The 57,671-nt window shown below is 35.4% G+C and carries 54 protein-coding genes (2 of these 54 only partly in view); 16 read left to right on the forward strand and 38 right to left on the reverse strand.

The window, feature by feature from the left end; all coding sequences use genetic code 11:
- On the reverse strand, positions 1 to 331 hold the 5' portion of the coding sequence (locus P278_RS06685; RefSeq protein ID WP_038264112.1) for a DUF6913 domain-containing protein. 194 nt of this gene lie to the left of the window's left edge; the window shows 331 of its 525 coding nt (coding positions 1–331); the start codon lies at positions 329 to 331; its stop codon lies beyond the left edge, outside the window.
- A gap of 65 nt (positions 332 to 396) precedes the next feature.
- Between P278_RS06685 and P278_RS06690 the strand changes: the two genes are divergently transcribed.
- Both P278_RS06690 and P278_RS06695 read left to right on the forward strand, forming a co-directional pair.
- Positions 397 to 1,158, forward strand: a complete 762-nt coding sequence (locus tag P278_RS06690; RefSeq protein ID WP_038264115.1) for a 5'-nucleotidase C-terminal domain-containing protein — start codon at positions 397 to 399, stop codon at positions 1,156 to 1,158.
- Positions 1,159 to 1,170: 12 nt separating this feature from the next.
- On the forward strand, positions 1,171 to 2,082 hold the full coding sequence (locus P278_RS06695; RefSeq protein WP_038264118.1) for a bifunctional metallophosphatase/5'-nucleotidase: 912 nt from the start codon (positions 1,171 to 1,173) through the stop codon (positions 2,080 to 2,082).
- On the opposite strand, the gene P278_RS06700 is transcribed toward P278_RS06695, so the two are convergent.
- The 4 genes from P278_RS06700 to P278_RS06720 form a co-directional block, all read right to left on the reverse strand.
- Complete coding sequence (locus tag P278_RS06700; RefSeq protein WP_038264121.1) at positions 2,066 to 2,740, reverse strand: lysoplasmalogenase family protein; 675 nt, start codon at positions 2,738 to 2,740, stop codon at positions 2,066 to 2,068. The two genes, P278_RS06695 and P278_RS06700, sit on opposite strands and share 17 nt — an antisense overlap.
- A complete protein-coding gene (gene ligA, locus P278_RS06705; protein WP_235444260.1) occupies positions 2,737 to 4,734 on the reverse strand; it encodes an NAD-dependent DNA ligase LigA in 1,998 nt (665 codons plus the stop codon). The genes P278_RS06700 and ligA overlap by 4 nt, the downstream gene beginning before the upstream one ends.
- A gap of 737 nt (positions 4,735 to 5,471) precedes the next feature.
- Complete coding sequence (gene prmC / locus P278_RS06715; protein ID WP_038265359.1) at positions 5,472 to 6,323, reverse strand: peptide chain release factor N(5)-glutamine methyltransferase; 852 nt, start codon at positions 6,321 to 6,323, stop codon at positions 5,472 to 5,474.
- Positions 6,323 to 6,811 (reverse strand): GNAT family N-acetyltransferase, encoded by a 489-nt coding sequence (locus P278_RS06720; protein WP_038264131.1) that lies wholly within the window; start codon positions 6,809 to 6,811, stop codon positions 6,323 to 6,325. The genes prmC and P278_RS06720 overlap by 1 nt, the downstream gene beginning before the upstream one ends.
- 70 nt (positions 6,812 to 6,881) lie before the next feature.
- Here P278_RS06720 and ribD point away from each other — a divergent pair, with 70 nt between their 5' ends.
- Genes ribD through P278_RS06735 form a run of 3 tightly spaced genes read left to right on the forward strand, consistent with a single transcriptional unit; the run spans position 6,882 to position 9,155 of the window.
- Positions 6,882 to 7,925 carry a bifunctional diaminohydroxyphosphoribosylaminopyrimidine deaminase/5-amino-6-(5-phosphoribosylamino)uracil reductase RibD gene (gene ribD, locus P278_RS06725; RefSeq protein WP_038264134.1) on the forward strand — a complete coding sequence of 348 codons (1,044 nt, stop codon included), beginning with the start codon at positions 6,882 to 6,884 and terminating at the stop codon, positions 7,923 to 7,925.
- Positions 7,918 to 8,532 (forward strand): HAD family hydrolase, encoded by a 615-nt coding sequence (locus tag P278_RS06730; protein WP_038264138.1) that lies wholly within the window; start codon positions 7,918 to 7,920, stop codon positions 8,530 to 8,532. The genes ribD and P278_RS06730 overlap by 8 nt, the downstream gene beginning before the upstream one ends.
- Before the next feature lie 17 nt (positions 8,533 to 8,549).
- Complete coding sequence (locus P278_RS06735) at positions 8,550 to 9,155, forward strand: IMPACT family protein (RefSeq protein WP_038264140.1); 606 nt, start codon at positions 8,550 to 8,552, stop codon at positions 9,153 to 9,155.
- Here P278_RS06735 and P278_RS06740 read toward each other — a convergent pair.
- Positions 9,150 to 9,545: an acyl-CoA thioesterase gene (locus tag P278_RS06740; protein ID WP_139226609.1), complete on the reverse strand. Its 396-nt coding sequence runs from the start codon at positions 9,543 to 9,545 to the stop codon at positions 9,150 to 9,152. The two genes, P278_RS06735 and P278_RS06740, sit on opposite strands and share 6 nt — an antisense overlap.
- 198 nt (positions 9,546 to 9,743) lie before the next feature.
- Here P278_RS06740 and dnaA point away from each other — a divergent pair, with 198 nt between their 5' ends.
- Genes dnaA through P278_RS06755 form a run of 3 tightly spaced genes read left to right on the forward strand, consistent with a single transcriptional unit; the run spans position 9,744 to position 12,384 of the window.
- Positions 9,744 to 11,171 (forward strand): chromosomal replication initiator protein DnaA, encoded by a 1,428-nt coding sequence (gene dnaA / locus P278_RS06745; RefSeq protein WP_038264144.1) that lies wholly within the window; start codon positions 9,744 to 9,746, stop codon positions 11,169 to 11,171.
- A gap of 1 nt (position 11,172) precedes the next feature.
- Positions 11,173 to 11,625, forward strand: coding sequence for a low molecular weight protein-tyrosine-phosphatase (locus P278_RS06750; RefSeq protein ID WP_038264147.1), 453 nt, complete (start codon positions 11,173 to 11,175; stop codon positions 11,623 to 11,625).
- A 42-nt stretch (positions 11,626 to 11,667) separates the two neighbouring features.
- Complete coding sequence (locus tag P278_RS06755; protein WP_038264150.1) at positions 11,668 to 12,384, forward strand: SAM-dependent methyltransferase; 717 nt, start codon at positions 11,668 to 11,670, stop codon at positions 12,382 to 12,384.
- Positions 12,385 to 12,430: 46 nt separating this feature from the next.
- Here P278_RS06755 and P278_RS06760 read toward each other — a convergent pair whose 3' ends face one another.
- From P278_RS06760 to dapF, 4 genes are all read right to left on the reverse strand, one after another.
- Complete coding sequence (locus P278_RS06760; RefSeq protein ID WP_394331291.1) at positions 12,431 to 13,081, reverse strand: lysozyme family protein; 651 nt, start codon at positions 13,079 to 13,081, stop codon at positions 12,431 to 12,433.
- A 114-nt stretch (positions 13,082 to 13,195) separates the two neighbouring features.
- On the reverse strand, positions 13,196 to 14,239 hold the full coding sequence (gene mltG, locus P278_RS06765) for an endolytic transglycosylase MltG (RefSeq protein ID WP_038264156.1): 1,044 nt from the start codon (positions 14,237 to 14,239) through the stop codon (positions 13,196 to 13,198).
- Between the two features lie 2 nt (positions 14,240 to 14,241).
- Positions 14,242 to 14,766 carry a GNAT family N-acetyltransferase gene (locus tag P278_RS06770; RefSeq protein WP_038264160.1) on the reverse strand — a complete coding sequence of 175 codons (525 nt, stop codon included), beginning with the start codon at positions 14,764 to 14,766 and terminating at the stop codon, positions 14,242 to 14,244.
- Complete coding sequence (gene dapF, locus P278_RS06775; protein WP_038264162.1) at positions 14,760 to 15,536, reverse strand: diaminopimelate epimerase; 777 nt, start codon at positions 15,534 to 15,536, stop codon at positions 14,760 to 14,762. Before dapF ends, P278_RS06770 begins: the two co-directional genes overlap by 7 nt.
- A gap of 132 nt (positions 15,537 to 15,668) precedes the next feature.
- Between dapF and P278_RS06780 the strand changes: the two genes are divergently transcribed.
- From P278_RS06780 to P278_RS06790, 3 genes are all read left to right on the forward strand, one after another.
- The gene (locus P278_RS06780) at positions 15,669 to 17,057 is read left to right on the forward strand and encodes a trypsin-like peptidase domain-containing protein (RefSeq protein WP_038265363.1); all 1,389 of its coding nucleotides are present in this window, start codon (positions 15,669 to 15,671) and stop codon (positions 17,055 to 17,057) included.
- A 258-nt stretch (positions 17,058 to 17,315) separates the two neighbouring features.
- Positions 17,316 to 17,561 carry a hypothetical protein gene (locus P278_RS06785; RefSeq protein WP_152973902.1) on the forward strand — a complete coding sequence of 82 codons (246 nt, stop codon included), beginning with the start codon at positions 17,316 to 17,318 and terminating at the stop codon, positions 17,559 to 17,561.
- Positions 17,534 to 18,070, forward strand: coding sequence for a hypothetical protein (locus P278_RS06790; RefSeq protein WP_051413444.1), 537 nt, complete (start codon positions 17,534 to 17,536; stop codon positions 18,068 to 18,070). Before P278_RS06785 ends, P278_RS06790 begins: the two co-directional genes overlap by 28 nt.
- Before the next feature lie 55 nt (positions 18,071 to 18,125).
- Here the strand turns inward: P278_RS06790 and P278_RS06795 are convergent, their stop codons facing one another.
- From P278_RS06795 to P278_RS06860, 14 genes are all read right to left on the reverse strand, one after another.
- A complete protein-coding gene (locus P278_RS06795; protein ID WP_038264166.1) occupies positions 18,126 to 18,962 on the reverse strand; it encodes a sulfurtransferase in 837 nt (278 codons plus the stop codon).
- 9 nt (positions 18,963 to 18,971) lie between these two features.
- A complete protein-coding gene (locus P278_RS06800; protein ID WP_038264169.1) occupies positions 18,972 to 20,573 on the reverse strand; it encodes an NADP-dependent glyceraldehyde-3-phosphate dehydrogenase in 1,602 nt (533 codons plus the stop codon).
- Positions 20,574 to 20,823: 250 nt separating this feature from the next.
- On the reverse strand, positions 20,824 to 22,086 hold the full coding sequence (ilvA, locus tag P278_RS06805) for a threonine ammonia-lyase IlvA (protein WP_038264172.1): 1,263 nt from the start codon (positions 22,084 to 22,086) through the stop codon (positions 20,824 to 20,826).
- A 52-nt stretch (positions 22,087 to 22,138) separates the two neighbouring features.
- Entirely contained in the window at positions 22,139 to 23,614 is a 1,476-nt protein-coding gene (gene ilvC / locus P278_RS06810) for a ketol-acid reductoisomerase (protein ID WP_038264175.1), read from the reverse strand.
- A gap of 11 nt (positions 23,615 to 23,625) precedes the next feature.
- The gene (gene ilvN / locus P278_RS06815; RefSeq protein WP_038264178.1) at positions 23,626 to 24,159 is read right to left on the reverse strand and encodes an acetolactate synthase small subunit; all 534 of its coding nucleotides are present in this window, start codon (positions 24,157 to 24,159) and stop codon (positions 23,626 to 23,628) included.
- Between the two features lie 7 nt (positions 24,160 to 24,166).
- Positions 24,167 to 25,900 (reverse strand): biosynthetic-type acetolactate synthase large subunit, encoded by a 1,734-nt coding sequence (gene ilvB, locus P278_RS06820; protein WP_038264180.1) that lies wholly within the window; start codon positions 25,898 to 25,900, stop codon positions 24,167 to 24,169.
- A 58-nt stretch (positions 25,901 to 25,958) separates the two neighbouring features.
- Positions 25,959 to 27,638 carry a dihydroxy-acid dehydratase gene (ilvD, locus tag P278_RS06825; protein ID WP_038264183.1) on the reverse strand — a complete coding sequence of 560 codons (1,680 nt, stop codon included), beginning with the start codon at positions 27,636 to 27,638 and terminating at the stop codon, positions 25,959 to 25,961.
- A gap of 855 nt (positions 27,639 to 28,493) precedes the next feature.
- Positions 28,494 to 29,150 (reverse strand): response regulator, encoded by a 657-nt coding sequence (locus tag P278_RS06830; RefSeq protein WP_038264185.1) that lies wholly within the window; start codon positions 29,148 to 29,150, stop codon positions 28,494 to 28,496.
- 4 nt (positions 29,151 to 29,154) lie between these two features.
- Positions 29,155 to 29,952, reverse strand: coding sequence for a sensor histidine kinase (locus P278_RS06835; protein ID WP_038264188.1), 798 nt, complete (start codon positions 29,950 to 29,952; stop codon positions 29,155 to 29,157).
- 78 nt (positions 29,953 to 30,030) lie between these two features.
- Positions 30,031 to 30,369, reverse strand: coding sequence for a hypothetical protein (locus P278_RS16505; protein WP_139226606.1), 339 nt, complete (start codon positions 30,367 to 30,369; stop codon positions 30,031 to 30,033).
- A 394-nt stretch (positions 30,370 to 30,763) separates the two neighbouring features.
- Positions 30,764 to 31,159, reverse strand: coding sequence for a hypothetical protein (locus P278_RS06845; protein ID WP_051413445.1), 396 nt, complete (start codon positions 31,157 to 31,159; stop codon positions 30,764 to 30,766).
- Positions 31,160 to 31,264: 105 nt separating this feature from the next.
- On the reverse strand, positions 31,265 to 31,930 hold the full coding sequence (locus P278_RS06850) for a hypothetical protein (RefSeq protein WP_152973903.1): 666 nt from the start codon (positions 31,928 to 31,930) through the stop codon (positions 31,265 to 31,267).
- 86 nt (positions 31,931 to 32,016) lie between these two features.
- Positions 32,017 to 32,748 (reverse strand): hypothetical protein, encoded by a 732-nt coding sequence (locus tag P278_RS06855; RefSeq protein WP_055725810.1) that lies wholly within the window; start codon positions 32,746 to 32,748, stop codon positions 32,017 to 32,019.
- Positions 32,749 to 32,809: 61 nt separating this feature from the next.
- A complete protein-coding gene (locus P278_RS06860; protein ID WP_051413446.1) occupies positions 32,810 to 33,427 on the reverse strand; it encodes a hypothetical protein in 618 nt (205 codons plus the stop codon).
- Here P278_RS06860 and P278_RS06865 point away from each other — a divergent pair.
- Positions 33,426 to 34,139 (forward strand): hypothetical protein, encoded by a 714-nt coding sequence (locus P278_RS06865; RefSeq protein ID WP_038264196.1) that lies wholly within the window; start codon positions 33,426 to 33,428, stop codon positions 34,137 to 34,139. The genes P278_RS06860 and P278_RS06865 overlap by 2 nt on opposite strands.
- A 246-nt stretch (positions 34,140 to 34,385) precedes the next feature.
- On the opposite strand, the gene P278_RS06870 is transcribed toward P278_RS06865, so the two are convergent.
- The 5 genes from P278_RS06870 to P278_RS06890 are packed head-to-tail and all read right to left on the reverse strand — an operon-like array spanning position 34,386 to position 38,975.
- Entirely contained in the window at positions 34,386 to 35,225 is an 840-nt protein-coding gene (locus P278_RS06870; protein ID WP_038264199.1) for a 5-oxoprolinase subunit C family protein, read from the reverse strand.
- Positions 35,218 to 35,943 carry a 5-oxoprolinase subunit PxpB gene (gene pxpB / locus P278_RS06875; RefSeq protein ID WP_038264202.1) on the reverse strand — a complete coding sequence of 242 codons (726 nt, stop codon included), beginning with the start codon at positions 35,941 to 35,943 and terminating at the stop codon, positions 35,218 to 35,220. The genes P278_RS06870 and pxpB overlap by 8 nt, the downstream gene beginning before the upstream one ends.
- Entirely contained in the window at positions 35,930 to 36,673 is a 744-nt protein-coding gene (pxpA, locus tag P278_RS06880) for a 5-oxoprolinase subunit PxpA (protein WP_038264204.1), read from the reverse strand. The genes pxpB and pxpA overlap by 14 nt, the downstream gene beginning before the upstream one ends.
- The gene (locus P278_RS06885; protein ID WP_038264206.1) at positions 36,670 to 37,872 is read right to left on the reverse strand and encodes an Nramp family divalent metal transporter; all 1,203 of its coding nucleotides are present in this window, start codon (positions 37,870 to 37,872) and stop codon (positions 36,670 to 36,672) included. Before P278_RS06885 ends, pxpA begins: the two co-directional genes overlap by 4 nt.
- Positions 37,872 to 38,975, reverse strand: a complete 1,104-nt coding sequence (locus P278_RS06890) for a DUF2891 domain-containing protein (protein ID WP_038264209.1) — start codon at positions 38,973 to 38,975, stop codon at positions 37,872 to 37,874. Before P278_RS06890 ends, P278_RS06885 begins: the two co-directional genes overlap by 1 nt.
- Positions 38,976 to 39,187: 212 nt before the next feature.
- On the opposite strand from P278_RS06890, the gene P278_RS06895 reads away from it, so the two are divergent.
- Complete coding sequence (locus P278_RS06895) at positions 39,188 to 39,637, forward strand: GNAT family N-acetyltransferase (protein ID WP_038264211.1); 450 nt, start codon at positions 39,188 to 39,190, stop codon at positions 39,635 to 39,637.
- A 469-nt stretch (positions 39,638 to 40,106) separates the two neighbouring features.
- Complete coding sequence (locus P278_RS06900; protein WP_038264215.1) at positions 40,107 to 40,574, forward strand: GNAT family N-acetyltransferase; 468 nt, start codon at positions 40,107 to 40,109, stop codon at positions 40,572 to 40,574.
- A gap of 70 nt (positions 40,575 to 40,644) precedes the next feature.
- Here the strand turns inward: P278_RS06900 and P278_RS06905 are convergent, their stop codons facing one another.
- Positions 40,645 to 43,887, reverse strand: coding sequence for a S41 family peptidase (locus P278_RS06905; RefSeq protein WP_051413447.1), 3,243 nt, complete (start codon positions 43,885 to 43,887; stop codon positions 40,645 to 40,647).
- Positions 43,888 to 44,203: 316 nt separating this feature from the next.
- Here P278_RS06905 and P278_RS06910 point away from each other — a divergent pair, with 316 nt between their 5' ends.
- Complete coding sequence (locus P278_RS06910; protein ID WP_038264216.1) at positions 44,204 to 44,869, forward strand: hypothetical protein; 666 nt, start codon at positions 44,204 to 44,206, stop codon at positions 44,867 to 44,869.
- Positions 44,870 to 44,899: 30 nt separating this feature from the next.
- On the opposite strand, the gene P278_RS06915 is transcribed toward P278_RS06910, so the two are convergent.
- The 8 genes from P278_RS06915 to P278_RS06950 all read right to left on the reverse strand — a co-directional run bounded on the left by P278_RS06915 (position 44,900) and on the right by P278_RS06950 (position 57,413).
- On the reverse strand, positions 44,900 to 46,435 hold the full coding sequence (locus tag P278_RS06915) for a YifB family Mg chelatase-like AAA ATPase (RefSeq protein WP_038264219.1): 1,536 nt from the start codon (positions 46,433 to 46,435) through the stop codon (positions 44,900 to 44,902).
- A 92-nt stretch (positions 46,436 to 46,527) separates the two neighbouring features.
- Positions 46,528 to 48,276, reverse strand: a complete 1,749-nt coding sequence (locus P278_RS06920; RefSeq protein ID WP_038264221.1) for a hypothetical protein — start codon at positions 48,274 to 48,276, stop codon at positions 46,528 to 46,530.
- 12 nt (positions 48,277 to 48,288) lie between these two features.
- Positions 48,289 to 49,491, reverse strand: coding sequence for a DUF4249 domain-containing protein (locus P278_RS06925; protein WP_038264225.1), 1,203 nt, complete (start codon positions 49,489 to 49,491; stop codon positions 48,289 to 48,291).
- A 12-nt stretch (positions 49,492 to 49,503) separates the two neighbouring features.
- A complete protein-coding gene (locus tag P278_RS06930) occupies positions 49,504 to 52,260 on the reverse strand; it encodes a TonB-dependent receptor domain-containing protein (protein WP_038264227.1) in 2,757 nt (918 codons plus the stop codon).
- A gap of 14 nt (positions 52,261 to 52,274) precedes the next feature.
- Positions 52,275 to 52,991: a hypothetical protein gene (locus P278_RS06935; protein WP_038264231.1), complete on the reverse strand. Its 717-nt coding sequence runs from the start codon at positions 52,989 to 52,991 to the stop codon at positions 52,275 to 52,277.
- Positions 52,992 to 53,260: 269 nt separating this feature from the next.
- Positions 53,261 to 54,847 (reverse strand): solute:sodium symporter family transporter, encoded by a 1,587-nt coding sequence (locus P278_RS06940; RefSeq protein WP_038264235.1) that lies wholly within the window; start codon positions 54,845 to 54,847, stop codon positions 53,261 to 53,263.
- Positions 54,848 to 54,996: 149 nt separating this feature from the next.
- Positions 54,997 to 55,569: a pentapeptide repeat-containing protein gene (locus tag P278_RS06945; RefSeq protein WP_038264238.1), complete on the reverse strand. Its 573-nt coding sequence runs from the start codon at positions 55,567 to 55,569 to the stop codon at positions 54,997 to 54,999.
- 5 nt (positions 55,570 to 55,574) lie between these two features.
- The gene (locus P278_RS06950; RefSeq protein ID WP_038264243.1) at positions 55,575 to 57,413 is read right to left on the reverse strand and encodes a CocE/NonD family hydrolase; all 1,839 of its coding nucleotides are present in this window, start codon (positions 57,411 to 57,413) and stop codon (positions 55,575 to 55,577) included.
- Positions 57,414 to 57,604: 191 nt separating this feature from the next.
- On the opposite strand from P278_RS06950, the gene P278_RS06955 reads away from it, so the two are divergent.
- Positions 57,605 to 57,671, forward strand: partial view of a hypothetical protein gene (locus P278_RS06955; protein WP_038264245.1) — the 5' portion only. It continues 413 nt past the right edge of the window; only the first 67 of its 480 coding nucleotides appear in the window; its start codon is at positions 57,605 to 57,607; the stop codon falls past the right edge of the window.

The following is a 57,671-nucleotide window of genomic DNA, read 5'->3' on the forward strand; positions in this document are numbered from 1 at the left end:
AATCGTATTTCCGTTTAATTACATCATCTATTTCAGGATCTTTCACCTCACCATTTCTCTTTATAGTTTTATCATTAAAAACGGGAATAGGATATGACTTCTCTTTTTCAATTCTGTTGAGATATCCTATTATACGATATGACTCTCCTCTAATATTTAATTTCTGCATCAATTCTTCAAAAACTTCTAAATTTTTAGTCTTTTCAAAATTAATTACTACTAACATTGACGATACCTTATTACTTTTGCCTTCTACATTAACCGCCAATTCACTTAACCGTTTTTCAATAATTTTTAAAACAGATTTTTCTTTGTATTTTTTTAAAACCATATAACTTTAAGTTCTAATGCAAAGTTAGAACTAATAAATATTACTTCTGCAAAATTAAAAACCTTATGCAATTAAATATAAAACATTTTGTTATATTTTTCACCTTATTGTGTTTTTCTTGTAACAACCAAAACACAAAAATTACTGAGATAACTGGCCGACAATTATTAATAAATGACACTTTAAAGGCTGCTGACAGTATTGACGAATACCTTATTCCTTATAAACAACAGATCAACAAAGTTCTAAACCAACCCATTACTTATAATCCGAAAACATTAAGCAAATATGAAGGTGAATTCAACACCGCTATTGGAAACTTATTAGCTGATATTGTTTATGAGCAAAGCAATCCAGTATTCAACAAAAGAACTGGCAAAAACATTGACTTTGTTCTTCTCAATAATGGAGGCATTCGATCTATAATTTCAGAAGGGGAGGTTACTATACGAACTGCGTATGAAGTAATGCCTTTCGAAAACAAAATTGTTGTTGTTGAACTATCTGGGAATAAAATATTGGAAATGATTCAGCACCTACAAAAACCTGGGAAAGCTCAACCTGTCAGTCGTAATGTTGAAATTGCCTTAAATAGGGATCTCACTCTAAACAAACTCCTTATTAATGGTAAAACTGTAGATAAAAACAAAAATTATTTTGTTGCTACATCTGATTATTTGTCAAATGGTGGAGATGGTATGTTATTTTTTAAAGAACCAATAAGCACAACAAACTTAGATTACCTAATTCGAAATCAATTAATTGATTATTTCAAAAAGGTCGACACAATCCGCGCTACTATTGATAACCGATTTATAAAACTGTAATTAACTGAGAACATGAAAAGAAGAAATTTTATACAAAACACCATTGCAAGTTCAGCTTTTCTGGGTCTCGCAGGTCTGAGTCTAAATTCGTGTAATGAAAATAGCAAAAAGCACATAACTATCCTTCACACTAATGATGTTCACAGCCATATTGATCCATTCCCTAAAGATCATGGTAAAAACCCTAATCAAGGAGGTGTTGCAAGACGTGCCACCCTAGTAGACAATATTAGAAGGGAAAACCCCAACACATTACTCTTTGATGCTGGTGATATCTTTCAGGGCACCCCATATTTTAATTTCTACGGGGGTGAACTTGAATTTAAATTAATGAGTATGCTTAAATATGATGCCGCTACTATTGGGAATCATGATTTTGATAATGGGATAGATGGTTTATACGCTCAATTACCTCATGCTAAATTTCAGTTCCTTTCGGCAAATTATGACTTTAAAAACACCATAATGGATTCTCACGTAAAACCATACACCATCTTCATTCGTGACCAAGTCAAAATTGGTGTTTTCGGGCTTGGGATTGAATTAGATGGACTTGTAGATAAGTCTCTCTACAAAGAAACAATATATAACAATCCAATTGAAATTGCTCAAGACATAAGTAGAGTTCTAAAAGAAGAGGAAAATTGCGATATTGTAGTTTGTCTATCCCATCTTGGCTACAAATACAATTTTGAAGGAAAAGTCTCAGACATATTACTTGCTAGAAATACCGAACATATAGACTTAATCATTGGAGGACATACACATACCTTTATGGAGCAACCTGAGATCGTTTTAAACCGAAAAGAAAAGGAAGTTTTAATCAATCAAGCTGGATGTTTTGGTATTTATATGGGTAGAATTGACTTTTTCCTGGATAAGGATAAAAACATACAATCAAAAGGGGTTACGATTTCAGTTTAAAATCATAAGCAACGATGAATTTTGTTAAGAAATAATAAGCAATCACCTGCGCAATGACATTGGTTAATTCAAAAAAAGAATTATGTGAAAAATACATATTGATACCATTAATAACATCTCCAACTAAAAAAGTCATGGCAATTATCAAGGTATACATTGTCATTTTATTTTCTTTATTAAAATAACTCATAATTGACACAACAGTAAAGGCACTTAGTATAATTGAGTAGAACATCACCGGGGTCAATAAGTCTCCTAATTGGTCACCAAAAATATCTTTAATTGAATAATTATAATAAATAAACCACAACACAATTACTGGTAAGGCCGAGAACAGTAATCGCCGAACCCTAACATCTTGCAACATTTCGAAACAAAAACGGATAAACACCAAATGTCCTAAACCAAAGAACAAAAGTGTCAACTCTACTGCCCCTTTGAAATTCAACAAAGAAAACATATCTCCTAAAAAATAAAAAATAAGCAATGTTAACGTATAGAGATGATGTTTCTTTTTAGAACTTGTATAAATGATATAAACCACAGGAATTAAACTAACCTTTGCGATACTTATCAGAAGCTTCAATTGAAAAAATTCTGCTAGTAGATATAGCACTGCCACTGCAATAAACACATAAGTCAGTTTTTGTTTAATCATAACATATTTAAAAATTGTTCTTCAGTAATCAAAGGGATATCAAGTTTTGATGCTTTTTCTTTTTTACTAGGCCCCATCTTATCGCCGGCCACAACATATGAAGTTTTTGTCGAAATCGAAGATGCAACTTTTCCGCCGTTATCTTCAATTAATTTTTTCAATTCGTTTCTTGTTACTTTTTCAAAAACTCCAGATACGACAAAACTATAACCTTTGAGCTTATCTGTCTGATTTTGTAGATTTTCTGTTGAAATTTCTAGTTGAACTTCATGTTTTTTCAAACGCTCAATAATTACTACATTTTGTTCATTCTTAAAAAAATCAATAACACTTTCCGCTATTTTCTCCCCAATTTCATCTACCTGAATCAAATCCTCCTTTGTAACAACCATTAATTTATCTATTGACTTATATTCTTTGGCTAATTTTTTAGCCACAGTTTCCCCAACAAATCTAATTCCTAGTGCATACAATACCCTTTCAAATGGAATACCTTTCGATTTCTCTATACCATTAATAAGATTCTCTGCCGATTTATTGGCCATCCTCTCCAAAGGCAATACTTGTTCTTTGGTTAGGTCATACAAGTCAGCATAATCATTTATAAGCCCTTCCTTATACAGCAATTCTACAGTTTCTGCCCCTAACCCCTCAATATCCATAGCCTTTCGCGAAATAAAATGCTGTATTCTTCCCGTAATTTGGGGAGGACATCCATAATAATTTGGACAATAATGTTGTGCTTCTCCTTCTTTTCGAATTAACTCAGTACCACATTCAGGACAATGAGTTATATAATTTGTCATTAAAGAGTCAGATGTTCTTTTAGTAAAATCAACCCCGGTTATTTTCGGTATAATTTCACCTCCCTTTTCTACAAAAACAGTATCTCCCAATCTAACATCGAGTTTCTTTATCTGATCTGCATTATGCAAAGAAGCTCTCTTAACTATGGTTCCTCCTAATAAAACAGGTTCTAAATTAGCTACAGGAGTAATTGCTCCGGTTCTACCTACTTGATACGTTATGGTTTTCAAAACCGTAACTGCCTGCTCAGTTTTAAACTTATAAGCCATTGCCCATCTCGGGGATTTCGCCGTATAACCCAATTCCTCTTGGTACTGAATAGAATTCACTTTAACCACTACTCCGTCAATTTCGTAAGGAAGGTCATCCTTACGATTTTCCCAATATTCCACGAACTCCATTACTTCAGCTGTATTTTTACATAATTTAGCCTCCGATGGCACCTTAAACCCCCATTTTCTTGCGGTTTTTAAAATATCGTATTGTGTAGAAATACCTAAACGTTCTCCAACAATACTATACAATAAACATTCCAAAGGACGCTTTGCCACTTCTGCACTATCCTGCAACTTTAAACTTCCACTAGCAGTGTTTCTAGGATTCATGTATGGATCTTCACCATTTGCAATTCTTTCTTGATTCATTTTAATAAACCCTTCTTTTGGCAAAACGATCTCACCACGAATATCAAATCTTTCAGGGTAATCTCCATTAAGTTTTAAAGGAACAGAACGAATAGTTTTCACATTAGCAGTTACATCATCACCCTGAAATCCATCTCCTCTTGTTACCGCTTTTAATAAAGCACCATTTTCGTAGGTTAGATTCATCGAGGCTCCGTCATACTTTAATTCGCATGTAAATTCTAGACTCACTTCCCCTAAAATTTTTTGAATCCTTTTTTCCCAGTCCTCCAAATCCTCCTTGGAATAGGAATTATCTAAGGAATACATTCTAAAATCATGAACAACGGTTTCAAAATTCTTAGTGACCGCTCCTCCAACTCTTACTGTTGGTGAATTAGGATCGTTATACTCTGGATACTTAAACTCCAAATCTTGCAACTCCTTTAACATCATATCAAACTCATAATCAGACACCGTAGGAGCATCTAATACATAATAATTATAGTTATGCTGTTTTAATGTTTCTCGAAGTTGCTCTATTTTTTGTTGAATTGCTGACACAGGTATCATTTTTTGAGAATTATGAAAGGGCAATTTAATTAAAATAAAGCTAATTTCTACCTTTTATTTAATTCCCGAAACACTCAAAATCAACAACGAGAATACAGGAAAGCTACTAATCTATAACAAGATTCATGCAAATAAAATACACTCCATTCAGATCATTAAAAGTCCTTCAGATTAAAAAACTTCAAAAGAAAAAGTTAGACACTAATGAAGTATTAAAATAGCGAAACACTTTATTGTAATTTAATAGAAAAAATCCAATAAAATTATCATTATCCTCTCAACCAAATACATTGAAAATCGATTTAAAGAAGTAACAATCTTCAATAATATAGTTTTAAGAAGAACAAATAGTTATAATCAAACTAACGATTCAAATATGTCTTTTCAATGCCTAATATCAAAATGATTCAAAAAAGTTCTTACGACCTGAGAAATAAAAAAGACAGTGATCAAAAAAGCTAAGGTAATTTCAGCGAGTGAAAACTGATTGAAAATTCCTGAGAAAGATAGGAATACGAGCGAAAAAATAGTACTGCCCAGAGCCACGGGTAATGCTCTAGCAGTTTCGGTTAAAAACTGGTTCATTCTACTCATAACTTGTTGATTTAGGGCTTGCTTCTTAAAAAAGCAAGGAAACAAACATAATAAATTAATCTATATTTCTCACAACAAAACAGTTAAAAAACAGTAATTCATAGATGAAAAATCTAAATTCATCAAGAATAACGTTAAGCAAAAGAAGTTCTAATCATCCTATCATTACCACTTAGATCTTTCTTAACAATAGTATTTTTAAATCCAAATTCATCCAACATATCGGTTGTGTCTTTGGCCAAATACTGATTAATTTCAAAATATAAATTCCCCTCTTGATTCAAATGGTTCGAAGATAGCCGCGCTATTTGCTTATAGAACAACAAGGGATCTTGATCTGGTACAAAAAGAGCTGCATGAGGTTCAAAATCAACCACATTACTTTTCATTTGCTCCTTTTCCAAATATCGTACATAAGGAGGATTGGAAACAATTATATCATATTCACCCAATAAACTTTCCAGTTTTAGTATGTCCGCCTGTAAAAAGTTAATATCAACATGATTATTTAAAGCATTTTCTTTAGCAATGTCAAGAGCTTTCCCAGAAATATCTATAGCGGTCACCTCGACAAGCGGAATGTTTTTTGACAATGTAATTGCTATACAGCCACTTCCAGTGCCAATATCTAATATCTTAAGAGGTTTAATTTTATCCTTACAATCTCTAATTATCCAATCCACTAACTCTTCAGTTTCCGGGCGGGGTATTAAAGTCTCATTATTCACTCTAAATTTTAAGCCATAAAAATATGCCACTCCTAAAATTTGCTGAATCGGCTTTTGTAATTTTAAGTCATCTAAAGCTTTAAAAATAATGGTTTCTTCCTTTTTGGATATTACTTTATCCGGCTCTAAAATGATATCTATTCGTTGAATATCAAAATTATGATCTAGCAACAAATAATAAAACCTGTTAACCTCTTTAAAATCATAAAGATCATCTAATTCCTTATGAAAAATATCCTGGATATCATTTAATCTCATTACAATAATTCTTTCAACATCCATACAGGACATGAACAATGACCTGTATCACCCATAGGGTTGTCTAAATATTTAAAACCTACCTTTTGATATAGCTTTTGAGCAGCCAACATATTTGGCATGGTCTCCAAATAGCATTTACTGAATCCATATTCTTTTGCCTTTCTCAGGCACTCTTGCATCATTTTATAACCGATCCCTTTACCTCTGGCCTCTTCCAGAAAGTACATTTTTTGCAGTTCACAAATATTATCATCACAATTTTCGAGCTGGGCAACTCCTGCACCTCCAAGAAGCCTCCCATCATACTCAACAACTAAATAAGCTGCCTTGGCTATATTATATGTCTCATACATCATATCCAACGCCTCATCAGCATAGGCGGTTCCAACCTTTGGGACATCATGCTCCAACAACACCTTTCTTAAAACTAGTGCCAACTCAACATCATCTTCCGGCGTTATTTCTCTTATTATAAATTCACTCATACCTAAAGAAAGTACTATTTTTGTGTTTGAAAAGAATTTACAGGCTCTGATTCACCTAAAATAGGATGGCGTGAATATACACGAAAAATACATAAATCGATGCATTGAATTAGCTAAAAACGGTCTTGGAACCACATATCCAAATCCGTTAGTTGGCTCAGTTGTTGTTTATGATGATAAAATAGTTGGTGAAGGATGGCATCAAATAGCTGGTGGGCCACATGCCGAGGTTAAAGCGATAAACTCAGTTAAAGACAAAACGGTGTTGAAAAAATCGACAATTTATGTTAGTCTTGAACCTTGTAGCCATTTTGGAAAAACCCCTCCATGTAGTGACCTGATTATATCCTCTGGAATCAAGAAGGTAGTTATCGGTACTATTGATACTTATGATAAAGTATCAGGCAGAGGTATCAAAAAAATGATAGAAGCAGGTTGCGATGTTACTGTTGGTGTTTTACAGGAAGAGTGTCAGGAATTAAACAAACGCTTCTTCACTTTTCATAATAAAAAAAGACCTTACATCATTTTAAAATGGGCAGAAAGCAATGATCACCTTATAAGTCCTTTAGAAAAGGATAAAAAAGAACCCGTTTGGTTAACAAATCAATATGCCCGGCAATTAGTTCATAAATGGCGTAGCGAAGAACAAGGCATTTTGGTAGGCACAAATACGGTACTTCATGATAACCCACGATTGAATACTCGTGACTGGAAAGGTAACTCACCAACCAGAATAGTCATCGACAAAACTTTAAAAACATATCCAAACCATTCTATTTGGGATGGAGAAATCAACACCATTATTTTTACCGAAAAGCAATTAAATAGGCTGAATTCAAATATTACTCTAAAATGGATTGACTTTAACAAACCTATCCCATTGCAAATATGTGAAGAACTCTATAAAGAAGGAATTCAAAGTTTGATTATTGAAGGAGGGGCACAAACCCTACAGAGTTATATCGATTTAGAATTATGGGATGAAGCCAGAATATTTAAAAGTAATATCAAGTTAATTAACGGTATATATGCCCCCCTAATTAACCACCCAGTAAACAACTCGAAAAAAATTATAAGGAACCAATTGAATTTTCATAAAAAACATGATTAAAAATATAATCTTTGATTTTGGTGATGTATTTATCAATCTAGACAAACCCGCAACCGTTAATCGGTTAACAGAAATAAATGGAAAATTTACGGTGTCGGATAAAATGGATCAAATGAACAAATTCTATGAAAAAGGACTTGTAAGCACATCCGAATTTGTTAGCTTTTATATGAGTATCTTCCCAAAAATAAGTAAAAACACGCTTATAGATGCATGGAATGCTATTATTTTAGACCTTCCAGAAAATCGTATTGAGTTTCTGGAAAAATTATCCAAAGAAAACAATTATCGCCTATTTTTATTAAGTAACACCAACGCATTGCATATTGATCATGTAATTAAAAATATAGGGGCTGAGCGTTTCAATAGGTTTAAAAATTGTTTTGAGCAGTTTTATCTATCTCATGAAATTAACTTCAGAAAACCTGATCTCGATATTTATAAGTTTGTCCTTAATGAGAACAACCTAAAACCGGAAGAAACTTTATTCATTGATGACGTAGAGGAAAACACCACAGCTGCTGCAAGCCTGAATATTATCACTTGGAACCTTAAACCAGGAGTTGATGAAGTTACCACTTTGTTAGAACAAACTTTCTTATTATAATTACAAAAAAGTATATCTTGAAAGACACCTACAAAACCATCACAACACCTTCAACAGAAACTCTTTACAAAGAAAAAAATAGTAAATTCTTCGGTTATGCCTTCCCTATTAATAACGAAGATGAGGTAAAACCCATTTTAGAATCTTTAAAAAAACAACATCATAGTGCCCGCCACTGGTGCTACGCATGGCAACTAGGTACAGACCAAAACATATCTTTTCGAGCAAACGATGATGGTGAACCAAATAATTCTGCAGGAATGCCCATTTATGGACAAATTCAATCATTCGAACTCACCAATATTCTAATAATCGTTGTCAGATACTTTGGAGGAGTTAAGCTAGGTGTCGGCGGGTTAATTACAGCATATAAGACTACCGCACAATACGCCTTGGAGGGAGCAGATATTGTTGAAAAAACGATCGACAGTGAATTTGGACTTTATTTTGAATACAAGAACATGAATAAAGTGATGCGAATTGTAAAAGAAAAAAATCTTAACATCATAGATCAAAAAATGGAATTAGATTGCTTCATAAAAATCTCTGTTCGAAAAAAAGAAGCTGGAAAAATCAAACAAATTTTTGATAAGCTTTATGGGGTTACCCTTAAAGAACTATAACTGCTCCAAAATATAATCAGGACATCTTGTTGGACGATTTGTTTCCATATTTATAAAGGCTAAAACGGTATTTCCTTCCAGTAACAATTCTTCCTTCTCATTCCATATTTCATAATCGAATTCAATCTTAACCGATGGCGTTTTTTTCAGTCGGGTTTTTATTGTTAAAAGATCGTCATATTTGGCTGACTTTTTATAAGACATTTGTAAACTAATAACTGGCAGCATTATACCACTTTCCTCCATTGACCTGTAAGATACACCTAAATTTCTTAACCACTCAACACGTCCTAACTCCAGATACTGCGCATAATTCCCGTGATAAACGACTCCCATTTGATCAGTTTCCGCATAACGAACCCGAATGTTAATTTGATGATTATTGTTCAAATTTTGAATTATTTTTTGTATGTTAACAAAATGTAAAATTAAGTTAATAAGAATGCGAAAAAAAAACGATATATTCAACCCCTATTCCATTTTTTTTTTCAATTTTTTGTTCACATATTTGTTCACATAAAGAGAGGTGAAAAACCTTCTTTAGAGATTTTAATCTAACCTGCTAACAATTAAAATATTACTTAACAAATGAATCTAACTGCGGAATCGGTATGGGACAACTGTCTAGATTTTATAAAGGACAATATTCAACCCCAAGCATACAAAACCTGGTTTGAACCCATAAAATCGATTAAGCTAACGGATAATGCATTGAGTATTCAGGTACCAAGTAAATTTTTCTACGAATGGTTAGAAGAACACTACGTTAAACTTCTGAAAGTTGCCTTAAGAAGAGAATTAGGGGAAAATGCCAAATTGATTTACATTATTAAGATGGAAAACACTTATGGCAACAAACAACCTTTCACTGAAAAAATACCAAGTTCAAACAGAGCTAATTTGCAGCCGCAAGAATTAGATGTGCCTGTAAAGAAGAAAAGTCCGGAATTAAAAAATCCATTTATAATTCCCGGAATTAGAAATATCAAAATAGAATCACAACTCAATCCTAACTATAATTTTGACAATTTTTTAGAAGGTGATTCCAACAGACTTGCAAGATCTGCGGGAATGGCGGTCGCTAACAAGCCAGGAGGTACATCTTTCAACCCGTTACTGATTTTTGGTGGTGTTGGACTAGGTAAGACCCATTTAGCACATGCCATCGGAGTTGAAATTAAAGATAAACATCCCGACAAAACTGTTTTATATATTTCAGCAGAAAAATTTACTCAACAATACATTGAGTCTGTAAAAAAGAACACCCGGAATGATTTTATTCATTTCTATCAATTAATTGATGTGTTAATTATTGATGATGTTCAGTTTTTCTCTGGAAAATCAGGTACCCAAGATGTATTCTTTCACATATTTAATCATTTGCACCAGAATGGTAAACAAGTAATATTAACCTCAGATAAAGCCCCTGTTGATATGCAAGATATTGAACAGCGTCTATTATCAAGATTTAAATGGGGGTTATCGGCTGAATTACAAAATCCAGATTACGAAACAAGAATTTCCATTTTAAACAATAAGCTTTATCGAGATGGTGTTGAAATGCCTGAAGAAATCATTGAATATGTGGCTCAAAACATCAAAACAAATGTACGAGAATTAGAAGGAGCAGTAATTTCTCTCATTGCACAATCATCTTTTAACAAAAAGGAGGTAACTCTTGATCTTGCTAAACAAATAGTTGAGAAGTTTGTTAAAAACACAAAAAGAGAAGTTTCCATAGATTACATTCAAAAGGTTATTTCTGATTACTTCCAAATGGATGTTGAGACTTTACAATCTAAAACTCGTAAACGTCATATCGTTCAGGCGCGTCAATTAGCCATGTTTTTTGCTAAAAAGTATACGAAGGCTTCCCTTGCCAGCATAGGTTCACAAATCGGAAAAAGAGATCACGCAACTGTATTACATGCCTGTAAAACTGTAGACAATCTCGGGGAAACTGACAAACAATTCAAAAAATACATCGAAGACCTCACCAAAAAATTTGCACAATAAAATGCAGAAGAAAGTTCTAATGGTCTGTCTAGGCAATATCTGTAGATCGCCATTAGCGGAGGGAATACTCAAAGACAAAGTAGATCCAAGTTTAGTATATGTGGATTCAGCAGGAACAGCCGGATATCATGTGGGTGAACAGCCCGATCCAAGATCAATTGCAATTGCCCAAAAACATCTGATCGATATTACCAATCAAAAATGCAGGCAATTTCAGGTGACTGATTTTGATAATTTCGATTTCATTTTTGTAATGGATCAGAGCAACTACCAAAATGTTTTAAGACTTGCCAGGAATAAGGATGATCGTATGAAGGTAGACTATATTTTAAACTTATCTCATCCGAAAAAAAACCTAGAGGTTCCAGATCCTTATTATGGTGGTGATCAAGGTTTCGAAAATGTATTCAACATGCTTAATAAGGCATGTGATATCCTACTCGAGAAACTGTAATAATTTATATTATCTTTACTTTAAATTGAAATTCTATATATTTTGGGTAAATCACCACAAGGAAAAGTTTTTTTAATTCCCACAACGCTAGGAGAAATTGGTCCGCTAGAAGTACTGCCTTTATCAATAAAACGTACAGTTGAGGCGGTAAATTATTACATTGTCGAAAATGAAAAGACTGCCCGGGCATTTATCAAAAAAATAGCACCAAAAAAATCTCAACCGAGCTTAAACATTCAATTACTTAACAAGTATACAGACGACACTGAATTACCCTCCTTCTTAAATCCTTGTTTAGAAGGAAAAGACGTGGGTATCATTTCAGAAGCTGGGTGTCCAGGGGTTGCTGATCCTGGTGCAGAAATTGTCAACATTGCTCATCAAAAAAACATAAAAGTTGTTCCTTTAGTTGGCCCCTCCTCCATATTAATGGCCTTAATGGCAAGTGGTATGAATGGCCAAAGCTTTGCCTTCAATGGTTATTTACCCATCGACAAAGGCGAAAAAAAGTCCGAAATTAAAAAGCTTGAACGACGTTCAAAAGAATTGAATCAGGCTCAAATATTTATAGAAACACCTTATCGAAACGATAAATTATTAAAAGATTTTGTCGCCACCTTAAACTCCAACACCAAACTATGTGTAGCATGCGACATTACTCTTCCATCTGAAGAAATAAAGACACAATCAGTAGGCAACTGGAAAAACACCAACATTGACCTGCACAAAAGGCCTTGCATTTTTATTTTTCAAGCATAAAAAAGCCCCGCTGGTTACGAGGCTTTTTTAACTAGCTAATTAAAATCTAAATTCTAGCTTTCTTGTTTGGTACTATATAAGAGGTATCATAACCTGCAAATTTTCTCATATAATACGTAACAGGAACGCCATTTCCGTCTTCGAACTTTATCAATCCTCCTGAGCGTAGGTAATCTTTGACTGCCCCTGGCCCAGCCAAGTGAGCTGCAGCTAACATACCAGATTCGGTAATTTTAATTCCATTATATACGCGTCCTTTATAGCGCTTAATGTAATTCCTTAACACCCATTTATTACGCTCTAAATTTGCAATAAATGCTCTTTCTTGTAATTCAGTATCGTTTAAAAACTCATTAGTGTCTTTAATACCAATCAATTTCAATGTTGACCTACCAAACTGATATTTACCCAAATATCCGAATTGATTCACAACAAAATAATCTCCTCTCGATTCTTTAAAAGCTAAAGCTTCCTTGAAACCATTAAAAGATTTTCCTAAAAAAGGTGGTTTAACTTCTTCTGCTAAATCCTCCTCTTCGGCAGATACCGTATAATTAATAGGCTCATCAACCACATAATCCTCATCCACCTCTACAACTTTTTTTGTGTAAGTAAAGCCTAAACTTATTAATACAAAAACGGCAACTAATCCATGTAAAATAATCGCGCCTTTTCTCATAAATTTATATTTCTTCAAGACTCACTTTTAGGGCCAAAATCAGGTGCCTAAAATGCTCAAAAATTTAGGGCGCAAATGTACAACTTTTTTAGAAATCTGAAAACCAGATCGTTAAAGTTTCCTTAAAACTCGTTAACGGTTAATTTTTTGGCTATTTAACCAACGAACATATTGCTGTTTATTGACGTTGTGTTGAGCTAAAGTTTTAGCGAATTTATGGTACCCAAAGTTCTTAGTATCAGCCACAAAATAAAGGTAATTATGTTGCTCTGAATTTAGCACTGCATCGATGGAAGAAATATCCGGCATTGTGATGGGGCCAGGGGGAATTCCTGCATATTTATATGTATTGTACGGAGAATCCAATTCCAAGTCCTTATATAACACTCTTTTTATAACGGTATCAAAGTTATTTTGATGCTTTTTAATAGCATATATCACTGTAGGGTCGGCTTGTAATGGCATACTTCTTCTAATTCTATTTAAATACACTCCTGCCACTCTTGGACGTTCATCTACTTTCGCCGTTTCCTTTTGAACAATAGCAGCCAAGGAAATTACTTCCTCTTTTGAAAGATTCAATTTTGCCGCCTTATTCGATCTATCATCATTCCAAAACCGTTCATATTCCTTTAGCATGCGGTCTCTGAACTCATCTGCAGAGGTATTCCAAAAAAATTCATAACTATTTGGAATGTAAGGAACAAGTGCTGTATCATCTGATAGATTGTTGGTAGTCAAAAAATCTTTGTCGGTTAAAGCATTAACCAATGAGAGACTATCAGCCTCTATTTGCGAAGCTATTCTTCCGGCAAGCTTTTCAAGGGTCTCCTGGTTATTAAAAGTCACATTAATAGGGATATTATTACTTCTTAGCGTATTAATAATATCATTATTGTTCATTCCTTTCTCAATACCATATTTCCCGGCCTTAATGTTATTAATGTAGCCCTTTTTATCAGCTACGTCTTCAAAAGAATTAACGCTCTTTAACAATGGCTTTAACTGTTCTTTCACATCTTTAAAGCTCGCATTGGTTGGAATATACACATATGCCACCTCATTATTAAATTGTGTGTTTGGTGAAAAAATAGCACTATAAATATTATAGACGATTGCACCTCCAACAATAACACCCACAAGAGCCATTACCACCAAAATCTTTCTTATATACATACTTATTTTTTAATTTTTTGATATAAAATTTCATTTAAATATCCTCTGGAAGTCCATTTCCAGTCTTTCTTGACCCCAATTTCTTCAAAACCCAATTTTTTAAACAAACTTATACTTGGTTTATTACTTTCTGCAATATTACAATATACCTGATGAAGACCAAGATGTTCAAATCCATAGGTTATTAACAACCTTAATGCTTCCTCGCCCAGCCCTTTGCCTCTATTTGCTTCATTCAGAATAATTATACCTATTCCAGCCCTTTTATTCTTGGGGTCGAAATCAAATAGATCTATAAAACCAATGAGTTCCTTCTTTAGGGTATTTATGGCCAATCGCAATTGTTTAACCTCATAGATATCTCTATGTGCATTGGCAAGATATTCCTCTAGTACAAATTTCGAATATGGACTTAATGTCTCACTAACCTCCCACACGGTCGTATCGTTCTCCAATTTGTATAAGAAATCTATATCTGATGGCTCTAAAGCCCTTAGAAAAACCTTATTCCCTTTCAACATCACCACTCCACAACCCCTTTAAATACTTGTTTAGCCGGTCCCTGAAGAAATACATTTTCAAAAACATCTCCATTTTGTTCAAATGACACCTTTAACTTGCCTCCAGGTGTATTTAGGGTTACCTCTGTTGCCTCAGTTTGTTTGGTTACAAACATGGCTATTCCAACTGCTGTTACACCTGTTCCACATGAAAAAGTTTCATCTTCAACACCTCTCTCATAGGTTCTAACTGAAAAAATGTCAGGAGCTGTTTTCTGAACAAAATTAATATTACTCCCTTTTTCTCCATATTTCCCATATCGAAGCTTAGCACCTTCTGTTTTAACATCAAATTTTTCAAGGCCACTTACCATTTGAACATGATGAGGAGACCCCGTATCCAGAAAGACATAATTATCAAACTGTTCAACCTTCAGAACATCGATCATTTGCAACCTAACGGTATCATCATCTATGCTTGCATGATGCAGTCCATCTACAGCATTAAAGCTCGCAGTGTTTTCAATTACTCCCAGATATTTAGCAAAAGCCACCAAACACCGTCCGCCATTACCACACATGCTACTTTCATTACCATCGGCATTAAAATAGACCATTTTAAAGTCTGTCTTTTCGTCATTCTCAAGTAAAATTAAGCCATCTGCACCTATCCCAAACCTTCGATCGCAAAGATGATTTATAAGTTTGGTATCATTTTTGGGAAAATCTAATGAACGATTATCGATCATTACGAAATCATTTCCTGTTCCTTGATATTTAAAAAATTGTAAAGTCATTTCAATATATAGTTGAACGGCAAATATACAATATTGTGTTGCTTTTTTCCATTGTTAAACTGCCGTTAAAGTTAAGATCTGGGAAAAATAATGAAGTAATTTTAAATGTTAATTAATACAAAGAATAAAAATATGAAACGATTTGCAAGCTTATTATTTGTATCCGTTTTAGGTGGTGTCATCACTCTTGGCGCTTACAAAGCTTTTGTTGAAAAAGAAAACATAGTTGTAGACACAAAAGCAGGAGAACCTAAATTTGTTACCACTAATTATAATGGAGCTACTCCTCCAAACCCAATTGCTGATGTTGATTTTACAGAGGCCGCAGACAAAACTGTTCACTCTGTAGTACACGTTAGTAATGTCTCAGTCCAGGAAGGCCCTACTAATCTATTTGATTTTTATTTCGGTTATGGAGGTAGAGAACAAACCAGGGTAGGCACCGGTTCCGGGGTAATTATTTCACCAGACGGATATATTGTAACCAACAATCATGTTATAGACAATGCTACCAAACTTCAAGTAACTTTAAATAATAATAAAACTTACGTAGCCGAATTAGTTGGTACTGATCCATCTTCTGATATAGCCCTCATAAAGATTAAAGCTGATGATGAATTACCCTATCTTGCCTTTGGGAACTCGGACAATACTAAAATTGGAGAATGGGTGTTAGCTGTTGGAAACCCTTTTAATTTGACATCCACAGTTACAGCAGGAATTATTAGTGCCAAAGCCAGGGATTTAGGAAAAGGACAGTCGTTTATTCAAACCGATGCGGCTGTTAATCCTGGAAATAGTGGAGGAGCATTGGTAAATACGAATGGTGATTTAATTGGAATAAATACTGCCATCACCTCTCAAACCGGTTCATATATTGGATATTCCTTTGCAGTTCCAAGTAATATTGCAAAAAAAGTTGTTGATGATTTATTGGAATATGGAAATGTTCAAGAAGGTATTTTAGGTGTAAGAGGGTCTGAACTGAACTCAAAAAATGCTGAAGAATTAGGCATTGATGAAACAGCTGGATTTTACATCGCTAAAATTGTGGAAGATTCCGGAGCAGATCAGGCAGGGTTGAAAGAAGGTGATATTATTAAAAAAATAGACAATCAGAATATCAACTCATTTTCTCAGCTCACCGGTTTCTTAAAATCTAAACGACCTCAAGATGTTGTAAATGTTACCGTTTTAAGAGATGGCAGGGAGAATACGTATCCAGTAACACTACTTAAAAATCAGACTTATGTAGTGAGGCCATTAGGTATAGTGGTTAAAAATATGTCCAGCAAGGATAAAAAAAGATTCAAAGGCTCTGGAGTTAAGGTAACTGAAGTTGTTAAAGGAATGGAAAATTATGGTTTTGAAGGAAAGCTAATCATTCAAATTAATGATGATACCATCGAAGATATAGACGACGTTAAAAACGCAATTGAAGGAGCCAATAATTATAATGCTTTGAGCATTGTTCTTTTAAATCAGGAAGGAGAAAAAGAACGCTTAATTTTTAGAATGTAGAACCATTAGATCATATTAAAATTTAGACAGGTCTCCAATTGGAGGCCTGTTTTCTTTTGAGATTCTCTTTTCAATTGGTTCTTAATTTTAGTATCTTTACATATATTTCCAATGGCTCATAAAAACTATCATATATTCATTAAAACTACCCGTATTTCGATTTTATTCTGTCCCATATAATTAAGTTTTCTGGCCTTTACACTTTTCATTACTGAATTACTTATTCGTTAATAATACTAACCAATAAAATCTAAAAAAATGAAAACTTTTATTTATGCACTCTTTTGTTTTATTTGTGCTTTCATGATCTATGGATGCGACAATGATGATGATGACAATGGTAATATGACCTCACAGTTACCTGATAACCTTCCAGATGTTAATAATGCTACATTTTCCAATTCAACCAGTATAACAAATAACCTCTATGGCCCCCTCCAAACGAAATTTATATTTATGAAGGTGGAGAAGTCGGGATGGAACCTGAAGAAGAAATTATACTAGAAAGAAGAACCTCTACAAGGGAAGTTATGGGAGTTATTTGCATTATTCAAAACGATCGAGTTTATGTTGATGATATCTTAATAGAAGATACTGATGATTGGCTTGCTCAGGACGATGATGGTAATTTATGGTATTTCGGTGAGATAGCCTCTAACTATGATGATGAAGGTAATTTTGAAGATAATGAAGGATCCTGGGAGTCTGGTGTTGATGATGCATTAGCGGGATATTGGCTACCCGCGAACCCCATTGTAGGTCAAAAATATTATCAAGAATGGTATGAAGATGAAGCTGAAGACCAAGCTGAAGTAATTGCAATTGGTGAAACGGTGACTATTGAAATTGGCACCTATGAAAACTGTATAGTTACTAAAGACTTCACCCTTCTGGAACCCGATGAGTATGAGTTAAAATATTATGCTCCAGGCATTGGATTGATTAAAGAAGAAAAGTATGAAGATGAAGAACTAACCGAAATTGTTGAACTTATAGAAATAATAGAAAAATAAGCCGTTTAATCGTATTACAAAACTTAATATTTATGTATTTTAAAATTCAAATCCTTTAGTCTTTTTCAATGGGATACTCCGATTGACCCCATTCTGTCCATGAGCCATCATAGACTTTAACACGATTCTTATTGGCTATTTCACTTGCCAACATTACAATACATGCGGTTAATCCAGAGCCACAGGTAAAAACATATGGCTGATCTGATACAATTCCAGCTTGTTTAAAAGCTTTTTGAATATCTTCAGGCAACTTATATCTTCCCTCATGCAAAACTTCTTTAAAAGGCAGATTTAAGGATTTAGGTATGTGACCACTTCTTATTCCTTGTCTTGGCTCAGGAATTGAACCTTCAAACCTTTTAGAGGACCTAACATCGATTACGAGGTCTTGTTGGCTATTTATATTATGAAAAACATCCTTTGCACTCACCACCAGTTCTTTAAGGAAAGTGGCTTTGAATTCACCTTCTTCAAAAGCTTCGGAATCCAGCTGTAGCGTTGTTTCATACCCTGCGGCGATCCAGGCAGATAAACCGCCATCTAAAACAGCCACATTATGATGTCCCATAACTTTAAACAAAAATCGGACTCTGGGACTAAAATAGACCCCCAAATTATCATAAACCACAATTTTGCTATGATTAGAAACACCCAAATTACGCACCCCTTCTTCAAAGGCCTGTACTGAGGGTATTGTATTCGGCAAATGGCTCTCCTGATCACTAAATACTTTCTTAAGGTCAAAAAACCTTGCATTTGGAATATACTTCCCTTCGAATTGAGGAGTAAGTCCTGAAACATTATCACTTTGACTAGCATCGAGGATCACAAGGTCTGGATCCTGCATGTGATCATAAAGCCAATTTGCTGATACAATTGTGGTTTGCATAGATCAATATTACAAAATATAATCTGTGCTCACAAAATTTGAAGCTTTACTCCCAAGTAAGTCTTCAAGAATTCTATTATTATAAACCGTATCCTTAGATGCCACGAATGTTCTTATAGAGAAGGAACGTAATGCATCATGAACACTGAGTGTGCTTACTGCCGAATCTTTTCTACCGGTAAACGGATATACATCAGGTCCTCGTTGACACGAACTATTCAGATTAACTCTACAAACCAAATTCACCAAATTATCAATTAATGGGGCGATGGTTCTGATATCCTTTCCAAAAAGACTCACTTGTTGTCCATAATTAGAGCTGGCTATATCATCTATTGGCTCTTCGATTTTCTTAAACGGAATTACAGGAATAACCGGTCCGAATTGCTCTTCTTTATATACACGCATATCTTTGGTTACCGGATAAAGTACTGCCGGAAAAATGTAATTTTCGGTGGTCTCCCCTCCTTTTTCATTTAATATTTTAGCTCCTTTTTCTATGGCATCATCTATTAGTTCCTGGATATACTCAGGTTTTCCAGGCTCTGGAAGCGGTGTTAGTTTAACTCCATCTTCCCATGGATTTCCGAATTTTAATGCATCAACTCTTTCTGAAAAGCGTTTATTAAACTCCGCTACAATATCCTCCTGAACATAAACCAATTTTAAGGCTGTACAACGCTGTCCATTAAATGAAAGAGTTCCTGCTATACATTCATCAATGGTAAGGTCTAAATCAGCATCTGAAAGAACGATTGCCGGATTTTTAGCTTCCAAACCAAGTACTAAACGCAAACGGTTTTTAAACGGGTGTTGATCTTGAAGTGCCACAGCAGACTTACTATTCCCAATTAACGCTAAAACATCAATTCTTCCCGATTGCATTATCGGAGCTGCTACTTCCCGGCCTCGACCAAATACAATATTAACCACACCTTTAGGAAAGCTGTTTTTAAAGGCTTCAAGAAGTGGTGTAATCAATAATACACCATGTTTAGCAGGTTTAAATATTGTTGAATTACCCATTATGATGGCGGGTATCAACAATGCAAACGTTTCATTAAGTGGATAGTTGTATGGTCCTAAACATAAAACAACACCCAGTGGTCCCCTGCGAATATGAGCATATACTCCATCACGCTTTTGAAATTTAGCACAATCTCTATCTAATTGCTTATATTCTTCAATGGTGTCATAAATATATTCAACGGTACGATCAAATTCTTTTTGCGAATCAGGCAGGTTCTTACCAATTTCCCACATAAGGTATTTCACCACAACATCCCGTTGTTTCTCCATTTGCTTGACAAAACGCTCCATGCATTCTATCCTGTCTGCAACCTTCATAGTCGGCCAAAGTCCTTTTCCCTTGTCAAATGCATTACACGCAGCCTCCAAAGCTTCATCGGCTTCAGGTTCTGACATATATGGTATTGACCCTAATAATGTAGGTGCATAAATCCCTTCTTTATTAATGGTGTGAATACTTGAGTAAACGGGTGTTGATTCACCTTCCCATTTCTTAAGTTGTCCATTAACCAAGTAAGTATCTTGGTTAAGCAGTTTTTTAATCTGAAATTCTTCAGGTATTTCGGTTGTTTGTGTTTTCATAAATTGTCATTTAGTTTGTATAGTTTAGACACACGTTATGGGTCTTCTTAAATCTTGGTATACTTACTTTATTACAGGATTAAAAAGTGTTATAAAGTCTTAGTATTGCTAAAGAGAAGCTCTTATAAAAATGAAAACCTCACTTAAATTGAATAAGTAAGGTCTTATTTATGTTTAAGATCGTGATCAAATTTAATTATTATAATTTTTAAAATTAAATCACCTACTTTAATTTAACTTAAAGGTTATTTTATACTAAAAATTGAAACAAGTCAGGTTTATTATTGATATAGTCTCCATAAAAGTTATGAGCTTTCATTCGCTGAATAAGCGGTTCGAGATCTTTCTCATCCTTTAATTCAATACCGACAACAGCAGGGCCATTCTCTTTAGCATGCTTCTTTGAATATTCAAAATGAGTAATATCGTCATTTGGACCTAATATTTCAGCAACAAATTCTTTTAAAGCCCCTGCTCTCTGTGGAAATCGAACAATAAAATAATGTTTAAGATTCGCGTAAAGTAATGCACGTTCTTTTATTTCGGCAGTTCTTGTTATATCGTTATTACTTCCACTAATCAAACAAACCACATTTTTTCCTTGAATTTGATCTTTAAAATAATCTAAGGCAGCAATTGACAGCGCTCCTGCTGGTTCGACTACGATGGCATCTTTATTATACAGATCCAGTATGGTTTGACACACTTTACCTTCAGGTACAGTAATTACATCATCGAGCTGTTGCCTGCATATTTCAAAGGTTAGATCACCAACTTTTTGAACTGCTGCACCATCGACAAACTTTTCAATCTTCTCTAATTCTGTATTCTCATTATTTTTAATAGAGGTAGACATTGAGGGTGCTCCTTCCGGTTCTACTCCTATTATCTTCGTCTCTGGCGAAAGCATTTTAAACACTGTAGAAAGACCTGACGCCAGCCCTCCACCACCTACAGGCACAAAAATATAATCTATATTTCGCGACGTTTGGTTTAAAACTTCAAGTCCAACCGTTGCTTGTCCTTCTATTACTTTTTCATCATCAAATGGGTGCACAAAAATTTTCCCCTGCTCTTTACATGCCTTCATAGAGGCTTTATAAGAGTCATCAAAGGTATCTCCCTCAATAATGATATCTATATAATCTTCGCCAAACATTTTAACCTGTTCAATTTTTTGTTTTGGCGTAGGTGTTGGCATATAAATAGTCCCTTTAATCTTTAATTCTTTACAAGAATAAGCAACCCCCTGGGCATGGTTTCCTGCAGAGGCACATACAATCCCTTTTTGTTTTTCATCTTCGGTCAAAGAACTCATTTTATTATAGGCGCCACGAATTTTATACGAACGTACCACCTGAAGATCTTCTCTTTTAAGCAATACTGTATTATTAAATTGCTTAGAATAGGTAAGGTTCTTCATTAAAGGAGTAACCGTTGCAACTCCTCCAAGAGTAGCTGCTGCTTTCTTTACATCTTCTAACTTCGGTCTGTATGTTGTTTTTACTTGCATTATAAGGGGTGTAAACCGTCACAAGCACCTTAGTACCTGTGACGGCAAATTATTAAAGTGATACTATTTTCTTCATATCTGTCATTGATTGACGTAACCAGGCTCCCACCTCTTCGATTGGGTGATTTCTGATCGCATCGTTAACCTCAATCAAAGCTACATTGTCAACTGCATTTGATGTAGTGAATGGTTTACCGATCACATTGGTATCAACTGTTTTCATGAAATCAGTTAAAAGCGGACGACAAGCATGATCGAATAAATAACAACCATATTCAGCAGTATCAGAGATAATACGGTTCATTTCGTAAAGCTTCTTACGCGCTACCAAGTTGGCAATTAAAGGCAACTCGTGTAATGACTCATAATAAGCTGACTCTTCAATAATTCCTGTTTCAGTCATTGTTTCAAAAGCCAATTCTACTCCTGCTTTAACCATTGCAATCATCAAAATTCCATTATCAAAAAACTCTTGTTCTGATATTTCCGCTGTGGTTGCTGCTGTTTTCTCAAAAGCAGTTTCTCCAGTTGCTTCTCTCCAGGTTAAAAGATTTACATCGTCATTAGCCCAGTCTTCCATCATGGTTTTAGAAAAATGACCACTCATAATATCTTCCATATGCTTATGGAATAATGGAGCCATAATTTCTTTCAGTTCTTCAGCTAATCTGAATGCTTCAATCTTTGCAGGGTTTGAAAGTCTGTCCATCATGTTGGTAATTCCACCATGCTTAAGAGCTTCCGTTACCACTTCCCAACCATATTGCATTAATTTGGCAGCATAACCAGGTTCGATTCCATTTTCAACCATTTTGTCGAAACAAAGAACAGAACCGGTTTGTAACATCCCACAAAGAATGGTTTGTTCTCCCATCAAATCCGATTTTACTTCAGCAACGAATGAAGAGCGCAATACACCGGCTCTATGGCCACCTGTTGCGTATGCATAAGCTTTAGCCTGCTCAAATCCTTTATCTTGAGGATCATTCTCAGGGTGAACAGCTATTAATGTTGGAACACCGAATCCACGCTTATATTCTTCACGTACTTCTGATCCAGGACATTTTGGAGCTACCATGATTACTGTAAGGTCTTTACGGATTTGCATTCCCTCCTCGACAATGTTAAACCCGTGAGAGTAGGCCAAGGTAGCTCCTTCTTTCATTAATGGCATTATAGCTTCAACAACATTGGTATGTTGTTTATCTGGTGTAAGGTTACAAACCAAATCAGCTGTAGGGATCATTTCTTCATAGGTTCCTACTGCAAAATTATTATCTACTGCATTTTTATATGACTGACGCTTTTCTGCTATTGCACTTTCACGCAATGCATACGAAATATCCAAACCACTGTCACGCATGTTCAGCCCTTGATTTAAACCTTGAGCTCCGCTACCAACGATTACTACTTTTTTACCTTCCAGCGCCTTGATTCCTTCGTTAAATTCTGATTTATCTAAAAATTCACAAGTTCCTAATTGTAATAGTTTTTCTCTTAGTGAAATTGAATTAAAATAATTTGCCATTTTAATGGTTATTAATTGATTAATTGAAATTCTTTTAACATTGTTGATATATCCATTCGTTCTTTGGATACTGAAATTCTACCGGAGCGCGTAAACTGCATAATACCATAAGGTCTTAATTCGTCATATAACGCTTCTATTTCCGGTCGTCTTCCTGTTTTAGCGATCACAAAGAAATCGCGAGATACTGTTACGATTTCCGAATGACTCTCTTTAATTATATTTTGAATTTGACGTTGGTCAAATAACAAATCAGACTTAATTTTAAACAGTGCTGTTTCCTGAAAAATAGTTTCATCATCGGTATGATAATATGCCTTGATTACTTCTATTTGTTTTTCAATTTGTCCAACAACACGTCTAGCCCAAGATTCAGTGGTATTAACCACTATTACAAAGCGCGATACGTTTTCTATTTCCGAACCTGAAACATTCAGGCTTTCTATATTGATATGACGCTTTAAGAATATGCCTGATATTCTATTTAATAATCCTATATTATTCTCAGAATAAATAGAGATGGTATATGATTGTTTTTCTTCCATGACGATCTTAACTTAATCTGATATCTGCCACCGACGAACCTGTTGGAATCATCGGGAATACATTATCTTCTTTTTCAACTTTAACTTCTAAAAAGTATGCTTCTTTTGAGGCCATCATTTCTTGAACTGCAGCTTCAAGATCTTTTCTTTTAGAAACTCTTTTAGCCTTTATATGATATCCCTCAGCGATTTTCACAAAGTCAGGGTTAACCATTTCTGTGGAAGCATATCTCCTATCGAAAAACAACTGTTGCCATTGACGAACCATTCCTAAGAAATCATTATTCAACACTACTATTTTTACTGCAGCTCCCGTCTGGAATATAGTTCCCAATTCCTGTATAGTCATTTGATAACCACCATCACCTATTACAGCGACAACTTCACGATCCGGATCTCCCATTTTAGCACCAATAGCTGCAGGAAGGGCAAATCCCATGGTTCCTAAACCACCTGAAGTTATATTACTTTTAGTTTTATTGAATTTAGCATAACGGCAGGTTATCATTTGATGTTGTCCTACATCAGTAACAATAACCGCTTCATGTTTAGAAGCTCTATTAACCTGGTTAATTACTTCCCCCATGGTTAATCCTTCCTTTTCAGGATGAATATCGTTCTTGATTACCTTGTCAAATTCAACCGCATATCGCTTTTTAAACTCTTCATGCCAAGCCTCATGCTTATTACTATTAATTAAAGGCATTAATTCTTGAAGCGATTCTTTCACATCACCTAAAACGGCCACATCTGTTTTAACATTCTTATCGATCTCAGCCGGGTCGATTTCAAAATGTACAACTTTGGCTTGTTTAGCATAAGTATTCAGGTCGCCGGTAACACGATCGTCAAAACGCATTCCCAAAGCAATTAACACATCACACTCATTTGTCAATACATTCGGTCCGTAATTACCATGCATACCTACCATTCCAGTATTCAATTCATGATCCGAGTCTAGCGCTGATAATCCAAGAATAGTTGAGGCTGCCGGTATTCCTGCTTTTTCAATAAGCTGTTTTAACTCTTCTTCCGCTTGTCCGAGGATTATTCCCTGTCCCCAAACAATAAAAGGTTTTTTGGCACTATTGATTAATTCAGCTGCTTGCTGTACACTTGATTTATCAATTTCAGGTTTCGCATTATAGCTTCTGATTCCAGTACATTTTTCGTAACTAAAATCAAACTCTTCAAATTGAGCATTTTTGGTAATATCGATTAATACTGGTCCTGGTCTTCCAGAACGAGCTATATAAAAAGCTTTGGCTATCACTTCAGGAATTTCAGAAGCTTTTGTAATCTGATGATTCCATTTGGTCACGGGCGTTGAAATACCAACAATATCCGTTTCCTGAAAGGCATCAGAACCCAAAAGGTGGCTTGCCACCTGCCCTGTGATACATACCATTGGGGTAGAATCGATTTGAGCATCCGCTATACCAGTAACTAAATTAGTGGCTCCTGGTCCAGAGGTTGCCATAGCAACTCCTACTTTTCCAGAAACGCGAGCATAGCCTTGAGCAGCATGGGTTGCTCCTTGTTCATGACGTGTTAAAACATGATGAAGTTTGTCCTGAAACTTGTACAACTCATCATAAATTGGCATTATAGCACCACCCGGGTACCCATAAACCAAGTCTACTCCTTCCGCCAACAAACAATGTATAACGGCTTCGGCACCACTTATCCTCATGGTAGTTTGCTTTTTTTCCTGTTTTTTGGTTAATGTTTTTGTTTCCATAATACTCCAGTTAATACATCTTAAACAAAAGTTATGTTTAAGCTTCTAAAGCAACTGTTTAAAATTCATCGGTAACGCATCCTTCAGAGGCCGATGACACAGTTTTAGCATATTTATATAATACTCCTTTCTTAAATTTCAATTCCGGTGCTTTCCAATTGGCTCTTCTTTTTTGAAGCTCCTCCTCAGAAATCTCTATATTGATGGTATTATTTACGGCATCAATTGCGATAATATCTCCATTTTCAACCAATGCTATATTACCTCCCACCTGTGCTTCAGGTGCAACGTGTCCTACCACAAAACCATGAGATCCTCCAGAAAATCTACCATCGGTTATGAGGGCTACATCTTTCCCTAATCCAGCTCCCATAATTGACGAAGTTGGTTTTAACATTTCCGGCATTCCTGGTCCTCCTTTTGGTCCTTCGTAACGGATGATTACTACATCTCCTTTTTTAACCTGTCCTGTTTTGATACCTTCATTTACAGCTTCTTCACCATCAAATACATTTGCCGTTCCTCTAAAAGACAAGCCTTCTTTTCCGGTAATCTTTGCTACGGCTCCTTCTGTGGCCAGGTTTCCAAAAAGGATACGAATGTGACCTGAATCTTTTACCGGTTCATTAAGTGGTTTAATAATATCTTGTCCGTCTATTAGATTTGGTACATCTTTCAAGTTTTCAGCAAGGGTTTTTCCTGTTACCGTAAGGCAATCACCATGTAGCATATTATTATCCAGCATGTATTTTAACACACCAGGTATTCCTCCTACTCCATGTAGATCTTCCATAGAATATTTACCACTTGGCTTTAAGTCTGCCAGCAAAGGCGTGCTATCACTAATACCTTTAAAGTCTTTTAAGGTAAAATCAACCTGTGCTGCTTTTGCAATTGCTAAAAAGTGAAGAACGGCATTGGTTGAACCTCCTAAAACAGTAACTAATCTGAAGGCATTTTCAAGTGATTTTTTAGTAACGATATCTAAAGGTTTGATATCCTTTTCCAATAGTAATCGAAGTGCTTCTCCTGCTTTAACCGATTCTTGCTCTTTAATGTTTCCACTACTAACGGCTGGGTTAGAAGAGTTAAATGGTAACGACATCCCCAAGGCTTCTATGGCAGAGGCCATGGTATTTGCGGTGTACATTCCTCCACATGCTCCTGCACCAGGGCAAGCTTTATGAACCACCTCTTTATATTCTTCCTCATCTATCGTTCCTGCAACTTTCTGTCCATAGGCTTCGAAGGCAGATATGATATCTAATTTCTTTCCGTTATGACAACCCGAAGCGATTGTACCCCCATACACCAACACTGAAGGTCTGTTTAAACGCAACATGGCCATTAAGGCGCCGGGCATATTCTTATCGCAACCTACAACGGTTACCATCCCATCATAACTCATTGCCTCTACTACTGTTTCCATTGAATCAGCAATAATATCTCTTGACGGTAAAGAGAAACGCATCCCAGGTGTTCCGTTTGAGATACCATCACTTACCCCTATGGTATTGAAGATCAACCCAACCAGACCGGCATTTTCCGTTCCTTTCTTAACATGTAAGGCTAAATCATTAAGGTGCATATTACAAGGGTTACCTTCATAACCTGTACTTGCAATCCCTATTAAAGGTTTTTGTAAATCTTCATCGGTAAGTCCGATTGCATGTAACATTGCCTGTGCTGCTGGCAATGACGGATCTTGTGTAACTTGCTTACTATACTTATTTAACATTTTACTTATAATATTCTTATTAAACAGCTAAATTATTTGAATTAATACTCTCTTTCTTTTTATTCTCGTTTAAGCATTCAAACTCAAATGCATTTACATTAGTTTAAGTCATTGATTTACAGTTATTTATGTGTTATTTTTTATCATATTCAACTTTAAAAATTTGTTTCAACTAAAAAGACCTGTATCGGTTGGTCGATACAGGTCTTTTTGATTATTAACATAAAGCATCTGTATCAGTTCACCATGGAATGATAATAATGACGATAATGTTAATAATGACGTTTTGTAATTTCATTTAATATAGTCTATAAAAAAAGCCTTCCGTTAGGGGAAGGCTTTTAAATATTATTGATATACCAACCCCTTATCATTGTGAAATAATCACAATAATGACAACAGCGATGATATTAATTAGATTTCTTTTCATTTACCCTGCAATATTATCTATAATTATTTGGTAAAAAAAGTATCTTTTGATTTTTTTTCAAAATATTAAGGTTTTCAGGAAACTTAGCAAGCGATTCACCAATAAAAGTACGTGTTCTATTCCTGCACTTAAGCTGCAATGCCCAATAACTATATAAACCATACTTTAACCATACTCTATCTATACTGTATCTATACTTTAGCACCGGGCCTAGAGCATTTAAGATATACTTTAAAATAGCTTTATTGATCTATAAAAGCAGGCTGATTTTACCTTTTAATAAGATTAAAATACCAGATCTCGATTTATTGCAACGCCAATTAAAGATATCCCGAATGGGTATAGGAAACTATTTGGTGTGAATAATTCTGGTATTCATTCTGAGAAGTTGGGCACGCACGATAGCGGAAATCGATTTATAACTTCTATTCGTCATTCATTTCTATAAGCTCATGTTTTATAGCATACAACACCAGACCTATACGGCTTTTTACCTGTAATTTTTCAAATAAGCTTTCTCGGTAACCATCAATGGTTTTTGGAGAGAGACACATTTCGTTTGCAATTTCTTTATAAGTCATTTCGGAGCATGCATACTTTAGAAACTCCACTTCTCTGTCTTTTAGATAGATCTGATCTTTCTCTGATTCTTTCTTGTCGAGGGTGTCCAGCAAGGTGTTTGTAATTCGATCTGAAAAGTAAAATCCTTTTTCTACCACGTCTGACAAAGCTTGTTTAAAGATATTTGGGTGAATATCTTTTAGCAGGTAGCCCTTTGCACCAAATCGAAGCATTTTAATAATCGTGTCTTCCGTATCATCCATGGAGAGGGCTATCACTTTGAGTTCGGGCATGTTTTCCTTAAGCCACCCCATGGTTTCCACGCCATCCATAATAGGCATATTAATATCCAATAAAACAATATCAGGAACATGTCCATTCGAATTGAGCACCTCTATAAAATCCTTTCCGTTAGCGGCGTGAAAAATAACCTCATAATTATCAAAGGACGAAACCAATGTTTGTAATGATTGCGCAAATAGTAAGTGATCGTCGACTATGGCTATGGAGTACTTTTTCATGACGTTAGGCGGTTTTATTTAGTTTTTGTTCGTATGGATACGTTAAAGTTACGGAAACTCCTTTATTTTCTTCTGCTTCTATGTTTAGGGTAGCCCCTATTAATTCAGATCTGCGTTTCATATTGGTAAGTCCGGCCCCTTCTTTTACATTTTTCAGATCAAATCCGATACCATTATCAACGGCAGTCACTTTCAGATGATCAGGCAGGTATTCCACCACGATGGTTAGCAAAGAAGCTTTGGAATATTTCACTACATTAGAAAAGCATTCCTGGAATATTCTAAAAATAATGATTTCATCTTTTTTATTAATCTTAACCTCATCTCCTTTGATATCAAAGTCAATTGTAAGAAAGTTGAGGCGTTTAAAGCGTTTGATTTCAGTCTCCAGGGACTCCAACAGCCCTATTTTACTAATATAATCAGTATTTAGGGTTCTCGAAAGCTGACGAAGCTCTTTAAGTCCTTCACCCAATACATTGGAAGCCTCACCAAATGCCTTTTGTTTGTCTTCCGGGATATCTGCCTGCAGCATATTCATTTGCATTTTCGCCACTGATAACAATTGGCCTATGTTATCGTGTAATTCCCAGCTTAGGTTTTTAAAAGCCTGTTCTTGAATTTCGGTTTGAGCACGGGCTAATTCTTCATCGAAATAGCGTTTTTGCTCTGCTTTTTCAATGAGTAGTTGTGTTTTACGTTTTTGATAGGCCAGAAAAAAAGAGACTACAAAAACAATTACAATAACTATAAGTACACTCACATAGATAATGAGGCTAATGATTTCTTTTTGGTTTTCCATTAAAAGCTACAATCTGGAATATTTATACTATAAACTTATACATTTTTAAAGTTACTAAAGAAAACGCAAGGGAATAAATTAGCTGAGAGGGGCTTTTTCCCCTTTTTGAACCCTGGCGTTGATAAGAAAGCCAACAATCAATGAGCCATAAATGGTTATGTTTGAAAAAAGAAGAATATTATCATAAATCGGATGTGAAAAGTTCAATTGATTGGAAAATATAAATATTGGAACAGTAGAAAGGTTATAAAGCAATGCTGAAGTAATCACCCAAAAGTCAATTTTTTTATGAAAATTCAGTATTATTTTACTATTCAGCACTTCCAAGTAATACATAGTGGCTGCGATAAAGAAAAGCATAGCTCCAACAATCCTTGTTATTGGGAGCCATTCTTTTAAAAGAAGATTCCATTTCATTACAATTTCAAGTAATGAAATTATAGTGAAAATTATTAATAGTAACCTAACCCAAGATTTTAACCTAATTTTACTTATCAATAAAATGATATAGGTAAGATAAAACATATACCACAAAGGTTTAAAAACATTAAACAGCCATATAGGGCTTTTCAATATCCTTTGATCTATTATTGTCAGTAATAACTTAAAAATATGTAATTCAGGGTAATAGTAAAAATAATACGGAATCATTGCTAATAATTCAATTATTACCACTACCCATAAAAATACAGCAAGCAGCTTATTAGATTTTGAACGCTGTAATTTGTAATTAATTACACTCAAAACCGCTGCCGAAATCTGCAATAAGGTTATTAATAAAATAAAGGGATTTGAAAACAATTATTCAATTTTAATAATCTGTTGGAGGAATCTTCCCATACCCATCATTATACGGATCAATATCCTCTATAGTTTCATCTTCTCCAGTACCAGGCTCTGTGGATTTTAGAGAAACTGAATCCGTTCTTTTCGTAGGAGCCATAAACATAGTAGTTTGTCCATTTTTGGTACCATCATCGTATTTCCCCATAAAGAAACGAAGCCCCAGGTTTTCGTAGCCTTTTTTAGCAGCCTCCGCTTTTACATAGGCTATATACTCTTCCACCTCCTCAACAGACCACCAAAAGTCTCTGGCTTCCTGCTTACCCAACTCTTTTTTCAGAATTTTTTCAATAATATCTACGTAATTTTTTTGAAGCTTTTTCGCATTATCTTTGGTAATGCATTTTTTAGGTTTCTGAGTCATTTTCTGGTATTTATATTAGATACGTAACAAATCTACAGAAAATTTTCATAGCTCAAACTGTTAGTTTAAATTTTCTATGAGGTATTTTTTGACAAAATCTTTTATTTATTCGTGAGGTTCAGATTGAATGATCAACCCTACCATAAAACAGCCATACATTACATAGCAGGATAGTACTAAAACGATGATATAAAAAGGTTGTGAAAAGTTGAATTGCTCAGCAAATATAAAAATGGGAATGGTTATTAAATTAAAGAACAGAACGCCCATGGTGAACCAGAATGAGAAGGCGGTTTTAAAATTGAGAATAAGATCAGTTCTCAGCAGGTTTTGCATATAGGCAAAAATGGCTACCAGGGTGCAAAAAACGCCGGCATACATATGGGGTTGCAGCCAATTTATTAAAAGATCGTTGTAGTTAAATAAGCTAATAAGTACGAATACGGTATAAAGTGCAAAAAGAACATACCATCTTTTAGTATAGGTTCCTTTGGGTATAACCCGTTTGAAGTAATAGAGATAAAAGTAAAATGAAATTATAGAGTACACGCTCCCAACCACCACACCACTTTCGGTTATGGACGGAGGTAGTATTCTTTTTATTATTTCTATAAAATGACTATCGGGAAAAGCTTCATTTAGTGTAGGAATCATTCGTACTACCTCAATTACAAATACAAACCATATAAATGGAAGAAACACATTGCTCGGGGTGTTTTTAATGGTTTTATATTCCAAGGCAGCTATGATGGCCGTTAATAAAACGATCACAAAAATTGTTTTATGAAAGTAGAAATAAAACCCCATCTTAGTTTACTATTGGCGTTTTTCTAAGGTAGGAATAAAAATTAAGAATGTTAACGTACAGCCTGCTTGCGTAGATTTCTTTCTTCCCTGGCGTTAATGATAAAGCCAATAGTAAAGGACCCGTACATCACTAAACATGATAGAGAAAGGATAAACAAGTAAATGGTATTGGAAAACTCTAATTGTTTTGAAAAAATAAATATAGGGATGGTCATTACATTGAAAAAAAGCAATCCTATAGAAATCCAAAAAGACAATAATTTATAGAAGCTGAATAGTTTATTACTATTAAATAGTACTTTCATATACATTCCGACACATATCATTACTGATAATACGCCAACTATTTTGTGATAAACCAGAAACTTTTTAAACACCACATCTGCATTAAAAAAATGATCCAATACTACTGCTATGGTATAAAAAATCACAAGACCATCTATCAATTTTCTTTTCTTAAAATCCTTTATCAGGTAACGATAATAGATCAAAAAGACATAAAATGAAATTATAGAAAAGAGAGCTCCCAGCCAAAGCACCGTATTTAAAAAGACGGTAGGAATTATATTTTTTAAAAAAGAATACACCTCAGAGTCAGGGTATTTCCAGAAATAACTTATTAACTCAGATAAAAACTCTGTCAATAAGACGTAAGACAGAAAGAATAAGAATATTTTGTTTGGGGTGTGTTTATAGTACCTATAGGTAACCAATGCCGTTATAAAAGCGAAAAATTCACTTAAATAGATTACCTTCCTAAATAAAATCTCATTGATGATCATACTTAAAAGGGTTGGTTTTTGAGCCAACCCTTTACTAATGTATTAAAAAATAATTTAAGCATTATGATCCATATGGAGCATCAGGTGGATCTCTTTGTCCTCCGTATTCGATCGGATCAACTTCCTCGATATCATCCGAACTAGGTGGTGGTAACATCATAAAGCTTCCTTTTTGAACATTCCTTACACCTGTTGGGGTAATGAACGTTGTAAGGGTATTCTTTTTTGAACCATATTGATCTTCATCGGGGAATACTCCAATATATATTCTAAAACCATCAACACTATAGCCCAGGGTATCTGCCTTTTTAATGGACTCATTGATATAACTTTGAAGTTCATCCACCGAATACCAACTGGAAACAGAAAGTTTAAATTTATTTTTGGCCATGGCCATTTCAGTCATTTCTTCTCTAGCAGGGTCTTTTCCTTCTGCTTTTAACTGTACTTCTTTAAGGAGTCTCTTATAATATTCGAGGGAATCCTGAGCCTGAAAAAGGCTTTCAATGTCAGTCACAAACTTTTTACTGATCTTTTTAGCTTGTTCGGGTTTCAGTTTTTTGTTGCTCAGATCGACCGTAATTGCTGCCTCCTTTTGCTGTGGCTGACAGGAAAATACAGTCACAACCAAAGCAGCCAATACCGCCAATGCAAAGTACTTGTGCAAAGATGTTTTCATGTTATTTTTGGTTATTAGTTTCCTACTAAGATATAATAAAATTCTTATCCTGAACAACTTACAAAGACAATCAGGATTTTTCCCCTTTTATGAGAAGGTAGATTGTACGATTTTTACAGTAGAACAAACTCAAAAAGCTATGATACCGGTTACCTCCTCTTTTATAAACATCCATCAGAAGCTCGACAAGCTTAGGATTGGATTAAAAAAAATAAAATTATTAGTTGAAAATCAAGACATTAACGCCATAGATTCCTTATATTTACTATTGAAGGATGTGGAAGATACTTTTAGAAAGAACCAAATAAACGAATATGTTCAGCTGGCTTCTTACCGAAGTAAAATTCTGGCATCTCAAATTGCTTATGACCGTAAAGTTCCGTTGAAAAGTGATCAACTGGATACTGTATTAAACATTTTACCTTCTGCAAACCAAACGCTCAATAATGTAATGAAACCGCTTGAAGATCGTATTCAGGAATCCCAAATCATCATCAAAATGCTGGTGAACAAAGCCTACGATAGTAATATGATTCAGTGGAATGATGGCCTTAATTTTCCGGATTTTATCCATGCGCTGTGGCGTTTATTTTTAAAACACGAAAATTTTAAACAACAGACCCTTTTAGTCTTAGATCGGATTACCGAAGACGATGCTCTGCAATTATTAGCCAAAGAGGTTAATCAGGCCCAGGTTTCCAAACAGTACTAATTGGTAAAAAATAATAGCGTTGCCCGTTTATAACGGGCTCCTTCGGCGCTATTTGAAATGTTCTTAACTGTAGAAATTTCCCTTTATAAGTGCCCATAAAACTTGCGTTATTTGTTTTGAACTAATGTATAAAGCTTCACCAGTTTCTTCATCAGTTAAAAGGTGGGATTTGGAGGGTGCTCATTTCGCCTTTAAACATTCATAACCAGATCCTTATTGGCAGAAGTATGTTGATGATCATTAATTTCAGGTTAATAATTCAAACCTAATGTTCTCACCAGCTTTCTTCTGAGCTAATTTTGCTATGGCTTTTTCCGTAAGTTGAAATACCCTTGGGTATCCGCCGGTGGTTTGGGCATCTTTCATCAATATGATCAGTTTACCCGCAGGAGTAAGCTGAACGGTTCCGGGTATCGTTGCTGAAGTTAGCATTGAACGTTCATGAGTTATAAACACTTCTTCCACCTGGTAAGCCATTCTATTATTAACTTTAGATACTGTATAATCGTTTCTAAGCCTCTTTTTTATGTCTGGAAACCAATCATACTCCGGACCTTTAAAAACTTCTATAGCGTTCCCTGAATACCATTCTTCATCTGTTTTAATATGTGCATATTCCGTAACATGTCCGGAAGCAGCATTAACAGGAATGGTTGTGTCTTCTTTTAACTGAGCAAATGTTGTTATTGGGACGTACATCGACCTGCTATTTAAAACTACAGGAGATTGTATCCCTTCTTTTACCGCCAAATAGGCTCTAAAACCATCTGAAACCCCTTTAAAGTTAAGAACGTCTCCCATCTTAACACGGTATTTCCGATTGTTACTTAATGGGGTATCGTTTAAAGATGGGTGCATGTATGCTCCTGAGATCGCTATTTCGGTATCGGTCATGAACTTCAGTTTTGGCCCCAGCATTGTCATTTCCAGCACTGCTGCATTCTGATCATTATCGAGCAGGGCATTGGCCAGCGATGACGAATACGTATCCATAGCTCCGGATACAGGTACTCCTTTATCCCGGTATCCAAATCTACCAAGATCCTGAATGGTTGTATAAAAACCGGCTTTTAGTACCTTAATCATAATAATCTTCCTTTTCGAATTGGTATACTCCTGTTTTTACCTGAATTGCAATTAATTCATATTCATATCTGTTTACAGCATAAAACCTAACCTTATCGCCCACACTAACCGGACAAACTTCCGGATTGGCTATATCGAAAAGTCTCACGGGAGTATTTCCTATAATATTCCATCCACCCGGAGATATTTGCGGATATATCCCCGTTTGTTGCCCTCCTATACCTACTGACCCCTGAGGAATTTCTAACCTTGGTTCTCTTCTCCTGGGGTGGTGCAACTTTTCATTGAGTCCACCCAGGTATAAAAATCCAGGTAAAAACCCAATGGCATATACTGTATATAAGGCCTCCTGGTGGAGATCGATTACTGCTTCTTCCAATAATCCTTTTTCCATGGCAAACTGCTGCATATCTAAGCCAAGGGTATCTCCATAAAGCACTGGAATCTTCCAGATCTTTCGATCCAATACTATAGTTTCAATATTTAACTTGTAGATGTCTTTTAAATTCTTTTCGATTATTTTAAAATTTATCTCTTCGTTAAAAATTACGGTTAAGGAGTGGTATGCCACCACGAGTTCGGTGGTTTGAAAGTATTTTTGAATATACCGTTTATAGGAAACGATATCGTTCAGGATGTTCTCATTAACCTCAGCAGGCCATTCGATAAGTACTGCTTTATTTCCAAAAGGTTTATATGTAAGATTATAATTTTGCAAGGCTCACTCCCTTTAAATGCAAGTTATGGTATAAATATTGAAGCATTCCGGCTGCATTTTCCGTATCTGAATGAACGCAAAAGGTATCCGCTTTAATGAACATCTCTTTTCCGGTACTGGTGCGAACTCTTTGGTGTAAGGCCATATTAAAAACATGATTCAAAATTTGCGCTTCATTTTTAATCACTGCGTTATCTTCACTTCGAGGCACCAAGCTGAGGTCTTCATTATAATTCCTGTCTGCGAAGGCTTCATATTTAATTTTAAATCCGCTTTCCAGGGCTTTCTTTTCTATAACCGAACCATAAGGAACATATAAAAAAACATCCTTTTTATAGGCATTCAATATTTCCAGGTACTGTATTGATAACGCTTCGTCTTTCGCAAGATCATTATAAAGTGCTCCATGCGCTTTGATATGATGCATACGTACGGCATGATTATCTGTTATTTCTTTGAAGATCTCAATTTGCTCAATGATTGTAACCTCAAGTTCAGACTTACTTAGTTTCAACGATACTCTTCCAAAGTTCTTCTTATCGGGATAAGAAGGATGTGCACCGAGTTTCACCTGATATTTCATAGCAAGCTCCACTACCCTTTCCATCAATTCCTTATCGCCGGCATGACCGCCACAGGCAACATTGCAAGAGCTGATATACGGCATTATTAAGTGCTCATTATTGAGTCCTTCTCCAAGGTCGCAATTTATATCAATCTCTTTAATCATAATAAAGCCAATACTTTTAATATACTCTTTATTCCAAGTAATAAAGCTATTAAAACAATTGCGATTGCAATAATATTCTGTGTTTTATTATTGACATATTTCTTTAAAACCGCCTTTTTATTAACCACCCAAACAAGAAAGCAAGCTACCACAGGCAGTAAAATTCCGTTGGCGACTTGGGCAAATTGTATGAGCTCAATTGGTTTTATTTTTAAGCTTGATAGAACAATACCAACCATAATAATACCTCCCCATACCATCCGAAACTTCCAATCGGTTAATTTTGATTTCCAATTAAAGCAACTATCAGCCACATAGGCCGCAGCCAGTGGTGCTGTAACTGAAGAGGTTATTCCGGCGGCAAAAAGACCAATGCCTAAAAAGTATTTGGCCATACTTCCATACAATGGTTCCAGTCCTTTTGCTAAATCCAGGACGCTTGAAATGGTATCCGTTTTAATAGCGGCCGCTGCAATAATGATGGACATGGAAACTAATCCTCCCAGAATAATTGAAACTATCGTATCAATTCTGGAAGCTCTGAGGTCCTTCTCACTCTGCCATTTTTCCTTAACCAAGGAAGCGTGTAAAAAAAGGTTATAGGGTACTACTGTGGTGCCAACCAAAGCGACAATGGTCAATATACTTTCTCCCGGAAATGAAATCGAGAAAATCCCTTTAAATACTGCGAACATATCAGGCTTGGTTAAGACTGCTGCTCCGATAAATGAAATACTCATAATGAGTACCAGGACGATTAGAATTCGCTCCAGCACCTTATAGTTTCCAAGCAGCAATAAAATAATAGCAGAAATTCCAATCACCAGTGGATAAAAACTCCAATATTCGGCACCAAACAAGGCTTCCAATCCCAAGGATGCACCACTAATATTTCCAGCTTCGTAGGCAGTGTTTCCTACTACTATTGCTGATAAAATTAATATTACTGCCAATTTGGTTAACAGCGGTGACTTTATCTGATGCTTAATCACCTCCGCCAGGCCCATTCGGGTAACGATGCCTATTCTGCTCGACATTTCCTGAAGAATTATAGCTGCAACTATGGACAGCATCATGGCCCATAGTAGTGTAAATCCAAATCCGACTCCTGCCAGCGTACATACGGTTACTGTGCCGGGACCTATAAAAGCAGCAGCCACCAGAGTTCCCGGTCCGATATTTTTAAACCACTTTAACATTATTCTGCTTTTTGAAGTGCATAGATGGCGAATGTACCCAACCAATGAGTTCCTTCATAATTACCATCAACTATGCTTGGTAAAGAATAAGTTAAGTGATTTCTCGCTATATTTTTTAAATGACCATATTCAGGGAGGGTTTCAGCGATTCCATATAAACACCATGCCCTGCTAAAGTTCACTCCATCCAAATGTACCAGTTTTCCATCGGTTCGATCTGACACTTTTCCGGTTTCCAATTGGAAGGTCTTATGACCGAGTTCAGGTAAAAACTCTTTCAACCAGGTCTTAAATTCTTCTTTTGGCAATACGCGCATCATCAGTTCGGCTTCCTCTAAACAAGGAGAGAGAAAATCAAATCCACTAGGTTCCCATTCCAATGGACAATGTATGTCGTTTGCATAAAAATCTCTTGCACGTTTTTCGATTAATTCTTTTAAAGCTTCATTACCAGTGGTAACAGCAAAGTCATACGCGAAGGTAAGTCCGAATGCCGTATTGGTATGTTCTCCAACTCTTATCGGGTAATTCAGTTTAGGCAGGAATTCCATATAGCGTTGAACGATAAGATTTGTCAAGGGTTTTAGATTCTCTGATAATTCATTCCCAAGCGCGTCATCCCATGTATAAAGTTCTTCGGCTAACTTTAAAAGCCACGCCCATCCGTAGGTACGTTCATAAGAAGTATTTCCTTTACCTTCAAAATAAGCCACTTCGGCTAATATGTTTTCTTTAGAGATATTCTGTTGTAGTTTCCCTTTTATTTCTTCTGCGTTTTCAAGGTTCGGAAATTGCTTTAAAAGGCTTACCAAAGACCAATGTCCATGCACCGAGGAATGCCAATCAAAACAGCCATAAAAAGCAGGGTGCAGTACTTTCGGAGCTTTTATATCAGTAGAGTCGTGTAATGTTTGCCCAAGCTTGTTAGGATATTGAACTTGCATACATTCGAGCGGAAGTTTACTTAAACGATTCGCCTCTTCAAGGGTTAATTCTAGAGGGCTCGTTTCTTCTACTGTTTCCATTGTTCCTGCTTTATCATTGTTTTTACATGCCGATATTATTAATATTGATACAAGGGTTAACAACTTTACTTTCTTCATAAATTTAAGGTTAGGTTATACGGTTTGATAATCCAAGAGGTCATTAATGTTGCTAACATAATATTTAGCCTTTTACTCTTAGGGTCATTTTTTCAAAAATAAGAAAGGAAATGAATAATCACCTATGCCACATAAAAAATCTATCCCTATTTAAAAAGGCTATGAAAACCCATCCTGACTGATTATCTTTATTTGATTAAAAGTTACCTATCATGATCACATTATTGCGAACCGATTCAAGCCATGTTGATTTTTTACGGTTGATAGATGCCCTTGATCAGTATCTTGCTATTCAAGATGGCGATGAACATGAGTTCTACGATCAATTCAACAAACCGGATGCTATTAAACATGTGGTTATTGCTTATGAAAAAGGATTTGCTATAGGTTGTGGGGCTTTAAAAAAACTTGATCCTCATACGATGGAGGTAAAACGAATGTATACCAAACCAGATTATCGAGGAAGAAAGATTGCCACTCATATTTTATTGGAGCTTGAAGCATGGGCCAGAGAATTATCTATAGAACGATGTATTTTAGAAACAGGAAAACGCCAACCGGAGGCTATTGCCTTATATCATAAATCGGGATATCAAATCATTCAAAACTACGGTCCTTATAAAAATGTTAAAAACAGTATCTGTTTTGAAAAAGTTTTCTAAAAACGCTGAAATTTAGGAAATTATAACATTTGTTGATTTAACTAACCTATAATAAATAGCTAATTTTCACTATCTTTACTATAACACAACAGCTGGCGCCCCCCTAAAATTTGATTTTATAAAAACATTTTTAATGTGTTGTAATAATGCGACACATGATTAAAAGTTTTTTTAAGATAGAATGAACTAACGGGATAAAGGGGTTAGGATAGACATCCCTCAATGGGATCATTTTTTTAATTTCATTTACTACAATGACTATAATAATTGGAGTTCGCTTCGTCCATAAATGAAAGGTAAGCGATGAGGCGATTGCCTTTTGAAGATTATTAAGAATGCCCTCTATAAGGATTGACGGATCTAACAATCACTTATTGACTAAAACAATTATACCGCCTGGGATATGCTTATTTATTCTATGTTGGTTTTCAAAGAAATAAGCATTTGGTTTATTTAAACTTTACATATTATGAGATTCCTTACCGTATTACATTTAAATGAAAAAGAAAAGTTACAGCTCATTGAACTATGGAATGAGGTATATCCAGACATCCTTCAGTTTAAATCGACGTATGAGTTTGATAAATACCTTTCAAAGTTGAAAGATGTCAGGCATACGCTATTATTTGATGATGCCAATGACATTAAGGGGTGGTTTGCAGATTTTTTAAGAAACGATGAACGATGGTTTGTGATGATGGTTAGTTCGGACTTGCAAGGACAAGGGTACGGAAGTTCCTTCCTGAATGAAGCTAAAAAGCATTTTGATTCGTTAAGCGGTTGGGTTATATGTGAGCATGAGTATACTAAAAAGAATGGTAAACCTTATAAGCCACCAGTTGAGTTTTATGAAAAAAATGATTTTATGCTGTATCCCGAGGTCATTTTTGAAACTGATGTTTTAAAGACTGTTAAAATGCAATGGAAGAAGAATTAGATTCACTTCTCGACTATATTCATTAAAAAAGGCCCTGTTTAACAGGGCCTTTTGATATATAAAATATTAATTATTTTGAAACTTGATTCAAAAGTTCATCAACCGCTCTTTTTAATTGCTGGTCTTCTCCTTTTGCTTTAGCATCCGGTGTGTTTTCTACTAATATATCCGGAACAGCAGGGCCCAATTCCATATTCTCTCCAGTTGATTTAACATACCAGGCTCTGAAAGGCATACGAACATAAGATCCATCTATAAGACTTCTTCCTCCAGTTGAGATCACGGCACCAAAAGTTGGTTGTCCAACAAGGGTACCTAGATCAAGACTCTTATATGCATGTGAAAAGATTTCTGCATTCGAGTAACTTCGTTCATTACACAACGCTATTGAAGGCTTCGTCCAAGAGGCCAAAGGCAGGCGTTCACTGAATGGATAATGATCTCTGAATTTCTCATGTTCATTCAAGCTTTTAGCAGCACCGCGCGGAATTGTATAAGCATGTTGTTTCACATTTAATACGGCCATCAGGTAGTCGGTAGTCCATCCACCTCCATTGTAACGGACATCAATCACGACACCTTTCTTTCCATGACCGGCAGCCATTAGTTCACGTTCAAAGTGCTCAAAACTGGTCCAGTTCATTCCCTGGATGTGGATATATCCAAGTTGTCCTTTAGAATATTTATCTGTTAATTTCTGACGTTCTTTAACCCATGCATAATAGTTTTCATTACTATTACTTGAATCAGGACGAATAATAACTTCTTTATCACCATCGGCGCTTTTTATATTTAAATAAATACGTTCTCCTGCGGTATCGTTCAATAAGTCATACAGGTTGGTTGTTTTGGTAAGTTCTGTTCCATTCACGGCTTCGATAATATCACCCACATGAAGTTTACTCATTTCTTTATCAGCCGGCATATGATTTATAACCGAAGTGATTTCTAATGTACCATTAGATTTTGGCTGCACCTCTACCCCTAACAATCCTGTTTGAGTTCTTTGAACATCACTGCGATCTTCACCTCTGTACATCCCCATATGACTGGCATTGATCTGTCCTAACATCCAGTTGAAGACCATTTTAAAATCTTGTCTTGTAGATGCTTTCAGAGCTAATGGTTTATATTTCTTCCTGAGACTGCTCCAATCCTGACCGTGGAATTGCGGATCATAAAAACCATCGTTTATTGCTTTCCAGGCTTCTTCGAAAATCTGATTTGACTCCTCTTTATAGTTGATATCTAATTTCGCTCTGATCGCCAATCTTTCTGTCTTATCAGACTTCATACTGATACGTACCGGCGCTCCGCGGTTTACACCATACAAGTATGTACTTTTACTATCTTTTACAATGCCATAGGGGCTGGATCCTTTGGTAATCTGTTTCAGATCTTTACCATCCCATTTAATTTTATACAAGCTACTTTCTACCCTGGCATTTCCTCTGCTGCCGTTTCCTGTGGTATAGTAAAAAGTTTCTCCATCTTTTGAGATCGTACTAAGGAATTCACCACCGGTAAAAGACGTTACCTGAATTTGTCTTCTATAAATTTCATCAAAATCTATTTGGATATCTTTTACCTTCTTTTCTTTCTTTTTATCCTTGTCCTTATCCTTGTCTTTGTCATCCTCTTTTTCATCTTCTTTTTTAGCTTGCTGGATATCTCCATCTTTCCAATCCTGAGCGGTTTTTTCCCAATCAGATTTCTTAAGCCATACAAACCAAACATCGTAGTCACCATTGTTACGGTTTGAAGAGAAACCTATTTTACTACCATCTTCACTCCAAACTGGAGATCTGTCTGTTTTTGGGTGCATTGAAATATTAACCGGATCCTGGCTATTATCTGCTTTATGCACATATATTTCGGCATTGAAATCGAGATTCTGAAGGGAGTATGCTAACCATTTTGAATCTGGTGACCAGGTAATACCGCTTGGTGTATCCCATCCATCTAATAGTGTTTTAGAGTTTGAAAGTGAGCCTTTGTCATTGATATTGGCAACAATCAGTTTTGCACCACTTGTATAGGCAATGGATTTACCATCCGGTGAAATTACAGGATTCTCCTCCTCGTCTTTTGTATTTGTAATTCTAATGATCTTTCGCTTATAGGTTTTAAACAGATCTTTTTGGTCTTTATCGTCTGAAACCACCATATAGATATCATTCTGACCTTCTCTATCTGAAACAAAGATCAATGATTCATTAGTAAGCCAGGTAACATCTCTATCTCTGTAAGCAGAGTTAGATACATTTACCGTTTTATCTTTTTCCTTATCGTTTTCTGTAATAAACACTTCACCTCTAATCACCATGGCACTGTATTTACCGTTTGGAGAAGGCGCTATCTCACTAACATTACTACTGTATGTCTTGCGTACCACAGGATCGAAACGGTAGTCGGTAGCAAGGTCTATGGAAATTTTGGATGCTCTTTGTGTTGCAGCATCAATATTATATAATTCATCCCCTTTTACAGCTACTAATTTTTCACCATTGTCGCTGATACTGAATGAAAAGATTCCCATGTCTTTAAAGGTTGTTATAGCAGTAATAGCACCTTTTTTAGCCCCGTTACTTTCGATACCTACTTTATAGATATTGTACTTTCCATCTCTTGAAGACTGAAAATACAGGGTATTATCATCTCCCCAATAAGGACTAAAGTCATTTACTCCATGAGAGGTAATTTCATGATAGGTATCTTCTTTAATATTATACACCCAAACATCGCGGTTGGCAGGACCATTATAGGCTTCCCTTTCAGGACGGCAGGTTCCCCTGGTAAATGCAATTAAGTTACCATTGGGTGAAAGTTTAGCTTCAAAGCCCAGAGCGTCCATAATTCTGTATGGAGTCCCTCCTTTGGTACTTACCTGGTGTGTTTCCGCCTCTCTTTCAATTTGAGAAAAGTTTCTTTCTGTATTGAATAATATATTACCATCCGGGGTAAAATCAGTAACAGCATCACTTGCTGAATGATATGTTAATCTTTTTGGAATACCTCCTTCGTTCGATACTACATAAATATCATAATTCCCATATCTTACTCCCTGGAAGGCAATACTTTTTCCATCAGCACTCCAAACGGGGTTCGTTTCATAGGCCTCATGAATAGTTAAACGACGAGGGTTGGTTCCATCAGCATTGGCTGTCCAAATATCTCCCTGATATGAGAAAGCTAATTTAGTAGCATCCGGGTTTAATGCGGCTTTTTGAATTAAAGGATTATTTGATTGCGCAAAAGAAAATAATCCCATTCCACATAGAAATGTGGCAAGCGTAGTTTTTCTTAATCTCATTATATAAATAGGTTCAGGTTGTAAATTATATTAGTTACTTTTCAAAAATAGATGTATGAAAAATGAATAACGAATGTTTAACAATATTTTATAAATCCCACTAGATCTATAGATTTAACACAATCAGATCTATAAATAGTGATGAGATTAACATTCTAAAAATGAATTCCGCATCGGTACCATTTACCAATACAGATAATTACCCCCTCAACAAAAAAGGATAACACCCTATTGATTTACAGGTATTTACCTCTTTTGAAGCTAATAGAGAAGCGTTATCTTACACTTGTATATTAATTATATAATCCATTCTATTATGAGAAATCACAAGCTTTATTTCCGCAGCCCCTTTCTCATTTTACTTATTTCCATTTTCCTATCTTGTCAAAGTAGTAAGGACAGCATTGCTACAAAGGATGATTTTAATGTAATTCAAGCTAAAGACTCTCTTAATCCGGTTCATTTGAAATCTTCGATCTACTACCCGGATATGGTTGCAGAACTGGGAGCAGATCACCCCATGGTAACTACCATGGATGATCAGTTTGAAAGATATCTTGCGATGGAAATGATATTAGCAGACGGTACCCGGTTAATTAAACCTGAATTGGCTCTGCTGGACTATTATGAAGAAATTATCCGTAACTATACTTTGGGAAATACAGATGGTTCTATCGAAACATTCGCGATGAGATTTAGTGATTCAAATGTAACAAAGCCAACCCCTTCAAACTTAAATCGGTTTAAATCAATTTATGAGTTTCCTGATGGCTCGGAATACATCAAAACCACCTCTACGAATGAAAAGAACATGCTCATTGAAAAAAACACGATAATTAACCCTGATGGAACCACCTATTTGAACGTAATCACGATCAAGAATAATCGTGATGAAAGCTCGAGCATTATACACCGTTCTGAAAGCGATAAAAAAACTACCAACCAGGCCATCAAATTTTATAACGAGCAGCAGCTTCGTTAATTTTAAGACCGAAATAAACCATTATGGCTACTACCCCAACCACCCTTCTCTATCGAGGCTTCGGTATTGGATGGCTTCACTTAGATGGGTGCCGGTTAACGCGGAGACACCTTCAAGATCTGCGATGGTACGTGCTACCTTTAAGATTCGATCATAAGCTCTGGCTGATAGATTTAAGCGTGTCATAGCATTTTTAAGCAATTCTTTTGACGGTTCGTCGAGCTGACAAAATTCTCTGATCTGTTTGGTATTCATCTGTGCATTGTAGTGGGTATTAGGCAATCCTTTGAACCTTTTTGCTTGTTGTTCCCTGGCTTTTATCACACGCTTTCTGATACATACACTATTTTCTCCCTTTCTTTCCTCTGACAGTTTATCAAATGGAACCGGGGTTACTTCGATATGAATATCGATGCGATCCAGCAACGGACCCGATATTTTACTCATATAGCGTTGCATTTCTGCCGGTGATGAGGTAACCGGTGTGTCCGGGTCATTAAAATAGCCTCCGGGACTGGGATTCATGCTGGCAACCAACATAAAACTACTCGGGTAGGTAATCGTAAACTTTGCCCTCGAAATTGTCACCTCTCTGTCTTCTAACGGCTGTCGCATTACTTCCAGCACGTTGCGTTTAAATTCAGGTAACTCATCCAGAAACAGCACTCCATTATGTGACAGGGATATTTCGCCCGGTTGCGGATAGGTTCCTCCACCTACCAGGGCAACATCTGAAATGGTATGGTGTGGACTTCTAAATGGTCTTTGAGCCATTAATCCTGTCCCTGATGCTTGACCTACAACGCTATGTATCTTTGTGGTTTCCAAAGCTTCTTCTAATGTCATGGGTGGTAAAATACTTGGGAGTCGCTTTGCTAACATGGTTTTTCCTGCTCCAGGCGGCCCTATAAGAATAATATTATGTCCTCCGGCTGCTGCTATTTCCATCGCTCGCTTTATACTCTCCTGACCCTTTACATCTGAAAAATCAAACTCAGGAAAATCTATGTTTTTATAAAAAACATCCGCAGTATTCACAATGGTCCTGTTCAACTCAGCTTCTTTATTTAAACAGGCTATTAATTCACTTATATTGTCTATGCCATAAACCTCAAGCCCATCTACCACAGCTGCCTCGATAGCATTTTGATTGGGAAGTATTAAACCTTTAAAACCTTCTTTTTTAGCCTGAATAGCTATTGGGAGTGCTCCTCGAATCGGTTGTAAGCCACCGTCTAATGAAAGTTCTCCCATGATGACATAATTTTTAAGGCTGTCGGATTCGATCTTTCCTGAGGCTGCAAGAATACCAAGGGCTATGGGTAAATCATACGCAGAACCTTCTTTACGAAGGTCTGCCGGAGCCATATTGATGGTTACCCGCTTTCCAGGTATTTTATATCCATTATTCTGCAATGCAGCTGCTATTCTATAATTACTCTCTTTAATGGCATTGTCGGGCAACCCAACCAAGTGATAACCAACTCCTTTATCTATATTTACTTCTATTATTATGGTTGTAGCTTCAATACCGAACACCGCACTACCAAAAACTTTTACGAGCATATGGATTCATTTTAGCATTAAAGTCTAAATATAAAAAAAAGACTTCGTTATTGAAGTCTTTTTCTTACATTTTCGTTTATGTGTTAGCCAATCTACTCGACTTTCAAGTACGTTTTCATAGATAATAATTCACCATTCTGAGCTACCCCTTCCAATGCTACTTCAAATAGGCCATCCAGATCCGAAGTATAGAATACCACCTCATTTGTTTCGGTTATTTGCAAATCAGGATTCCAGAACAATTGGTTTCTATAATCCGGAATTCTTTCATTCGCCCCGGTATTTGAGTATAATGGGAAATTATAATTCTTAACTCGGTTTACCGGGAAAAGTTGAATACGCTTCCAATTGGATAAGCTGATGGTATTATAAAAATTTCCATCAAATGTTTCTGCATAAATAATCCCATTATAAACCTGGCCTCCATAATAAAACCTGTCTCTAATTACATTTATTTTTTCTATTCTTCTTGAATCGTAATCAATGAGATTATTATGATTGGTTATTATAGCTCCATCAACAATTAATAAACCAGGTACGTTGTTGTAATTATATTCTCCCTCTTCCCGAACCTCAAAATGAGCACTGTTATCGCCATCTGAACGAAGACGGACCCCTTCTATAAATTCTATGACCGTTTCTTTTACCGTTTTAAAACGCGTGTAATCATCTAGATTGTATTGTATATATTCTGATCCAAAAAACGGCAATTCCTTTTTCAGGGCTATCAATGAGTCCTTTTTAACATCTATATAACTGTTCTCTATTTGATTATTCACACTTCGCTCTAATAAGTTACTATAGCTATTTTCATTTATTTTAAAGTCCTTGAATTGCAGTTCATCATAATTTAAATTATTCGCATGGTCTATGGCTATTTCATACGACTTTGCATCCGTTGACAAAACTTCAAGAAATGCTTTATCACTATCATATTCACGATTTATATTAAAGAAAAATTCACCGTTTTTATTAGTACTTGCTACCTTAATTATTGGATTTACGGGATCAGGAATAGACAAGCCTACCTGAATATTATACAATCCTGAACCTGGATTTTCATTATTTTTTATACTCCCCGTAATTAATTCCCCTCTTAGCTCGGGTAGTTCTTTTATCGTCTTAACATGGTAGGTGCTATTATTATAAGCTACCTGTTCAAATTCACTTTTAATATCATTCATTTCCCCATTGAAAAGGGAGTCCACTTTTTTAACAGAAATTGAAAAACTATAATTCGAAATTTCGGAAGCAGGAATTTTAAGCATTAATTTTACTTGTTCCCTTTTAGCATACTTCTTTTTGTTGAGTTCTAACAAGGTGTTATTGCCCGAATCCTTCCAAACAGCTTTGCTTTGCTGCGAAATGTCTGTAATACTATCGTTAGAAATTATTTTATTTTGATTATCATTATAAGGGTTAATAATAGCAATATCGCTTTGAAATACAGAAGACCATCCATTATTTAAAGCCATTCGGGTATAGGCGATTAATTTGTAAGGGCCCGAAGTTAAATTCATTGGGATGATAAAATCTCCAAATCCTTTGCCTCCATTCAAACGCACCTTTTGTCTGTGCACCACCTCGGATCCATCATTAATAAGTTCGATGTAGGCAATCTTGCTGTATTCACTCAGGGTATGATCGTGCATTTTCAGGTTATATACCGCGTAATACAGGGGTTCTCCCGTCAGAATCATATTGGAATTATGATGCACATAAAGTTTTTCCTTAGGTAATTCAATCAGATCTCTTTTTATCGCACTATTTTGCCCTGATAATCCGGCTGTAGCCATCATCAACAAAGAAAACCCAATTAATATTTTTCTAAATCTTGTCATAAGAAATCATTTTTATTCTACCCAAAAATCGGGAACAACATTACTTCCCTGGGTGGTACAATCTCCACAATCTGCTGGCACCACATAATAAGGCCCCTGAAAACCTTCTACGGGATAAAGCCCTGTATTGTAATCAAAAAATCGCACTGTTCCCGCCTCTATTGCATCTGGAAGTGGTGTTCGAAAATCTATAAAAATAGCCGGAGCTGTAATTTCACAATCCAATTCTGGTTTAGGGTCAAAGCCATATAAATCTTCCCAGTTAAAAAATATCCGTTTGGAATCAATACCTGCAATTTCAAAATACCCTACTACCTTTTCATTTTCGTCATTGACTGAATAAATATTACCATTAATGTTTCCGGTTTGAATCTGGGAAAAAACATTGGCACGATCAGAAAACTTTTTTAACGTTTTATAGTATGTATGGGCTTCTAACGATTGTTGATATTGACGAACTAAAATACTATATCTATGAGCTATCATCAGATCTTTTTTATTTATAAATCGGAGCTGATAATCAGCTACTTCATGATTTGGATAATTTATAGTGTTCTCTAGAATGATATCTCTCGAAACATTGGTCTTATAGCAAATTTCTTCATCTTGTTCCCGTGGCACCACCTCTATAACTATAGGATCGCGAGAAACCAGGACGAGATCTGACGGACTCCAATACGGGGCTATAATTTTATAAGTTTCCTCGTATTCATATCTATAGTATCGTGTGTTTGAATTATTTTGATCTGCATCAATTTTAATCGCTACCCCTTCTTCACCTTCTTCATTTGTAATTGGTTCTGCATAGAAATTACTAATGGAAGTATTCTGTGGTAAAGCTGTTGCATCAGACAAATAGCTTTTTCCGGAATTGGTTTGAATGGAAAGTTTATAAGCTCTATCCAGTTCGGCCATAAAAACATTTGATGACACATAGTTTCCCGGCTCGATTTCTTCAAAAGGGTATTCATTATCCAGATCATCTATTATTTTCACAGTGGCATTTTCAACCGGACTCGCATCTTCTTCCTCAAATGTATAGGTATTACTCAATTTAATATGTTGATATTTGAGTTCGTCGGTAATAACGGCTTCAACCACCAATGCTTGTTCATAGGTATCTGTACTAATTTCAAATTCCTCTACACAACTTGTTAGAAACAGCGCTCCTATAAAAAGCAATGAATATGTAAGATTTATTTTAATTTTCTTCATTATTAATACGAATCAAAACTTTAAGTTGTAGGTTATGGTCGGTACGGGAATGGCAAAAATTGAGCTTTTATATGCCTTTATTTCACCTGAATCCGTAACGAAGAATACCGAATAAGGATTATTTCTTCCAAGCACATTATAAACCGATATATTCCAAAAGCTATGTGCCAATTTTTTTATCTTGTGATTTCCTTCAATATTGAGGCCCAAATCCAGTCTGAAATAATCTGGTATTCGATATTGATTTCTATTACTGTAGTAAACATATTTTGCATCCTGATACTCATATTCTCCTACCGGAAATGTTACGGGTCTTCCGGTTTGATACACAAAATTCGCTGAAAAGCTATATCGCTTTGTCAGTCTGTAATTCGAAACCAAATTAAAGTTATGTGGTTTGTCGTAATTTGATGGAAAATAGGCTCCGTTATTTACGCGTTCTTCAGCATGCTGGCTATCTAATTTAAAAAAGGATCTGGAATAACTATAGCCCACCCAACCATTCAAGCGACCTTCGTCTTTTTTCAATAAAAATTCAACACCATAGGCCTTCCCTAAGCCTTGTAGAACTTCTGTTTCTACATGTTCATTCAGGAATAGTTCGGCTCCAACTTTAAAATCTAAAATGTCTTTTGACTTTTTATAATATCCTTCGATGCTTAATTCATAGGTATTCTCATCAAAGTTCTTATAAACTCCCAAGGAAGCCATCCAGGCTTTTTGCGGTTTTATATTCAGATCAGATAATTTCCAGGTATCGATTGGCGAAACGGTCGTATTATTAGACAACATATGTATGTATTGATATGTTGAATTAAAACTTGCTTTAACTGACAAATCCGGTTTAAGAAAATACCGGGATGAAACCCTGAATTCAGGACCTCCGTAGTTTTTAGCGATCTCATTATTTCCATAGTTCAAAGTATCAACTACGGTTTCTTCATTTTTTGGTTTTCCATTTTCGTATGTTCTTTGTTGTGTTTCTCCAAGAAAGGCATACCATGAATATCTTAATCCGGCCTCTAAAGAAAACTTATCATTAATCTCAAAGTTATCTGAAAGGAATAACGCTGTTTCTATACCCTTCTCTCTAGGCACAGAAAAACGTTCTACAATTGAATCGTCACCAAGTGGCTTTTGATTGCCGGGAAGAACTGAATATAGCTTTCCTGATAGGCCATATTGCAAATCATGCTTACTATTCAGGTTGTGATTCATCAAATACTTAAGATCTGTTTCACTAATATCATAACCCAGTTCGAAATCTCTATTTTCATTTTCATTATACTCTATATTAAATTCATAATTACTTTGACTTACATAAAGACTTCCTTCTGTTTTATCATTATAATTATGATTCCATTCTGCAGAAAACAAGAGGTTGTTGTAGCTATAAAGAGAATCTGAGGTTATACTAAATCGATCTTTGCTGAAATATGCAGTAGCTTTGATGTTATCTTTCTCGGAAAAACGGTGATTATATTTTGTAATCACGTCGTAAAAAGTAGCTTCACTGTTCTTTAAGTTTTCTTCTTCAAGTTTTTTCAAAATCCAATCAGAATAAGAGGCCCGTGCTCCTACCATTAACGCTGATTTTTCTTTAACAATGGGAGTTTCAATCATTAAATTACCGGTCACTGGCCCCAAAGAGGCCTCTCCAGAAACTTTATTGGTATTCGCATCTCTTGTTTTTATATCAAAAACAGAGGACAATCTCCCTCCAAACTGGGAGGGTATAGATCCCTTATAAATGTTTGCTTCACCAGAAGTAAAAGGATTCAAAGCTGAAAAGATGCCAAAAAAGTGAACTGGATTATAGATAACGGCATTGTCTAATAAAATTAAATTTTGATCTTCCTTTCCTCCTCTTACGTTGTACCCGGATGATCCCTCTCCAGTTTTTGTAATACCCGGCATGGTGGTAGCTACTTTAAGAATATCTCTTTCTCCCAGGACTAACGGTATATTCTTAATTCCTTCAATTTCTATTTTGGTGACACCCGTAATTACTTTCTCAACATTCTTATCTGCTTCGGCATTAACTACCACTTCATCCAATAATTGATGATCTTCCTGCAGCTGCAGGTTCAATTCACCATCGTTATAGACTACCACCCTTGTTTTTATGCTTTGTACGCCCAAGGCACTGGTTTCTATTAAAAAAATCCCTGCGGGTAATTTAATTTCATAAAAGCCATTGTCGTCTGTAATTGCTGAGAGGTTCTTTTCCTTTACTAACACCCCCAAGTTTGGAATCGGTTCTCCGGTTGTTTTATTTTTAACCACCCCCGAAACTGAATAAGTTGTCTTATTTGAGTTTTTATTTGCTTTTCCTATTTTAACAGTAGTGATACTATTTGATGCACTCTTAGATTGATCATCAGTAAAAATTGGTGCAGAAGCTTCCTGGGTGTTTGTTTCTGACGAAATGGATTGATTTCTATAAAAACTTTCAGGTAGTTTATTATAGATCACACTATTTTGAGTTAAAATAATACGTTGGTCTCTGATAAAATAATTAATAGTAGTTTCCTTAAATATTTCATCCAGAATGGTTTCCAGATTTTCATCTTTAAAACTAGCCGTAATTTGTTTTTGATCTAACCAATCCTTTAAAAAATAAAACTTATAATTTGTTTTGTTCTCAATTTCTAAAAGAGCCGTTTCAAAATTTATATTTTCAAATTCAAAAGACCAGTTTGTTTTCTTTTCTTGAGTATACGCAAGGACGCAAACAAGAAATAATAGAATCGTGAATACTTTCTTCATCAAATAGAAATTAGTTATTGTTGCTCTGCTAATACACTCATTGCTCCTATATAGAAGCTGTCCGCATCTATATCTAATAACATTTTGTTTTTTCTAACATATTGAGACATTTCAGGTTGTGATTTTTTCGAAATTTGTACCAGGTCTTTATAATTTGAAATGTCATAATACTCACCGAAGTAATGAAGTACATACTGAGCTGGTTCTTCGGTAAATTCATAGTAGACATTATCTTTATTCAATTTTTTTTCCGCTTTTTTCCGATATTTTTTCAGGAGAGTAATGTTTGAATTCTGATCGCTTAGAATTTCATAAAAACCCAGGAACTCTTCATCTTGGGTTATATTGTAAAATATATGGCCCCTAATTGAAAATTGATTAATGTGATTCCGGATCAACCTAAACACAGATTCTCCAAATTTTCCATTAAGTTTTACAATTACATTGTGCTCATAAACATCGTATTTCATCATCACATCTTCAAACATTTGTCCTTCATACATTATATCTCCATTTAAAAAGTCATAGGAAAAAAGGAATTTGTGTTTATCGCCATAAGTTCTGTAGACTTCTTTATACTGAACACCTGTATAGATGGCGGTATTCTCAATGCCCACGACATCATCAAACCAATGGTATACAGCGGTCTTATTGTTTTGAGCGCTTAACGAAATAACATAAAGAGGAAGAAAAAGAAAAGCTATTAGTAGTGAATTATTAATTGTTTTCATTCAATTTAAACTTACAACTGTTTATTAAAGCAGGTCATAGCCATCTAAACTTACTGCTATGATTTAACAAAAAAATCTTACAGCGATTGAAGATACATAATTTGAATTACCAAACAAATAATTCTTACAAATAAAGTTATTTTTATAGATATATATCATTAAATCTGTTAAAAACACAACAGGTACATTTTGAAAAAATGAAGGAATAAAAAAAGAGAAATTGCCTTAACAATTTCTCTTTTGAATTTTGAGTTGATATTATTTAAGTCTTATGAAAAGTAAATATAGACTCCAATTACTATTAAACTAATAATCAAGCCTACCTGTTTCACAAATTTATAAGGCATGATATCAACTTTCTTGGTATATTTTAATTCATAAGCTTCAGCTCTTGGTCGATACTTACCAATGATAAGCATTATAGCCACATTCAAAACAAATAGTATTGCCATAACGTGTAGATAATGCGGGTAATTATCTTCTCCGAAAACAAAAGGCTTTAAGATAAATTGACTGATACAATAAAGTACGCATCCTGAGATGATACCAATTTTTGCTGCAATAGCAGGCACATATTTTGTCAGGTATCCAACTACGATAATGGTTAAAATAGGAATACTATACACCCCATTTACTTCTTGTAAATACCCAAACAATCCCTGACCTGCAAAGAAAATAAAGGGAGCGATGGTCATTGACAAAATTGCCAAAACGATTCCAAAGTATTTACCGCTTTTAATGACTTTTATTTCAGAGGCTTCTTTATTGATATATTCTTTGTAGAAATCAATACTGAATAAGGTTACTGCACTATTCAATGCACTGTTAAATGAGCTTAAAATTGCACCGAAAAGTACTGCTGCAAAGAATCCAAGCAAGGCTTTTGGAAGTACCTTATCTACCAATAATGGATATGCCTGATCTGGCGTTTCCAATTCTGACCCAAAAATATAGAAGGCAATAATACCTGGTAACACAACAATTAGCGGGCCTAAGATTTTGATAAAAGCCGCCAACAGTAATCCTTTTTGTCCTTCTTTGAGGTTTTTTGCTGCCAGTGCTCTTTGGATTATCGCCTGATTGGTTCCCCAATAGAATAATTGAACTAACATCATACCTGTGAAGATGGTCCCGAATGGCACTGAAGCTTTAGGGCCTCCGATAGCATTAAACTTTTCAGGAGCTTCATTGAGCAATATGGTTAACCCTTCTGAAGCCGAACCATCGCCAATAAACATCAATCCGAAGAAAGGGATTAACAAACCACCAATCAACAAGCCAATTGCGTTAATGGTATCTGAAACCGCTACGGCCTTTAATCCTCCAAAAATGGCATAAATAGAGCCTATAATTCCAATTCCCCAGGTACAAATCCAAACCGAAGCCCAAAGGGATACTCCCAGCATTTCAGGAATATTAAACATGGTTGAAATGGCCAAAGAACCTGAATAGAGTACAATGGGTAAAAATATAACCACATACCCTGTTAAGAACAGGAACGAAGCGATTGATTTGGTTTGTTTATCATACCGGGTTTCTAAAAACTGCGGTACAGTGGTGAGGCCGCCCTTAAGATATCTTGGTAATAAGAAAACTGCAGTAACTACCATCGCAATTGCAGCTAATGTTTCCCAAGCCATCACTAAAATCCCTTCAGTGTAGGCTGCTCCATTCAATCCGACTATTTGTTCTGTTGATAAATTAGTAAGTAATAAAGATCCTGCTACTACTCCCGCCGTAAGGCTCCTGCCTCCCAAAAAGTAACCATCACTTGTTTGTTCATTCGTTTTACGTGTAGCGAAGTAGGCTATGACCGCTACTAAAAGGGTAAATCCTATAAAAGAAAGTATTGCCATAAGTTATAGTTAGAATAGTTTTATTAAGTTGCCGAATTTATAATTTTATATCTAAAATATTATACAAACCCCACCTGAATATTCGATTTTTTATGAGAATTGTAATTATCAAACAAATTACAAGGGCTAAATCACTAAATCTAACAGTTTTATTTAATGACTATTTTGAAACCTTCTAATAGATTTAAGGCATTCTCTTTCGTGAATATAGCTTTGGAAACCTTGTTTATAGTTGGATCTATTGAAAAGTTAAAGGAGGTTCTAAAGTCGGCTTTCGTCAAATCAGTGCGGTGAAAAATGGCATTCAAAAAATCACATTCATTAAAAACAGTTCCCTGCAAGACTGATTCAGTAAAATCGGTTCCCTTAAGAATGCAGGTATCGAAAGTCGTGTTATTCAAAGAACGCTTATAAAAAGAAACCATACTTAAATTGCATTTATGGAAGTGTACCCTAAACATAAATTCACTACAGGCGTCAAAAGCTACTCCTAATAACTTACTTTCTTTAAAACTTACCTCGTTGAATGTTGTTTCGACCATATATGCATTGCTCAGGTTACAGTTTACGAACTGACAATCCGTAAAGGTGATCCTTGAGATGTCGGACCTGGAGAAATTACAATTTTTAAAGACACAGTCTTCGTATTCCATTTTAGGAAGATCATTGAGGGTAAAATCGATACCCTCAAATTCCTCCCCTTCTTTGTAATGGTTATCCATTAAGATTATTTCTTAAGAACCGAAAATTCAATTTTAGATGAGTTATACACTCTATGTGTTTGTTTCTTGAAATCTTCAGGTTTGGCTTCAAATATGTTATCCACATAGGTTTGTGGATTCAAATCTATATAAGGAAACCAGGTACTTTGTATCTGCACCTGAATTTTATGACCTTTCTTGAAGGTATGATAAACATCTTGCAGTTTAATATTAACATCCGTAACTTCATTAGGCACAAAAGGTTCCGGGTTTTCAAAACTGTTTCTAAAACGGCCTCTTAAAACTTCACTTCGTACCATCATATGATAATTGCTCATTTTCAAATACTCCTGAGTTTCGGGATAGTCTTCTGCATCCGGTGGATAAACATCAATAACCTTCACAACCCAATCTGCAGCAGTTCCGGTAGTAGAAACTTTTAATTTGGCCAATATATCTCCAATCATGGTAACATCTTCTTCCAACACTTCCGTTTCAAAAACCAATACATCAGGTCTTCTCGCTGCGAAACGTTGATCGTCAGTCATAAATTTACGTGGAGTAAATACCATTTTAATATCTTCAGAGTAAGGTACTGGTTTTTTCGGATCACTCACAAACTCTTCAAATCGATAGTCCATTGTTGTAATCTCAGCAAGCCTACCATTATTTAAGGTAAAAGTCTTTTCCTCTACATTTACGGGAGGCCAGGTTTCATAGGTACTCCATGCTCTCTCACCTGTATCATAAACATAGGCTTCCGGCAACCCTGAGTTGTCATCACCACTACCTTTCAGGAAATGATTAAAGAACCTGGTTTCAATATTTTCCTGATAAAATTTTGAGATATCATCACCAAAATAGACATTTCCAATGGCCTGTCTCTTCTTGGTTCTTGCCCAATCGCCATGGCTCCATGGGCCCATTACTATCGTGTTGTAATTATCACTTCTTTTTTCAATGTTTTTATACGTTTCCAAAGGTCCATAAAGATCTTCTGCATCAAACCATCCACCTACAACCATCGTAGCAGGTTTTATATCTTCCAGATGCTGTATAATTCCTCTTGACTGCCAGAATTCATCATAATTAGGATGCTCTTTCAGCTGCTGCCAAAAAACATTGTCCTCTTTGTAATATTTATCCAGGTTCGACAATGGTCCTGCATCCAGGAAAAACTGATATTGATCTTTTGCTCCTAAATCCGGAAATGAATACCAGCTTTTCGTCGTTGGCTCATCTTTCATATAACCAAAAACAGCAGTAGCACGCCAGTAGCTTAGCAAGTAAGCTCCATTGTGATGAAAATCATCAAAAAAGAAATCTCCAATACATGCCTGAGGAGACACAGCCTTAAGTGCTTTATGATTTGACAAAAGTGCATAAGTCGAATAGAATCCAGGGTAAGAAATTCCCCAAACCCCTACTTTACCATTGTTATTAGGTACGTTTTTAACCAACCAGTCTATGGTATCATAGGTATCGGAAGCTTCATCTACCTGCTTTCTTTTTTTCTTAGGAATGAAAGCACGCATATTATCATAAACGCCTTCGCTATTCCACCTACCTCTGACATCTTGATATACGACAATATATCCTTCTTTCATCATCGTTTCATTCGGACCTATCTTCGATCTGAATTGATTCTCTCCATAAGGAGCGCAACTATATGGCGTTCGTTGCATCACGATGGGATACTCTTTTGAGGTATCTTTCGGACTATAGATAGTTGTGTGCAATTTTATTCCATCACGCATTTCGATGGTTACTTCTTTTTTGGTATAATGTTCTTTTACATCATATTCTGTTTGTGCCGTTATACAACTCACAGAAATCAGAAGAAAGAGAAATAGTAGTTTTTTCATTATCTATTAATTGTTTGTTTTTTAAGGTGCATAAATATAGACTGATTATCACTAAAATGAAAGTATCCAGGTGACTTATTAAGCATCTTACCTCGGTTAAATAGTAAAACAAATTATACTTAAAGTAAAATAAACTTGACTTTTAGTGTTGTTTACTTTACATTTACATCTGAATCATTAATTTCATCAATATGAAAACACGTTATTTATTTCCTTATCGTTTTAAAAAATTTGGGTGGATCTTGTTTCTTATCGGGA

Origin of the sequence: Zhouia amylolytica AD3 (assembly GCF_000511935.2) — a bacterium.
GTDB lineage: Bacteria > Bacteroidota > Bacteroidia > Flavobacteriales > Flavobacteriaceae > Zhouia > Zhouia amylolytica.

Bases quoted from the DNA above. Each gene is read 5' to 3' on its own strand.
- P278_RS06690 (WP_038264115.1), top strand. From the start codon at position 397: ATGCAATTAAATATAAAACATTTTGTTATATTTTTCACCTTATTGTGT.
- P278_RS06695 (WP_038264118.1), top strand. From the start codon at position 1,171: ATGAAAAGAAGAAATTTTATACAAAACACCATTGCAAGTTCAGCTTTT.
- P278_RS06700 (WP_038264121.1), bottom strand. From the start codon at position 2,740: ATGATTAAACAAAAACTGACTTATGTGTTTATTGCAGTGGCAGTGCTA.
- prmC (WP_038265359.1), bottom strand. From the start codon at position 6,323: ATGAGATTAAATGATATCCAGGATATTTTTCATAAGGAATTAGATGAT.
- P278_RS06720 (WP_038264131.1), bottom strand. From the start codon at position 6,811: ATGAGTGAATTTATAATAAGAGAAATAACGCCGGAAGATGATGTTGAG.
- P278_RS06730 (WP_038264138.1), top strand. From the start codon at position 7,918: ATGATTAAAAATATAATCTTTGATTTTGGTGATGTATTTATCAATCTA.
- dnaA (WP_038264144.1), top strand. From the start codon at position 9,744: ATGAATCTAACTGCGGAATCGGTATGGGACAACTGTCTAGATTTTATA.
- P278_RS06750 (WP_038264147.1), top strand. From the start codon at position 11,173: ATGCAGAAGAAAGTTCTAATGGTCTGTCTAGGCAATATCTGTAGATCG.
- mltG (WP_038264156.1), bottom strand. From the start codon at position 14,239: ATGTATATAAGAAAGATTTTGGTGGTAATGGCTCTTGTGGGTGTTATT.
- dapF (WP_038264162.1), bottom strand. From the start codon at position 15,536: ATGACTTTACAATTTTTTAAATATCAAGGAACAGGAAATGATTTCGTA.
- P278_RS06780 (WP_038265363.1), top strand. From the start codon at position 15,669: ATGAAACGATTTGCAAGCTTATTATTTGTATCCGTTTTAGGTGGTGTC.
- P278_RS06785 (WP_152973902.1), top strand. From the start codon at position 17,316: ATGAAAACTTTTATTTATGCACTCTTTTGTTTTATTTGTGCTTTCATG.
- P278_RS06790 (WP_051413444.1), top strand. From the start codon at position 17,534: ATGGAACCTGAAGAAGAAATTATACTAGAAAGAAGAACCTCTACAAGG.
- P278_RS06795 (WP_038264166.1), bottom strand. From the start codon at position 18,962: ATGCAAACCACAATTGTATCAGCAAATTGGCTTTATGATCACATGCAG.
- P278_RS06800 (WP_038264169.1), bottom strand. From the start codon at position 20,573: ATGAAAACACAAACAACCGAAATACCTGAAGAATTTCAGATTAAAAAA.
- ilvA (WP_038264172.1), bottom strand. From the start codon at position 22,086: ATGCAAGTAAAAACAACATACAGACCGAAGTTAGAAGATGTAAAGAAA.
- ilvC (WP_038264175.1), bottom strand. From the start codon at position 23,614: ATGGCAAATTATTTTAATTCAATTTCACTAAGAGAAAAACTATTACAA.
- ilvN (WP_038264178.1), bottom strand. From the start codon at position 24,159: ATGGAAGAAAAACAATCATATACCATCTCTATTTATTCTGAGAATAAT.
- ilvB (WP_038264180.1), bottom strand. From the start codon at position 25,900: ATGGAAACAAAAACATTAACCAAAAAACAGGAAAAAAAGCAAACTACC.
- ilvD (WP_038264183.1), bottom strand. From the start codon at position 27,638: ATGTTAAATAAGTATAGTAAGCAAGTTACACAAGATCCGTCATTGCCA.
- P278_RS06830 (WP_038264185.1), bottom strand. From the start codon at position 29,150: ATGAAAAAGTACTCCATAGCCATAGTCGACGATCACTTACTATTTGCG.
- P278_RS06835 (WP_038264188.1), bottom strand. From the start codon at position 29,952: ATGGAAAACCAAAAAGAAATCATTAGCCTCATTATCTATGTGAGTGTA.
- P278_RS16505 (WP_139226606.1), bottom strand. From the start codon at position 30,369: ATGAAATGGAATCTTCTTTTAAAAGAATGGCTCCCAATAACAAGGATT.
- P278_RS06845 (WP_051413445.1), bottom strand. From the start codon at position 31,159: ATGACTCAGAAACCTAAAAAATGCATTACCAAAGATAATGCGAAAAAG.
- P278_RS06855 (WP_055725810.1), bottom strand. From the start codon at position 32,748: ATGATCATCAATGAGATTTTATTTAGGAAGGTAATCTATTTAAGTGAA.
- P278_RS06865 (WP_038264196.1), top strand. From the start codon at position 33,426: ATGTTATTTTTGGTTATTAGTTTCCTACTAAGATATAATAAAATTCTT.
- P278_RS06860 (WP_051413446.1), bottom strand. From the start codon at position 33,427: ATGAAAACATCTTTGCACAAGTACTTTGCATTGGCGGTATTGGCTGCT.
- P278_RS06870 (WP_038264199.1), bottom strand. From the start codon at position 35,225: ATGATTAAGGTACTAAAAGCCGGTTTTTATACAACCATTCAGGATCTT.
- pxpA (WP_038264204.1), bottom strand. From the start codon at position 36,673: ATGATTAAAGAGATTGATATAAATTGCGACCTTGGAGAAGGACTCAAT.
- P278_RS06885 (WP_038264206.1), bottom strand. From the start codon at position 37,872: ATGTTAAAGTGGTTTAAAAATATCGGACCGGGAACTCTGGTGGCTGCT.
- P278_RS06890 (WP_038264209.1), bottom strand. From the start codon at position 38,975: ATGAAGAAAGTAAAGTTGTTAACCCTTGTATCAATATTAATAATATCG.
- P278_RS06895 (WP_038264211.1), top strand. From the start codon at position 39,188: ATGATCACATTATTGCGAACCGATTCAAGCCATGTTGATTTTTTACGG.
- P278_RS06900 (WP_038264215.1), top strand. From the start codon at position 40,107: ATGAGATTCCTTACCGTATTACATTTAAATGAAAAAGAAAAGTTACAG.
- P278_RS06905 (WP_051413447.1), bottom strand. From the start codon at position 43,887: ATGAGATTAAGAAAAACTACGCTTGCCACATTTCTATGTGGAATGGGA.
- P278_RS06910 (WP_038264216.1), top strand. From the start codon at position 44,204: ATGAGAAATCACAAGCTTTATTTCCGCAGCCCCTTTCTCATTTTACTT.
- P278_RS06915 (WP_038264219.1), bottom strand. From the start codon at position 46,435: ATGCTCGTAAAAGTTTTTGGTAGTGCGGTGTTCGGTATTGAAGCTACA.
- P278_RS06920 (WP_038264221.1), bottom strand. From the start codon at position 48,276: ATGACAAGATTTAGAAAAATATTAATTGGGTTTTCTTTGTTGATGATG.
- P278_RS06925 (WP_038264225.1), bottom strand. From the start codon at position 49,491: ATGAAGAAAATTAAAATAAATCTTACATATTCATTGCTTTTTATAGGA.
- P278_RS06930 (WP_038264227.1), bottom strand. From the start codon at position 52,260: ATGAAGAAAGTATTCACGATTCTATTATTTCTTGTTTGCGTCCTTGCG.
- P278_RS06935 (WP_038264231.1), bottom strand. From the start codon at position 52,991: ATGAAAACAATTAATAATTCACTACTAATAGCTTTTCTTTTTCTTCCT.
- P278_RS06940 (WP_038264235.1), bottom strand. From the start codon at position 54,847: ATGGCAATACTTTCTTTTATAGGATTTACCCTTTTAGTAGCGGTCATA.
- P278_RS06945 (WP_038264238.1), bottom strand. From the start codon at position 55,569: ATGGATAACCATTACAAAGAAGGGGAGGAATTTGAGGGTATCGATTTT.
- P278_RS06950 (WP_038264243.1), bottom strand. From the start codon at position 57,413: ATGAAAAAACTACTATTTCTCTTTCTTCTGATTTCTGTGAGTTGTATA.